This is a genomic window from Amycolatopsis sp. NPDC051371 (assembly GCF_040682155.1).
Classification (GTDB): Bacteria; Actinomycetota; Actinomycetes; order Mycobacteriales; family Pseudonocardiaceae; genus Amycolatopsis.
On sequence record NZ_JBFBAG010000013.1, the window covers coordinates 112,387 to 167,711 of the forward strand.

At 71.4% G+C, this 55,325-nt stretch carries 62 protein-coding genes (2 of these 62 only partly in view); 17 read left to right on the forward strand and 45 right to left on the reverse strand.

The features are described 5' to 3' along the window. The 5 genes from AB0M59_RS18280 to hemL form a co-directional block, all read right to left on the reverse strand. Positions 1–765, reverse strand: the 5' portion of a protein-coding gene (locus AB0M59_RS18280) for a cytochrome c biogenesis protein ResB (RefSeq protein WP_364616254.1). 831 nt of this gene lie to the left of the window's left edge; only the first 765 of its 1,596 coding nucleotides appear in the window; it begins with the start codon at positions 763–765; its stop codon lies beyond the left edge, outside the window. Further along, entirely contained in the window at positions 762–1,535 is a 774-nt protein-coding gene (locus tag AB0M59_RS18285) for a cytochrome c biogenesis CcdA family protein (RefSeq protein ID WP_364616257.1), read from the reverse strand. The genes AB0M59_RS18280 and AB0M59_RS18285 overlap by 4 nt, the downstream gene beginning before the upstream one ends. Positions 1,536–1,815: 280 nt before the next feature. Further along, entirely contained in the window at positions 1,816–2,385 is a 570-nt protein-coding gene (locus AB0M59_RS18290; protein ID WP_364616260.1) for a TlpA disulfide reductase family protein, read from the reverse strand. After that, entirely contained in the window at positions 2,382–3,008 is a 627-nt protein-coding gene (locus AB0M59_RS18295) for a histidine phosphatase family protein (RefSeq protein WP_364616263.1), read from the reverse strand. Before AB0M59_RS18295 ends, AB0M59_RS18290 begins: the two co-directional genes overlap by 4 nt. Further along, positions 3,005–4,306: a glutamate-1-semialdehyde 2,1-aminomutase gene (gene hemL, locus AB0M59_RS18300; protein ID WP_364616266.1), complete on the reverse strand. Its 1,302-nt coding sequence runs from the start codon at positions 4,304–4,306 to the stop codon at positions 3,005–3,007. Before hemL ends, AB0M59_RS18295 begins: the two co-directional genes overlap by 4 nt. Before the next feature lie 60 nt (positions 4,307–4,366). Between hemL and AB0M59_RS18305 the strand changes: the two genes are divergently transcribed. Continuing rightward, a complete protein-coding gene (locus AB0M59_RS18305) occupies positions 4,367–4,843 on the forward strand; it encodes a TspO/MBR family protein (protein WP_364616269.1) in 477 nt (158 codons plus the stop codon). On the opposite strand, the gene AB0M59_RS18310 is transcribed toward AB0M59_RS18305, so the two are convergent. The 15 genes from AB0M59_RS18310 to AB0M59_RS18380 form a co-directional block, all read right to left on the reverse strand. Then, positions 4,840–5,457, reverse strand: coding sequence for a hypothetical protein (locus AB0M59_RS18310; protein WP_364616272.1), 618 nt, complete (start codon positions 5,455–5,457; stop codon positions 4,840–4,842). The genes AB0M59_RS18305 and AB0M59_RS18310 overlap by 4 nt on opposite strands. 10 nt (positions 5,458–5,467) lie before the next feature. Next, entirely contained in the window at positions 5,468–6,670 is a 1,203-nt protein-coding gene (locus AB0M59_RS18315; protein ID WP_364616275.1) for an ABC transporter permease, read from the reverse strand. Further along, positions 6,667–7,371, reverse strand: a complete 705-nt coding sequence (locus AB0M59_RS18320; protein ID WP_364616278.1) for an ABC transporter ATP-binding protein — start codon at positions 7,369–7,371, stop codon at positions 6,667–6,669. The genes AB0M59_RS18315 and AB0M59_RS18320 overlap by 4 nt, the downstream gene beginning before the upstream one ends. Further along, entirely contained in the window at positions 7,368–8,672 is a 1,305-nt protein-coding gene (locus tag AB0M59_RS18325) for an HlyD family efflux transporter periplasmic adaptor subunit (protein ID WP_364616282.1), read from the reverse strand. The genes AB0M59_RS18320 and AB0M59_RS18325 overlap by 4 nt, the downstream gene beginning before the upstream one ends. Positions 8,673–8,734: 62 nt before the next feature. Next, on the reverse strand, positions 8,735–9,073 hold the full coding sequence (locus AB0M59_RS18330) for a hypothetical protein (RefSeq protein WP_364616284.1): 339 nt from the start codon (positions 9,071–9,073) through the stop codon (positions 8,735–8,737). Between the two features lie 227 nt (positions 9,074–9,300). Next, positions 9,301–9,747 carry a hypothetical protein gene (locus AB0M59_RS18335; protein WP_364616286.1) on the reverse strand — a complete coding sequence of 149 codons (447 nt, stop codon included), beginning with the start codon at positions 9,745–9,747 and terminating at the stop codon, positions 9,301–9,303. Continuing rightward, positions 9,744–10,280, reverse strand: coding sequence for a hypothetical protein (locus tag AB0M59_RS18340; RefSeq protein WP_364616289.1), 537 nt, complete (start codon positions 10,278–10,280; stop codon positions 9,744–9,746). The genes AB0M59_RS18335 and AB0M59_RS18340 overlap by 4 nt, the downstream gene beginning before the upstream one ends. 17 nt (positions 10,281–10,297) lie before the next feature. Then, entirely contained in the window at positions 10,298–11,269 is a 972-nt protein-coding gene (gene hemB, locus AB0M59_RS18345; protein WP_364616292.1) for a porphobilinogen synthase, read from the reverse strand. Positions 11,270–11,433: 164 nt separating this feature from the next. Then, positions 11,434–12,966 (reverse strand): bifunctional uroporphyrinogen-III C-methyltransferase/uroporphyrinogen-III synthase, encoded by a 1,533-nt coding sequence (locus tag AB0M59_RS18350; protein ID WP_364616295.1) that lies wholly within the window; start codon positions 12,964–12,966, stop codon positions 11,434–11,436. A gap of 116 nt (positions 12,967–13,082) precedes the next feature. After that, positions 13,083–14,012 carry a hydroxymethylbilane synthase gene (gene hemC, locus AB0M59_RS18355; protein WP_364616298.1) on the reverse strand — a complete coding sequence of 310 codons (930 nt, stop codon included), beginning with the start codon at positions 14,010–14,012 and terminating at the stop codon, positions 13,083–13,085. A 20-nt stretch (positions 14,013–14,032) separates the two neighbouring features. Beyond that, positions 14,033–15,340, reverse strand: a complete 1,308-nt coding sequence (locus AB0M59_RS18360) for a glutamyl-tRNA reductase (protein WP_364616300.1) — start codon at positions 15,338–15,340, stop codon at positions 14,033–14,035. A 73-nt stretch (positions 15,341–15,413) separates the two neighbouring features. Then, the gene (locus tag AB0M59_RS18365; RefSeq protein WP_364616303.1) at positions 15,414–16,220 is read right to left on the reverse strand and encodes a redox-sensing transcriptional repressor Rex; all 807 of its coding nucleotides are present in this window, start codon (positions 16,218–16,220) and stop codon (positions 15,414–15,416) included. A gap of 556 nt (positions 16,221–16,776) precedes the next feature. Next, positions 16,777–18,333 (reverse strand): molybdopterin-dependent oxidoreductase, encoded by a 1,557-nt coding sequence (locus AB0M59_RS18370; protein WP_364616306.1) that lies wholly within the window; start codon positions 18,331–18,333, stop codon positions 16,777–16,779. Between the two features lie 64 nt (positions 18,334–18,397). After that, on the reverse strand, positions 18,398–18,634 hold the full coding sequence (locus AB0M59_RS18375) for a glutaredoxin family protein (RefSeq protein ID WP_364616309.1): 237 nt from the start codon (positions 18,632–18,634) through the stop codon (positions 18,398–18,400). A 19-nt stretch (positions 18,635–18,653) separates the two neighbouring features. Further along, entirely contained in the window at positions 18,654–20,171 is a 1,518-nt protein-coding gene (locus AB0M59_RS18380; RefSeq protein WP_364616312.1) for an AMP-binding protein, read from the reverse strand. Positions 20,172–20,484: 313 nt separating this feature from the next. Between AB0M59_RS18380 and AB0M59_RS18385 the strand changes: the two genes are divergently transcribed. The 3 genes from AB0M59_RS18385 (at position 20,485) to AB0M59_RS18395 (ending at position 23,358) form a co-directional block, all read left to right on the forward strand. Further along, entirely contained in the window at positions 20,485–21,177 is a 693-nt protein-coding gene (locus AB0M59_RS18385; RefSeq protein WP_155548730.1) for a sigma-70 family RNA polymerase sigma factor, read from the forward strand. A gap of 113 nt (positions 21,178–21,290) precedes the next feature. Next, on the forward strand, positions 21,291–22,364 hold the full coding sequence (locus AB0M59_RS18390; RefSeq protein WP_364616315.1) for a DUF5667 domain-containing protein: 1,074 nt from the start codon (positions 21,291–21,293) through the stop codon (positions 22,362–22,364). A gap of 100 nt (positions 22,365–22,464) precedes the next feature. Beyond that, the gene (locus AB0M59_RS18395) at positions 22,465–23,358 is read left to right on the forward strand and encodes an HAD-IB family hydrolase (RefSeq protein WP_364616318.1); all 894 of its coding nucleotides are present in this window, start codon (positions 22,465–22,467) and stop codon (positions 23,356–23,358) included. 3 nt (positions 23,359–23,361) lie between these two features. Here AB0M59_RS18395 and AB0M59_RS18400 read toward each other — a convergent pair whose 3' ends face one another. From AB0M59_RS18400 to AB0M59_RS18420, 5 genes are all read right to left on the reverse strand, one after another. Further along, a complete protein-coding gene (locus AB0M59_RS18400) occupies positions 23,362–24,360 on the reverse strand; it encodes a lysophospholipid acyltransferase family protein (RefSeq protein WP_364616497.1) in 999 nt (332 codons plus the stop codon). A 44-nt stretch (positions 24,361–24,404) separates the two neighbouring features. Next, positions 24,405–25,448: an NAD-dependent epimerase/dehydratase family protein gene (locus AB0M59_RS18405; RefSeq protein ID WP_364616321.1), complete on the reverse strand. Its 1,044-nt coding sequence runs from the start codon at positions 25,446–25,448 to the stop codon at positions 24,405–24,407. A 271-nt stretch (positions 25,449–25,719) separates the two neighbouring features. Further along, on the reverse strand, positions 25,720–25,821 hold the full coding sequence (locus tag AB0M59_RS18410) for an AURKAIP1/COX24 domain-containing protein (protein ID WP_007030867.1): 102 nt from the start codon (positions 25,819–25,821) through the stop codon (positions 25,720–25,722). Positions 25,822–25,976: 155 nt separating this feature from the next. Continuing rightward, the gene (locus tag AB0M59_RS18415; RefSeq protein ID WP_013222402.1) at positions 25,977–26,192 is read right to left on the reverse strand and encodes a helix-turn-helix domain-containing protein; all 216 of its coding nucleotides are present in this window, start codon (positions 26,190–26,192) and stop codon (positions 25,977–25,979) included. Between the two features lie 182 nt (positions 26,193–26,374). Further along, positions 26,375–26,935, reverse strand: coding sequence for a carboxymuconolactone decarboxylase family protein (locus AB0M59_RS18420; RefSeq protein WP_364616324.1), 561 nt, complete (start codon positions 26,933–26,935; stop codon positions 26,375–26,377). 39 nt (positions 26,936–26,974) lie between these two features. Here AB0M59_RS18420 and AB0M59_RS18425 point away from each other — a divergent pair, with 39 nt between their 5' ends. Next, positions 26,975–27,307: a helix-turn-helix domain-containing protein gene (locus AB0M59_RS18425; protein WP_364616327.1), complete on the forward strand. Its 333-nt coding sequence runs from the start codon at positions 26,975–26,977 to the stop codon at positions 27,305–27,307. Here AB0M59_RS18425 and proC read toward each other — a convergent pair. The 8 genes from proC to AB0M59_RS18465 form a co-directional block, all read right to left on the reverse strand. Then, complete coding sequence (gene proC, locus AB0M59_RS18430) at positions 27,295–28,104, reverse strand: pyrroline-5-carboxylate reductase (protein ID WP_364616330.1); 810 nt, start codon at positions 28,102–28,104, stop codon at positions 27,295–27,297. The genes AB0M59_RS18425 and proC overlap by 13 nt on opposite strands. 24 nt (positions 28,105–28,128) lie before the next feature. After that, the gene (locus AB0M59_RS18435; RefSeq protein ID WP_364616333.1) at positions 28,129–28,956 is read right to left on the reverse strand and encodes a thioesterase family protein; all 828 of its coding nucleotides are present in this window, start codon (positions 28,954–28,956) and stop codon (positions 28,129–28,131) included. Between the two features lie 134 nt (positions 28,957–29,090). Continuing rightward, the gene (locus AB0M59_RS18440; RefSeq protein ID WP_364616336.1) at positions 29,091–29,903 is read right to left on the reverse strand and encodes a sugar phosphate isomerase/epimerase family protein; all 813 of its coding nucleotides are present in this window, start codon (positions 29,901–29,903) and stop codon (positions 29,091–29,093) included. Between the two features lie 121 nt (positions 29,904–30,024). Further along, positions 30,025–31,677, reverse strand: coding sequence for a hypothetical protein (locus AB0M59_RS18445; RefSeq protein WP_364616339.1), 1,653 nt, complete (start codon positions 31,675–31,677; stop codon positions 30,025–30,027). A gap of 172 nt (positions 31,678–31,849) precedes the next feature. Continuing rightward, complete coding sequence (locus AB0M59_RS18450) at positions 31,850–32,833, reverse strand: Ppx/GppA phosphatase family protein (RefSeq protein WP_364616342.1); 984 nt, start codon at positions 32,831–32,833, stop codon at positions 31,850–31,852. A 170-nt stretch (positions 32,834–33,003) separates the two neighbouring features. Continuing rightward, a complete protein-coding gene (locus tag AB0M59_RS18455) occupies positions 33,004–33,693 on the reverse strand; it encodes a response regulator transcription factor (RefSeq protein WP_364525706.1) in 690 nt (229 codons plus the stop codon). Then, on the reverse strand, positions 33,690–34,931 hold the full coding sequence (locus tag AB0M59_RS18460; protein WP_364616345.1) for an ATP-binding protein: 1,242 nt from the start codon (positions 34,929–34,931) through the stop codon (positions 33,690–33,692). The genes AB0M59_RS18455 and AB0M59_RS18460 overlap by 4 nt, the downstream gene beginning before the upstream one ends. Positions 34,932–35,076: 145 nt before the next feature. After that, positions 35,077–35,946 (reverse strand): oxidoreductase, encoded by an 870-nt coding sequence (locus tag AB0M59_RS18465; RefSeq protein WP_364616348.1) that lies wholly within the window; start codon positions 35,944–35,946, stop codon positions 35,077–35,079. 66 nt (positions 35,947–36,012) lie between these two features. Between AB0M59_RS18465 and AB0M59_RS18470 the strand changes: the two genes are divergently transcribed. Both AB0M59_RS18470 and AB0M59_RS18475 read left to right on the forward strand, forming a co-directional pair. Next, positions 36,013–36,660 (forward strand): DNA-binding response regulator, encoded by a 648-nt coding sequence (locus AB0M59_RS18470; protein ID WP_364616351.1) that lies wholly within the window; start codon positions 36,013–36,015, stop codon positions 36,658–36,660. A gap of 8 nt (positions 36,661–36,668) precedes the next feature. Further along, on the forward strand, positions 36,669–37,547 hold the full coding sequence (locus AB0M59_RS18475) for a hypothetical protein (protein WP_364616354.1): 879 nt from the start codon (positions 36,669–36,671) through the stop codon (positions 37,545–37,547). Positions 37,548–37,608: 61 nt separating this feature from the next. Here AB0M59_RS18475 and AB0M59_RS18480 read toward each other — a convergent pair whose 3' ends face one another. From AB0M59_RS18480 to AB0M59_RS18510, 7 genes are all read right to left on the reverse strand, one after another. Then, positions 37,609–38,358 (reverse strand): phosphoglyceromutase, encoded by a 750-nt coding sequence (locus AB0M59_RS18480; RefSeq protein WP_364616357.1) that lies wholly within the window; start codon positions 38,356–38,358, stop codon positions 37,609–37,611. A 420-nt stretch (positions 38,359–38,778) separates the two neighbouring features. Further along, on the reverse strand, positions 38,779–39,639 hold the full coding sequence (locus AB0M59_RS18485) for a DUF4349 domain-containing protein (protein WP_364616359.1): 861 nt from the start codon (positions 39,637–39,639) through the stop codon (positions 38,779–38,781). 70 nt (positions 39,640–39,709) lie between these two features. Next, the gene (locus AB0M59_RS18490) at positions 39,710–40,222 is read right to left on the reverse strand and encodes a YbjN domain-containing protein (protein ID WP_364616362.1); all 513 of its coding nucleotides are present in this window, start codon (positions 40,220–40,222) and stop codon (positions 39,710–39,712) included. Continuing rightward, positions 40,219–41,523 carry a D-inositol-3-phosphate glycosyltransferase gene (gene mshA / locus AB0M59_RS18495; protein ID WP_364616365.1) on the reverse strand — a complete coding sequence of 435 codons (1,305 nt, stop codon included), beginning with the start codon at positions 41,521–41,523 and terminating at the stop codon, positions 40,219–40,221. The genes AB0M59_RS18490 and mshA overlap by 4 nt, the downstream gene beginning before the upstream one ends. A 22-nt stretch (positions 41,524–41,545) precedes the next feature. Beyond that, entirely contained in the window at positions 41,546–42,361 is an 816-nt protein-coding gene (locus AB0M59_RS18500) for an alpha/beta hydrolase (protein ID WP_364616368.1), read from the reverse strand. Between the two features lie 3 nt (positions 42,362–42,364). Further along, positions 42,365–43,543: an Ig-like domain-containing protein gene (locus AB0M59_RS18505; RefSeq protein ID WP_364616370.1), complete on the reverse strand. Its 1,179-nt coding sequence runs from the start codon at positions 43,541–43,543 to the stop codon at positions 42,365–42,367. Between the two features lie 159 nt (positions 43,544–43,702). Then, the gene (locus tag AB0M59_RS18510; protein ID WP_364616373.1) at positions 43,703–44,758 is read right to left on the reverse strand and encodes a UDP-N-acetylmuramate dehydrogenase; all 1,056 of its coding nucleotides are present in this window, start codon (positions 44,756–44,758) and stop codon (positions 43,703–43,705) included. Between the two features lie 24 nt (positions 44,759–44,782). On the opposite strand from AB0M59_RS18510, the gene AB0M59_RS18515 reads away from it, so the two are divergent. From AB0M59_RS18515 to purU, 5 genes are all read left to right on the forward strand, one after another. Beyond that, positions 44,783–45,289 carry a DUF2505 domain-containing protein gene (locus tag AB0M59_RS18515; protein ID WP_364616376.1) on the forward strand — a complete coding sequence of 169 codons (507 nt, stop codon included), beginning with the start codon at positions 44,783–44,785 and terminating at the stop codon, positions 45,287–45,289. Then, entirely contained in the window at positions 45,268–46,068 is an 801-nt protein-coding gene (locus AB0M59_RS18520) for a class I SAM-dependent methyltransferase (RefSeq protein WP_364616379.1), read from the forward strand. The genes AB0M59_RS18515 and AB0M59_RS18520 overlap by 22 nt, the downstream gene beginning before the upstream one ends. Positions 46,069–46,131: 63 nt before the next feature. Further along, entirely contained in the window at positions 46,132–46,839 is a 708-nt protein-coding gene (locus tag AB0M59_RS18525) for a VTT domain-containing protein (protein WP_364616382.1), read from the forward strand. Then, on the forward strand, positions 46,730–47,353 hold the full coding sequence (locus AB0M59_RS18530; protein WP_364616384.1) for a maleylpyruvate isomerase family mycothiol-dependent enzyme: 624 nt from the start codon (positions 46,730–46,732) through the stop codon (positions 47,351–47,353). Before AB0M59_RS18525 ends, AB0M59_RS18530 begins: the two co-directional genes overlap by 110 nt. 23 nt (positions 47,354–47,376) lie before the next feature. Further along, positions 47,377–48,243 (forward strand): formyltetrahydrofolate deformylase, encoded by an 867-nt coding sequence (gene purU / locus AB0M59_RS18535; protein ID WP_364616387.1) that lies wholly within the window; start codon positions 47,377–47,379, stop codon positions 48,241–48,243. Between the two features lie 21 nt (positions 48,244–48,264). Here purU and AB0M59_RS18540 read toward each other — a convergent pair whose 3' ends face one another. Next, on the reverse strand, positions 48,265–49,314 hold the full coding sequence (locus AB0M59_RS18540; RefSeq protein WP_364616390.1) for an NAD(P)-dependent alcohol dehydrogenase: 1,050 nt from the start codon (positions 49,312–49,314) through the stop codon (positions 48,265–48,267). 103 nt (positions 49,315–49,417) lie between these two features. Between AB0M59_RS18540 and AB0M59_RS18545 the strand changes: the two genes are divergently transcribed. Both AB0M59_RS18545 and AB0M59_RS18550 read left to right on the forward strand, forming a co-directional pair. Further along, positions 49,418–50,017 carry a TetR/AcrR family transcriptional regulator gene (locus AB0M59_RS18545; RefSeq protein WP_364616393.1) on the forward strand — a complete coding sequence of 200 codons (600 nt, stop codon included), beginning with the start codon at positions 49,418–49,420 and terminating at the stop codon, positions 50,015–50,017. 9 nt (positions 50,018–50,026) lie between these two features. Further along, positions 50,027–50,641, forward strand: a complete 615-nt coding sequence (locus AB0M59_RS18550; RefSeq protein WP_364616396.1) for a pyridoxamine 5'-phosphate oxidase family protein — start codon at positions 50,027–50,029, stop codon at positions 50,639–50,641. On the opposite strand, the gene AB0M59_RS18555 is transcribed toward AB0M59_RS18550, so the two are convergent. Beyond that, positions 50,610–50,957: a helix-turn-helix transcriptional regulator gene (locus AB0M59_RS18555; protein ID WP_364616399.1), complete on the reverse strand. Its 348-nt coding sequence runs from the start codon at positions 50,955–50,957 to the stop codon at positions 50,610–50,612. The two genes, AB0M59_RS18550 and AB0M59_RS18555, sit on opposite strands and share 32 nt — an antisense overlap. 70 nt (positions 50,958–51,027) lie before the next feature. Between AB0M59_RS18555 and AB0M59_RS18560 the strand changes: the two genes are divergently transcribed. Continuing rightward, complete coding sequence (locus AB0M59_RS18560) at positions 51,028–51,660, forward strand: haloacid dehalogenase type II (RefSeq protein WP_364616402.1); 633 nt, start codon at positions 51,028–51,030, stop codon at positions 51,658–51,660. On the opposite strand, the gene AB0M59_RS18565 is transcribed toward AB0M59_RS18560, so the two are convergent. Beyond that, entirely contained in the window at positions 51,657–52,673 is a 1,017-nt protein-coding gene (locus AB0M59_RS18565) for an NADP-dependent oxidoreductase (RefSeq protein WP_364616405.1), read from the reverse strand. The genes AB0M59_RS18560 and AB0M59_RS18565 overlap by 4 nt on opposite strands. Before the next feature lie 92 nt (positions 52,674–52,765). Next, positions 52,766–53,200, reverse strand: a complete 435-nt coding sequence (locus AB0M59_RS18570; protein ID WP_364616408.1) for an SRPBCC family protein — start codon at positions 53,198–53,200, stop codon at positions 52,766–52,768. Positions 53,201–53,285: 85 nt separating this feature from the next. Here AB0M59_RS18570 and AB0M59_RS18575 point away from each other — a divergent pair, with 85 nt between their 5' ends. Together AB0M59_RS18575 and AB0M59_RS18580 are read left to right on the forward strand one after the other, a co-directional pair. Then, positions 53,286–53,768 (forward strand): MarR family transcriptional regulator, encoded by a 483-nt coding sequence (locus AB0M59_RS18575; protein WP_364616411.1) that lies wholly within the window; start codon positions 53,286–53,288, stop codon positions 53,766–53,768. Positions 53,769–53,798: 30 nt separating this feature from the next. Then, the gene (locus AB0M59_RS18580) at positions 53,799–54,572 is read left to right on the forward strand and encodes a class I SAM-dependent methyltransferase (RefSeq protein ID WP_364616414.1); all 774 of its coding nucleotides are present in this window, start codon (positions 53,799–53,801) and stop codon (positions 54,570–54,572) included. A 102-nt stretch (positions 54,573–54,674) separates the two neighbouring features. Here AB0M59_RS18580 and AB0M59_RS18585 read toward each other — a convergent pair whose 3' ends face one another. After that, positions 54,675–55,325, reverse strand: the 3' portion of a protein-coding gene (locus tag AB0M59_RS18585; RefSeq protein WP_364616417.1) for an ABC transporter substrate-binding protein. The gene runs 273 nt beyond the window's last position; only the last 651 of its 924 coding nucleotides appear in the window; its start codon lies off the right edge, out of view — the gene reads right to left on this strand; its stop codon occupies positions 54,675–54,677.

The window sequence follows — 55,325 nt, forward strand, 5'->3', positions numbered from 1 at the left end:
GTACCGCACGGTGAAGTCGTTGACCTTCACGCAGAACGGGTCGAGGTCGGTGCCGTCGACGCGCAGGCCCGCGTTGAAGGAGTCGTAGTTGTAGATGCCGGAGTTGCAGAAGCTGTCGCCGTCGGCCTGGACGATGACCTGGCCTTCGTAGCCGAAGAGCTTGCCCAGCGCGAAGAACACGATCAGGCCGAGCATGCTGAAGTGGAAGAGCAGGTTGCCGGTCTCGCGCAGGAACCCGCGTTCGGCGGAGATCGTGCGGACGCCGTCGGCTTCTTCGCGCTCGACGCGGCGCCAGCCGGACAGGTGCTTGTGGACGGCCGCGACCTCGGCGGCAGCGTCTGACTTGCCGCGGCCGAGCCGGTAGTGCGGCATCCGGGCCAGGTTGCGCGGGGTCAGCACCGGCTTGGCGCGCATCGCCTTGACGTAGTCGAAGCTGCGTGGGGCCAGGCAGCCCACCAGCGAGATCATCAGCAGCAGGTAGACCGCCGAGAACCAGATGCTGGAGTAGACGTCGTAGAACTCGAGCTTGTCGAGCAGGGTGCCCCACCAGCCGTGGGCGCTGATGTACTCGTCGACCTTGGGGGCGTTGAGCTTCCGCTGTGGCAGGAGCGCGCCGGGCAGCGCGGCCAGGGCCAGCAGGAACAGCAGGACGAGCGCGGTGCGCATCGACGTCAGGCCGCGCCAGGTGTTGCGCAGGAACGCGAACGTGCGCTTGGCGGGTGTGGGGCCTTGCGGGGTCTTGGGGGGCGCTTCCGTGGTCGTCACAGCGGCAGCCTCAGGTCACCGGCGAGCTCGTTGCGCAGCCAGCCCATCAGATCTCCCCACACGCCGGTGACCAGCAGGATTCCGACGATCAGCAGCAGCGCGCCGCCGAAGATCTGCACCTGGCGGCCGTGCCGGCGCACCCAGTCGGTGGCGCGCACGGCCCAGCGGGCGCCGAGCGCGATGAGCAGGAACGGCAGTCCGAGGCCGAGGCAGTAGACGGCGATCAGCAGGTAACCGCGGGCCTCCGCGCCCCCGGTGGCGCTGGCCAGCGTGGTGACGGCGGACAGCGTCGGGCCGATGCAGGGCGTCCAGCCGAGGCCGAAGATCGCGCCGAGCAGCGGAGCGCCCCAGACGCCGCCGCCGGGGACGCGGTGCGAGCGGACCTCGCGCTGCAGGCCGGGGATCCAGCCGAGGAACACGAGCGCCATGGCGATGGTCAGGACGCCCCCGATGCGCTGGAGGAGGTCCTGGTTGAGGGTGAGCGTGTCGGCCAGCCAGACGAGGGTGCCCAGCGTGGCGACGAAGACGACGGTGAACCCGAGCACGAAGAGGAGGGCGGCGCCGAGGACGGCCCACCGGCCCTTCTTGCGCTCCTCGCCGGCGCTGACCGCGGGGGCGTCCGCACCGACGAGCGCGGCGAGGTACGCGAGGTACCCCGGCACCAGCGGGACCACGCAGGGCGAGGCGAAGGAGATCGTTCCGGCCAGCAGCGCGACGCCCGCGGCGAGCAGCAGCGGCCCGGAGATCGCCAGCTCGGTCACGGAGTTCACCCCGTTGAGGGTAGGCAGTGAGGTCCCGGTGAGAACTCCGGGGCCGGTTCACAGGACCTCGGTCACAGCTGGTCGGGACCTTGGTCCCGTGGGGTTCCGGCGGCGGTTCACCACCCCGAAGCGCGATTGTGACTACGGACGGGCGCACCGCGTCAAGGCGGGAAAGATGCCTTGACCCGGCACTCCCGTCCGTGTTCTGGCTTCGGATCGGGGTGGTGGGCGGGGTCTGGGTGAGTGTGCCGGTTCTGTCTCCGGCTGCCCGTTGGGTGCCTCGGCGCGGTCAGGCTTCCTTCTCCAGGCGCTGCGTCACCGGGAGCAGGTCCTGGGCCAGCACCGGCCGCAGGAACACCGCCGCCACGCGGTGCTGCTTGTCCAGCACGATCGTCGACGGGATGATGTTGCGCGGGTAGCCGCTCAGCTTGAGCAGCACCCGGCCGTCCGGGTCGTAGATCGACGGGTACGTCAGCTGCCGGTCGCGCACGAAGTCCTGCGCCACCTCCCGCGCCGGGTCGCGGACGTCGATGCCCACCACCTGGACGCCGGCCGCCTGGCGAGCCAGCGACTCCAGCTCCGGTACCTCCGTGCGGCACGGCCCGCACCACTGGCCCCACAGGTTGAGCACGACGACCTTGCCGGGGAAGTCCGCCAGCGACAGCTGCTTGCCCTCGTTCATCAGGTCGTCGCCCGCCAGCACCGGCGCGGTCTGGCGCTGCGCGAGGTCGTAGGTGATGTCGACCTGGCCGCCCGGGGAGACGAAGCTGAAGCTGCTCCCCTGGACCACCGCGTCCTTGCCGGCACTGCACCCGGCCACCAGGCCCAGCACGGCCAGCGCGACGAGGACCCGTTTCATGCCCCGGTCACCTTCGGGTCGGTGGTGCCGGCGGGCTCGCTGTAGACGATCTCGCGCAGCTCGTCACCGTCGAAGACCAGCGACGTCAGGGACGCCAGCGAGCACTGGCGGCGCCGCGGGTCGTGCCACAGCCGCTTGCCCTCGAGGAACCGCCGGAGCGTCCAGATCGGCAGCTGGTGCGACACGCAGAGCGCCTCGTGGCCGTCCGCCGCCTCCCGCGCCCGGTGGACCGCGCCGAGCATCCGGTGCGCGATCTCGAGGTACGGCTCGCCCCACGACGGCTTGAACGGGTTCACGAGCTTCGGCCAGTGGCGAGGCTCCCGCAGCGCGCCGTCGCCGACCGCGACGTGCAGGCCCTCGAACTGGTTGCCGGCCTCGATCAGGCCCTCGTCGGTCGCGATGTCGAGCCGGTGGGCCGCGGCGATCGGGCCCGCCGTCTCCTGCGCGCGCTGCAGCGGCGACGCGACGACGTGCACGAGGTCGTGGCCGGCGACGGCCTCGGCGACCGTCAGCGCCTGCCGCTGCCCGCGCTCGGACAGCCGGTAGCCGGGCAGCCGGCCGTAGAGGATCTTCTCGGGGTTGTGCACTTCGCCGTGACGCAGCATGTGGACGACGGTGGTCACTTGACCGCCTCCGCCGCCGCGCGAGCCGCCGCGGGCAGAGCCGCTTCGATCACCGAGAACGCGTCGTCGTCCATGGCCGCGTTGACGAACCAGGCTTCGTACGCGCTCGGCGGCCCGTACACGCCCGCGTCGAGCAGCGCGTGGAAGAACGCCGGGTACCGCCACGTCTCGGACGCCTGCGCGCCGGCGTAGTCCCGCACCGCCTGGTCACCGAAGAACACGCTGACCAGGTTGCCCGCGTACTGGACGTTGTTCGCGACCCCGGCGGCGCTCAGCTCGCGCCGGAAGAGGTCGCCGAGGCGCTTCGCGTTGGCGTCGAGCGCCGCGTACACGGAGTGGTCGGCCGCGCGCAGCGTCGCGAGGCCCGTGGCCACCGCGACGGGGTTCCCGGACAGCGTCCCGGCCTGGTAGACCGGGCCGCCCGGGGCCAGCTTGGCCATCACGTCGGCGCGGCCGCCGAAGGCCGCCGCCGGCAGGCCGCCGGACATCACCTTGCCGAACGTGTAGAGGTCGCCGGCCACACCGTCGAGGCCGAACCAGCCCGCGCGCGAGACGCGGAACCCGGTCATCACCTCGTCCATGACCAGCAGCGCGCCGTGCTCGTGGGCCAGGTCGCGCAGGCCGGCGTTGAAGCCCTCGTCGGGCGCGATCGCGCCCATGTTGCCGGCCGCGGCCTCGGTGATCACCGCGGCGATCTCGCCCGGGTTGTCCGCAAAGGACTGCCGGACGGCGTCGAGGTCGTTGTAGGGCAGCACGATCGTGTCCGCGGCCTGGGCGCCGGTGACGCCCGGCGAGGTCGGCAGCCCGAGCGTCGCGACGCCGGAACCGGCCTGGGCGAGCAGCGCGTCGACGTGACCGTGGTAACACCCGGCGAACTTCACGATCTTCGACCGGCCGGTGAACCCGCGGGCCAGCCGGATCGCGCTCATCGTCGCCTCGGTGCCCGAGTTGACCAGGCGCACCTGCTCGACGGGCTCGACCCGGCCGATGATCTCCTCGGCCAGCTCGACCTCGCCGATGGTCGGCGTGCCGAACGACAGCCCGGACGTCGCCGCCGCGCGCGCCGCCTCGACGACCGACGGGTGCGCGTGGCCCAGGATCATCGGGCCCCAGGACGACACCAGGTCGACGTAGCGGTTGCCGTCGGCGTCCCACAGGTGCGGGCCCTCGCCGCGGACCATGAACCGCGGGGTGCCGCCGACCGAGTTGAACGCCCGGACCGGCGAGTTCACCCCGCCCGGGATGGCCGTCTTCGCGCGGTCGAACCATGCCTTGGACTGCTCGGTTCCAGTGCTCACGGCTCCAGTCTCGCAAACCCGCCTAGGATGGCCGGACGCCGCCCGGGAGGGGAACAGCCGGTGACCGAACGCGCGTCACAGCGCAACCCGTGGCTGGTGCTGGCCTGCTTCCTCGGCGTCGTCGCCGTGGTGGCCGTGGTCGGCGCACTGGCCGCGGCCTCCGCGAAGGACGTCTACGCGCGGCTCGAGCTGCCGCCGTGGGCCCCGCCGTCGTCCCTGTTCGGTCCGGTGTGGACGGTGCTGTACGTCATGATCGCGCTGTCGGGCTGGCTGTACTGGCGAACGGACGGCGAAACCCGGGGCTTCGCCGCGTACGGCATCGGCCTGCTGGCCAACCTGCTGTGGACGCCGCTGTTCTTCGAGGGCGGCGCGGCGAAGGCGGCGCTGGTCGACATCGTCGTGCTGGACGTCGTCGTGGTCGTGACGATCGTCCTGTTCGCCCGCCGGTCGAAGGTCGCCGCCCTCCTGCTGGTGCCCTACCTCGCCTGGATCCTGTACGCGACGGCGCTCAACACGGCGATCGTCGCGCTCAACTAGCGCGCGGCCTGCTGGGTGATGGCCTGCGCGGCGACCGTCCCGTCGTCGCCCGCCTGCCCCTGGACGACGACCGTCGAGCCCGGCTTGAGGTCCGAGAGCTTGCCCTGCTGGGTCACGCCGACCGTGGTCGAGTCCGATGTGGACACCTTGACGTCGGTGCCCTGCGCGGTCTTCACGTACACGGTGGTGCCGTCGACGTGGTCGACCGTGCCCGTGGTGCCGCGCCCGCCCGCGCCGCGGAAGCCGCCACCCTGCTGCCCGGTGCCGGCGGTCTGGCCGGTACCGCCCGTGCCGCCGTTCTGACCGGTCCCGCCCTGGCGCCCGGTGGGCGTCGACGAGGTGGACGAGCCGAACGCCGCGTGCGTCCAGGCGCCGCCGCCGAACGCGATCGCGAGCACCACGAGCCCGGCGAGCACCAGCGTCGTGCGGGAGAACGGCTTCGCGGCACGACGCATCTCCGCGTTCAGGTCGCCGCCGACGGCCGGGTTGGCGATGATCTGCTCCGCGGTCGGCTCCGGAGCGGCACTTTCACGTGAAAGTGCCGACAGGGGCAGCTCGGTCGTCGGGTCGTCCCCGGGGGCCGATCCCGGCGGGGTCGTCGTGTGGGAAGACATCGGGGACTCCTTATTCGTGACGCAGGGCGTCGATGGGCCGCAGCTTGGCGGCCCGGTTCGCCGGGAAGCTGCCGAAGAACAGCCCGATCAGGGCGGATACCGCGAACGCGAGCAGGATCGACGAGGGCACCACGACGGGCTTGATCCCGGAGATGGTGAACCGGCTGCCGATCAGCCCGATCGCGACGCCGAGCAGCCCGCCGAACAGGCTGAGCATGGTCGCTTCGGCGAGGAACTGGCCGAGGATGGCCGCGCGCGGGGCGCCGATGGCCTTGCGGATGCCGATCTCGCGGATCCGCTCGGTCACGGTGACGAGCATGATGTTGGTGACGCCGATCCCGCCGACCAGCAGGGAGATCGCCGCGACCGCCGCCAGCAGGACGGTGAACGTCTCGGTCGCCGACGTCCGCGTCGCGAGCAGCTGCTCGGAGTTCTGGATCTGGTAGTCGGCGGTGCCGCCGAGCCGGATGCCGTGGCGGGCGTTGAGGATCGCGGTGATCTCGGACTGGGCCAGGGACACGGAGTCCGCGCTGGTGGCCTGGACGGCGATCTGGCTGAGGCTGCCGTAGCCGGCGAGGGAGTTCTGCACGGCCGAGATCGGTGCGATCGCGACGTCGTCGGCGTTCTGCAGCCCGGTGCTGCCCTTGGCCTGGAGCACGCCGATCACGGTGAACTGGATGCTGTTGAGCAGCACGTTCTTGCCGACCGGGTCGGCGGTGCCGAAGATCGACTCAGCCGTCGTCGGGCCGAGGACGACGACCTTGCGCGCGGCCGTGACGTCCTCGCTGGTGAACAGCGCGCCCTGCGCGAGGTCCCGGTTGGTCGTCGCGAAGTAGGCGGGTTCGGTGCCGGCGACGCTGGAGATGTCGTAGGACGTCTGCCCGTAGGTCGCGGTCGCCGTCGTGTTCACCACGGGCGAGGCGGCTTTGACGTCCGGCGCGCCGATCGGGTCGACGAGCGCGTGCGCGTCCTGGACGGTCAGCGGCCGCGCGGACGCGCCCTGCCCGCCGCCGCGCGCCGGGGAGACGTTGACGACGTTGGTGCCGAGGCCCTGGATGCTGGCCGCGATGGCCGCCGACGCGCCGTTGCCGACCGCGACGAGCAGGATCACCGCCGCGACGCCGATGGTGATGCCGAGCGTGGTGAGCGCCGAGCGCAGCTTGTTCGCGGTGAGCCCGCGGACGGCGAAGCGCAGGACTTCGAAGAGGTTCACGAGACCGCCCCCACCGCACGCGTAACTTCGTCCGAGACGATCAGCCCGTCGTCGACTCGGACCACGCGGTGCGCGTGCGCGGCGACCTCGTCCTCGTGGGTGATCACGACGATCGTGCGGCCGAGCTGGTTGAGCCGGTCGAACACGCCGAGGACGTCAGCGGTGCTGCGGCGGTCGAGGTTGCCGGTCGGCTCGTCGGCCAGCAGCATCGCCGGGCCGGTGACCAGCGCCCGCGCCACGGCGACGCGCTGGATCTGCCCGCCGGACAGCTCGCTGGGGAGGTGCTTGGCCCGGTCGGACAGCCCGACCATGTCGAGCGCCGCCAGCGCGCGCCGGCGGCGCTCCGACCGACGCAGTCCACTGTAGACGAGTGGCAGTTCCACATTGGACAGAGCGGACGTCCGCGGCACCAGGTTGAACGACTGGAAGATGAAGCCGATCTTCCGGTTGCGCAGCAACGCCAACTGCCGTTCGTTCAGCTTGCCGACACCGAAGCCGTCCAAGAGGTACTGGCCGGACGTCGGGACGTCGAGGCAGCCGAGCATGTTCAGCAGCGTCGACTTGCCCGAGCCCGAGGCACCCATGATGGCGACGTACTCGCCGGGCCACACGGTGAGCTCGACGCCGCGCAGCGCGTGCACGGCCGTGTCACCGGCGCCGTAGGTCTTGCGCAGTCCGGAGACCGCGATCACCGGGTTCACCCGCGGCCGCCGAAACCACCCGTGCCGCCGGTACCGCCGGTGCGGGTGCCGCCGCCGGGGAAGCCCCCGGTCCCGCCGCCGGGGAACCCGCCGGTGCCGCCCGTCCCGGTGCCGGTGCGGCCGGTGCCCGTGCCGCCGGTCGAGGCCGTCGCGGTGAGCACGACGTTCTCGCCCTCGGTCAGCCCGGACGTGATCTGCACCGTCGACTCGCCGCGGATGCCGACCTGCACCTGGCGCGTGACGTTCTGGCCGTTCTCCTGCACGGTGACGACGTTGGTGTTGCCGGCGGTCGTCACGGCCGCGGCCGGCACGCTCAGCGCGTTCTCGGCCGACGCGACGGTGATCACGACGCTCGCCGACTGGCCGGGGCGCAGCCCGTCCGGCGGGTCGGTCAGGGCCAGCTGCGCGCCGTAGGACACGACGCTGCCGCTCGTCGTCGGCGTCAGGTTGATGCTCGAGACGGTCGCCTGGACCGGCTTGTCCGGCAGCGCGTTGAGCGTCACGGTGGCCTTCTGGCCCGCCTTGACCTTGCTGACGTCGATCTCGGCGACCGAGGTGTTGACGACCAGGCCGGTCATGTTCGTGATGGTGATGAAGCCGCTGCTGGAGCTGCTACTGCTGCTGGTCGCGGCGCTGTTCGACGAGCCTTGGCTGCCCTGGCCGCTGCCGCTGGAAGACGACTGGGAGCTGCTGCTGCTCGCCGAGCCGCTCGAGGACTGCTGCCCGACCGTGCCGTTGACCGCGGTGACCGTGCCGGCGCCGGGCGCGTAGAGGGTCGTGTTGTCGAGGGTTTCCTGCGCGGTCTGGACGTCGAGCTGGGCTTGGTCCAGCTTCGCCTGGGCCGACGTGACGCTGTTGGCCGCCGACTGCGTGCTGTTCTGGGAGTTCTGGCTGTTCTGCCCGGTCGCCGGCGCGTCCTCGGCGTCTTCGGCGGCGTCCAGGCTGTCCTGCGCGACCGCGAGGTTCGCCTTCGCGACCTGAAGCTGCTTCGCCGCCTGCGTGCTGTCGACGGTGGCGAGCTTCTGGCCGGCGCTCACGACGTCGCCGACCTTCACGTCGATCGAGGTGACCTTGCCCGCGCTCGAGAAGTTCGCCGCGCCGGTGTAGCTGCTGGCGAGGGTCCCGGCGGCGGAGATGGTCTCGGTGACCGTCGCGCGGCGCACCGGGGTGCTGCGCGTCTGCGCCTGCGCCGTGCTCGGTTCGGGGCCGAATGCCTGGTATATCCCGAAACCCGCTCCGGCCAGCAGTACGACCAGAGCACCGTTGATCACCCATGCCTTCGAGGCACGCACGCGCGTCATGCGGCAACAGTGTCGCCGCTGTTTAGCAATTGACTGTTCGTTCCCTGTGCGGGAGCTGTGTATCAGGCCTTCGGCTCGGGGTGCCGCGCACGGACCGCGAGCGAGAGCTGACGCACCGCGTCGACCAGCAGGATCGCGGCCACGGTCCCGAGCCCGATGGCGGCGGCGAGCATGCCGCCGAAGTACCGGTGCGACTCGAGCGTGGCGCCGTCATCGGTGTGCGTGACGACGACGGCGGACCCGCTGCGCCAGAACGCGTAGGCGGCCCACCCGGCGGCGACGGCGAGCACGACTTCCACGACGGCGACGAGCGTCCGCCAAGGCTTGTGCAGCCGGGCGCAGGGGCCGGCTTCTTCCGGCGGCCAGAGCTCGGCCCCGGTGGGCTGCGGAAGGTCGATCACGGGAGCGATTTTCTCATGCTTCCTTCGGCGTCGCCCGGACGAGCCGGTCGAGCGCGTCGGCCGGCGTGCCTGACGACGTCGGACCGGGCTTGCGGTCCCCGGCCGAGCGTGTCGGGGCCGGCTTCCCCTCCTGGGCACCGCGGGTGTCTTGAATGACTCATTCAGGGCGTCGGAGGTCCTGAATGACTCATTCAAGACCTTTGCGGAGCCGGTCACCCCGGCCCGGCTCATGCTTCCTTCGGCGTCGCCCGGACGAGCCGGTCGAGCGCGTCCTGGAGGGCTTCGACGTCCTTCGCCCACGCGAGGACCACCGTGCCGTCGGCCAGCTCCACCGGCAGCGAGTCGTACTTGCGCGGGACCGACCAGCCGCCGCCGAGCACCCGCGCGCCGACCGGGACGCCGACGTCCTTCACCGAGGCCAGCTGGTCCGCCGCGACCTTCTCCCGGCCCTGGCGCAGCTGCTGCGTCGTGACTTCCAGCGACAGGAACCGGCGCCGCGCGTACACCCACGGCACCGTGATCGCGCACAGCCCGACGGCGACCATCAGCCAGCCCACGACGTGCACCGGGCCGCCCGTGGCCAGCTCGGCCAGCGCGCCGACCACCGCGAACACCGGGCCCCACAGGATGGCGGCCCAGCTCACTCCGGACTCGGCGTAGAGCCGGTCGCTCACAGCTTCTTGCCGGCCTTCGGGAAGTAGCCGGCCACCGACGGCAGGTACATCATCACCAGCGCGATCACGAAGAGCAGCACCGCGACCAGCGTCAGGTAGTTGATGATCGGCGCGACGACCATGATCACCAGCACCATCACGATCGGCAGGATCGTCAGCACCGTCCGGGCCGACCGGGTGCCTTCGCGGGCCTTGTACGCGAAGAGCAGGAACAGCAGCACGAACACGATCGACCCGCCGAGCAGGTACCACAGCAGCGCCGTGACGCCGTCCGCGATCATCTGCGGCGTGTACTTCGGGTCCGTCGTGCCCTTGACGTACTGGTCGATGACGGCGGACTTGCTGGTCAGCAGCTGGACGTAGCTGAGGATCAGCACCACGCCACCGACGAGCCACAACCAGAAGGAGATGGCCACCGGCTTCGGCGGCGCCGCCTTCGGGGCCTTCTGCCCCGGCAGCACCGGGTCCGGCGAAAGACCCTTTTTGCGGCGTTCGTCGTCGGTCAGACCGGCGAGGTCCTCTTTGTCTTCCACGCGAGGACTCTAGCCGGTCAGTCCAGCCACGCGGCGGCCTCGGCGGCCCAGTACGTGAGGATCATGTCGGCGCCCGCGCGGCGGATCGACGTCAGCACCTCGAGGACCGTGCGCTCGCGGTCGAGCCAGCCGTTCGCCGCGGCGGCTTCGACCATCGCGTACTCGCCCGAGATGTTGTACGCCGCCACCGGGACCGGGGAGATGTCCGCGGCCGCCTTGACGACGTCCAAATAGGACAGCGCGGGCTTGACCATGATCATGTCCGCGCCCTCGGCGAGGTCCAGCTCGATCTCGCGCAGCGCTTCGCGGGCGTTGCCCGGGTCCTGCTGGTAGGTCTTGCGGTCGCCCTTGAGCTGGGAGTCGACGGCTTCGCGGAAGGGGCCGTAGAACGCGCTGGCGTACTTCGCGGCGTACGCCAGGATGGCCTTGTCGCGGTGCCCGGCCTCGTCGAGTGCCCGGCGGATGACGCCGATCTGGCCGTCCATCATCCCGGACGGCCCGAGCACGTGCGCCCCGGCTTCGGCCTGCGCGACGGCCATCTCGGCGTAGATGCGCAGGGTGGCGTCGTTGTCGACCCCGCCGTCGGCGTCCAGGACGCCGCAGTGGCCGTGGTCGGTGAACTCGTCGAGGCAGGTGTCGGCCATCAGCACGGTGGCGTCGCCGAGCTCGTGCCGCAGGTCGCGCAGGGCGACGTTGAGGATGCCGTTCTCGTCGACCGCGCCCGAGCCCTCGGCGTCCCGCGTGGCGGGGATGCCGAAGAGCATGAGCCCGCCGACCCCGGCGTTGACCGCGTCGACGGCGGCCTTCCGCAGCGTGTCGCGGGTGTGCTGCACGACGCCCGGCATGCTCGAGATCGCCTTCGGCTGGTCGAGGCCTTCGGCGACGAACATCGGGAGGATCAGCTGGCGTGGCCGCAGCGTCGTCTCACCCACCAGCCTGCGCATGGCCGGGGTGGTGCGGAGCCTGCGGGGACGATGCTCGGGGAACACCCTTCCAAGTTACCCCCGCCCTGCTCTGCGGCGTTCCGCAAGGGTGCTCAGCGGCACTTTCCGCACGACGAGCGCACCGGTCGCGACCAGCGGCGCCGAAAGCCGTGAAGGCCTCCTTCCCGGCCATAAGAGCCGGTAAGGAGGCCTTCACGGACCAATGAACCTCAGGAGCGGCGGGCCCGCTTCGCCTTGCGCGGCGGCGGCAGCGCACCTTCCGCGCGGAGACGCGCGGCGTGCTCCGCCAGAGCGTCCACCAGGTGCGGCACGTCCGCCTTCTCCGGCTGGACGTCGACCCGGAGCCCGAATTCGACCGCGGTCTCCGCGGTCTTCGGGCCGATGCACGCGACCAGCGTGCGGGTGTGCGGCTTGCCGGCGATGCCGACCAGGTTCCGCACGGTCGAGGACGAGGTGAAGCAGACCGCGTCGAACCCGCCGGTCTTGATCATCTCGCGGGTGTCGGCGGGCGGCGGCGCGGCCCGGACGGTCCGGTAGGCCGTCACGTCGTCGATCTCCCAGCCGCGTTCGCGCAGGCCCGCGGACAGCGTCTCGGTGGCGATGTCGGCCCGCGGCAGCAGCACGCGGTCGACCGGGTCGAGCACGTCGTCGTACGGCGGGAACTCGGCCAGCAGGCCTTCCGAAGACTGCTCACCGGTCGGGACCAGCTCGGGGATGATGCCGAACGAGCGCACCTTCTCCGCGGTGGCCGCGCCGACGCAGGCGATCTTCACGCCGGAGAATGCGCGGGCGTCCAGGCCGAACTCCTCGAACTTCTCCCACACCGCGCGGACCGCGTTGGTGGAGGTGAAGACGATCCACTGGTAGCGGCCGTCGACCAGGCCCTTGACCGAGCGCTCCATCTGCGCCGGGCTGCGGGGCGGCTCGACCGAGATGGTCGGCACCTCGTGCGACGTCGCGCCGTGGCCGCGCAGGCGCTCGGCCATCTCGCCGGCCTGCTCCTTGGTGCGCGGCACCAGGACCTTCCAGCCGTAGAGCGCCCGCGACTCCCACCAGGACAGCTTCGAGCGGTGCCCGGCGGCCTGGCCGATCGTGACGATCAGCGGCCCGACGAGCTCGCCCGCGTCGTTGGCGACCTTCTCGAGCGTGGTGTCGAGGGTGCGCTGGGTGTTGATGGTGCCGTTCGCGGTGACCGCGACCGGGGTCGACGCCGGGACGCCGTTGCCGGTCAGCGCCGACGCGGCTTCGGCCAGGTGGGCCGACGTCGCGTGCAGCACCAGCGGGCCGGGCGAGGCGGCCAGGGCCGCCCAGTCGACGTCGCCGCGGACGTCGACCTCGGTGTGCGTGCCGCCCAGCGCGACGCCGGCGTACGCCGGGACGGCCGCGCCCGGCGAGACGCCCGGGATGATGTCGAACACGGCGCTCGTGCGCGCGACCGCCTGCACCTCGGCCACCACGGCCGGGGTGGTCAGCGGGTCGCCCGCGATGAGGCGGAGCACCAGCCGGCCGGCCTTGGCCTCGGCGGTGAGGTCCTTGGCGACCTCGGTGGCTTCACCGACGGCGGGCCGGACCTCGGCGCCCTCGGCGGCCATGGCCAGCACGGCCTGGGGCACGTCGGGGTCGGTCACCACGACCTCGGCCTTGGCGAGCAGTTCCTGGGCACGGACCGTGAGCAGGCCGGCGTCGCCGGGCCCGGAGCCCACGAACGCTACGCGCCCGGTGGTCTTTCGCGCGGGGGTCATCTGTGCGTTTCTCCTCTTGCGGCGGCCGCGCGGGATCGCACGGACGCAGGTCTCCTACACGTCTTTCGGAACACTCTTTTCAGAGTTACAGCCTTCGTGAAGCGCTCGCGAGAGCGCTACTGAGCGGGGCCGGAGAGGGCTCCGGCACCGAGGTCCAGCAGCTCGGCGGCCAGGTCCTTGCCCAGCTGGGCGGCCTGGTGCTTGTCGGCCAGCGCGATGGCCCGGACCATGTCCACCGCGCCGTCCTCGCCGTCGACCGCGGCGGTGCCGCGCAGCGAGATCCGTTCCACGACCTTGCCCTCGGCGTCGAGATCTTCGACGATCTCGGCGAGCGCGCCCACGGGCGAGCTGCACCCCGCCTCGAGCGCGGCCAGCAGAGCACGCTCGGCCGTCACCGCGGCCCGCGTGCCCTCGTCGTCCAACGTGGCCGCGAGCAGCTGCTCGAGGTCCGCGTCGGCGGCCCGGCACTCCACCGCCAGCGCGCCTTGTGCGGGCGCGGGCAGCATCTGGATCGGGTCGAGGGTCTCGGTGATCACCTCGACCAGTCCGACCCTGGCCAGTCCGGCACGCGCGAGCACCACGGCATCCAGCTCGCCGTCGGTGACCTTGCGCATGCGGGTGTCGATATTGCCGCGAATCGGCACGATTTCCAAACCGAGACCCAGCGCGCGCAGCTGCGCGGTGCGTCGCAGCGAGCCCGTGCCCACCGTGGAACCCGGCGGCAGCTCGCCGAGAGTCAGTCCGTCCCGCGCGATCAGGGCGTCCCGCGGGTCCGCGCGCGGCGGCACGGCGGCGAGCGAGATGCCCGGCTCCGGCGCGGTCGGCAGATCCTTGTACGAGTGGACGATGACGTCGACCTCGTTGCGCAGCAACGCTTCCCGCAGCGCAGAGGTGAACACGCCGACGCCGATCGTCGGGATCGGCGCCATCGACTTGTCCCCCGGCGTGGTCACGGTGACGATCTCGACCTCGGCGCCGGTGGCGCGCAGGGCGTCCGCGACGTGCCCGGTCTGGGCGAGCGCGAGCTTCGATCCACGCGTACCCATGCGAATGACTCTGGTCACTACTACTTCTTCTCCGGTGGGGGCTTCGGGCTCGCCACCGCGGCGGGCGCCTGCGGGTCGAGGCAGAACAGTTCTCGCAACGCGTTCGCGTAGTCGGTGTCGGCGGTCTCGGCGGCCAGCTGCTTGACCCGCACCGTCGGCGCGTGCAGCAGCTTGTCGACCACCCGGCGGACGGTGCGGCCGACCTCTTCGCGGACGGCGCCGTCGAGGTCGGGCAGGCGGTTGTCCAGCCGCAGCAGCTCGGCGTCGACGACCTCGGCCGCGCGGCGCCGCAACGCCGTCACCGTCGGGGTCACCTCGGCGCTGCGCTGCCCGGCCAGGTAGTCGCGCACCTCGTCGAGGACGATCCCGGTCGCCTTGGCCGTCTGGCGATCGGTGGTCGGGGTGCCGGCTTCGCGCATCCGGCGCTGGATGGTGGCCAGGTCGACGACGCGCACGCCGGCCAGCTCGCCGACCGCCGGGTCGACGTCGCGGGGCAGGCCGAGGTCGCAGACGACCAGGGTCCGGCCGCCGCGCGGCAGCACGTGCTCGGGGCCGAAGACGGCGTCTTGCGCGCCGGTGCAGCAGATCACGACGTCGGCGTCGCGGACCGCGTCGGCGACGGCGGACAGCGGGACCGCGCGGGCGGGGACGCCCTGCTCGGTGACGTTCGCGGCGAGGCGGCGGGCGCGGGCGTCGGTGCGGTTGGCGACGGTGATCTCGCCGATGCCGGCCTTGCGCAGCTGCGACGCGCTCAGCGCGCCCATCGAGCCGGCGCCGACGATGACGGCGTGCTTGCCGGCGACGTCCCCGGCCGCGGCGAGCGCCTCGGAGACGACCGACGCGCCGAGCTGGTCGAGCCCGGTCTCGGAGTGGACGCGCTTGCCGACGCGCAGCGTGGTCTGGATCAGCTCGTGCAGCGTGCGGCCGACGGTGCCGGCCTCGCGCGCGGTGGCGTAGGCGGACCGGACCTGGCCGAGGATCTGCGTCTCGCCGACGACCATCGAGTCGAGGCCCGAGGTGACCGAAAAGAGGTGCTCGACGGCGGCGCCGGCGTAGTGGACGTACAGGCTGTCGTAGAGGTCGGCCGGCTCCATGCCGGCCTGGCGGGAGAGCACCGCGGAGACATCGTTGAGGCCGCCGTGGAACGTCTCGACGACCGCGTAGACCTCGATCCGGTTGCACGTCGAGACGAGCATGACCTCGCTGATGTGCTCGGCTTGCTGCAGCTCGTCGAGGACCTTGCCCACCTCGGGTGCGGGCACCGCGACGCGCTCGAGCGTGCTCAGCTCCGCACTCCGATGCGAAAGGCCGACCGCCAAGACGCTCATGCGGTCACCTCGCTGACGCTCGGTGAGCGCCTGACCGGCTGCGCTGTGTTGAATGATTCACTCGCAAGCTCGCTCATGAGCGCACCACCATTTCCCGTCCGCCGTCCGGGCCCGAACCGTTCCGGCCGCCCTTTCCATTGTCGGGCGGCAGGCCTGTCCCGGGTAATCCGGAATTGCCCTGATTGCCGGCGGCGTCATCCGCGCGGCGGGCTACATGGAACGAGAGTATCTGCAGCTCGACGGCCAAATCCACTTTCCGGACCTCGATGTGAGCAGGAACCTGCAGCACGACCGGAGCGAAGTTGAGGATGCACTGGACACCGCCCGCGACCAAGCGGTCACAGACCGATTGCGCGGCGGTCGGCGGCGTGGCGATCACGCCGATGGAGATGCCACGCTCGGCGCAGACGCGCGGGATGTCGTCCATGTGCGACACCGGGAGGCCGCCGACGGGCACACCGATCAGGTCCGCGTCCAGGTCGAACAGGGCCTCGACCGGGAAACCGCGCCCCGGGAAGCCGCCGTAGTTGGCCAGCGCGTGACCGAGGTTGCCGATCCCGACCACGGCCACCTTGTGCTGTCGGGTCAGACCGAGGATGCGCTCGATCTGGCTGACCAGGACGCTGACCTCGTAGCCGACGCCGCGGGTGCCGTAGGAGCCAAGGTACGAGAGGTCTTTGCGCAATTTCGCGGAATTGACGCCCGCGGCTTGGGACAGTTCCTCGCTCGAAACGGTCGTCGCGCCCTGCTCGGACATTCCGGACAGAACACGGAGGTAGACAGCGAGGCGGGCGACCGCGGCTTCGGGGATCTGCTTCGCCCGGACAGCCTCGGGGGCATCCCCGTTGGGGCCACCGCGGCCGTTGCCGTTGGCGGGCACGGCCGGGATCTCGGCGGTCGGCGCGTTGTCGGCGTCCGGGGTGTCCTGGCGGCGCGTCCGGCGCGGCGGCCGGCCCGGGGAGCCCGCGTCGTCGCGCCTCCCCCGCTGTGTCACCACGCCGTCGTCTCCTGCCCGCTGTGCACCCGGCGGCCATCGCCACGGCCATGCCGAACTGTGTCTTGACCCAGGGCGCGGGGTCCGGTTCGATGCGGACCGCCCGGGGGCGATGGTCCTACGGTAGACCACTTGTGAACGCGCGCACAAAGTCACTGGTCGGAGGCGGTTCCCGGCGCCGCACGATCATGACACGGCGTCAGAATCCTTGTCCGCCAGGCACTTCCGGGGCCGGCGGGCGCCGAGGGGTGATCGAGTGCCGTCCGACGGCGCCGGCCGCGGCGCGGCGAGCGGGCGGCCGGGCCCGGTGAGCGGCGCCGGCTGCGGGCGCGACGTTCAGGCCGCGGCTCCGGTGTCTTGAATGAGTCATTCAGGTCTTCGGAGGTCTTGAATGACTCATTCAAGACCTTTGCGAGCCGGCGGGGCAGCCGGGACCGTGCGGTCAGTGGGCGTCGAGGGTCACCGAGTGCCAGCCGGTCGCCCCGTCGGGCACCGGGTCCGCGCGGTTCTCCGTCTGCGTGTAGCCGTCCTGGTCGGTCGCGCGGACGAACGCCTGGTGCGTTCCCTTCGGCACGTCCAGCTCGACCCACCACATGCGCCAGGTGTCCTTGCTCACCTCGGCCGAAAGCACCGCCGGCTGCCACGCGCCCTGGTCCAGCCGCACCTCGACCTTCGCGATGCCCGTGTGCTGGGCCCACGCCGTGCCGGCCAGCCGGACCTTGCCCGCCGTCACGCCGGCGAAGCCGGTCGGTGTGTCGATCCGGGACTCCGTCTTGATCGGCGCCTGCTCGGCCCAGCCGCGGTTCAGCCAGTACGACTGCCGCGCGTCCCACTTCGTGAATTCGAGGGACTGCACCCACTTCGTCGCGGATACATAACCGTAGAGACCGGGGATGACGATCCGCGCCGGGAAGCCGTGCTCGACCGGCAGCGGCTCGCCGTTCATCCCGATCGCCAGCATCGCGCCGCGCTGCGGGTCGAGCGCGACGTTCGCCGGGGTGCCGCACGTCCAGCCGTCGACGCTCGTCGCGAACATCTGCTCGGCGCCCGGCTGCACGCCGGCTTCGTTCAGCAGGTCCACGAGGTCGACGCCGAGCCACGTCGCGTTCGAGATCAGCGAGCCGCCGACCTCGTTGGACACGCAGGTCAGCGTGACGCGGCGCTCGACCAGCGGCCGGTTGCGGATGTCGGCGTAGGAGAACGTCACCTCCTTGTCGACCATCCCGTGGATCTTGAGGCTCCAGTCCTCGGTGCGGATCTGCGGGACGACCAGCGCGGTGTCGATGCGGTAGAAGTCGCCGTTCGGCGTGAGGAACGGCGGTGAGCCCAGCTTCGCGAAGTCGGCGTCCGCGGGCAGCGGCGGCGCGGTGCGCGCGGGGACGAGCGGTCCGACGGCGGCCCGGGAGTCCTCGGCGTTCGAGCTGGTCCCGGCCACCTGGCCGACCACCGCCGCGACCCCCGACCCCGCGGCCACGCCGATCCCGGCGCGCAGGAACTTGCGGCGGTCGAAACCCCGGTCGTGCACGACGTCCACGGGCAGCGCGATCCGGTGCAGCATCGTGAACACCGCGAGCCCGGCGGCGAGGGCGGCGACCGGTGCGAGCAGCGAGACCTGCCCGAGGTCGCTGCGCCCGTAGACGGCGGCGATCCCGGCGGCGCCCAGCAGGAAGACGAGGACCTGCCCGGCTCGCGGCGTCCGGCGCGAAAGCTGGCCGGCGAGCAGCGCGAACAGCACGAGGACGACGGCCAGCCCGATCTTGAGGATCGGCTTGTCCCAGGTGCCCAGCGTCCGCTCGGCCCACTTCACGATCCCGGTCGGGCTGTGGTCGATGACGTAGTTGGCGACCGCGATGAACGGCGAAGCGGTGTAGCCGACGAAGCCCGCGACGAGGTGCCCGACCCCGAGGGCGGCGGCCAGCGCGAGGAGCCCGATGAGGGTGGCGACGGGCAGCGAAAGCCGCCTCGGCGCTTCGGGCGGCGCTTCCTGCAGAGTGCTCACGCCTCCATCTTCGGAGCACTCGCTCCGGATGGCTGCCCGATGTGGCTTACGGACGTGTTACGGCTCAGGCCAGCGCGCCGCGGAGCCGGTCCTCCTCCACCCGCCAGTACCCGTGCTCGGCGCCGTCGACCAGGATCACCGGGACGCGGTCGCCGTACTCCGCGCGCCACTCCGGATCCGTGTCGACGTCTTGCGCGCCCCACGAGACACCCAGCTCGCCGCAGATCCGGGCGACGTCCGCCTCCGCGACCTCGCAGAGGTGGCAGCCCGCCCGGCCCATCACCGTCACTTCGTGCGCCATGCCGTCCTTACTACCGCAACTACCGCAGCCGCATGCGGCGCAGCTTGCCGGTGGCCGAGTGCGGCAGCGACTCGGCGAACTCCACCGCGTGCGGCACCTTGTACCCGGCGAGGTGGGCCGCGCAGTGGTCGACGACCTGCTGCTCGGACAGCGACACCCCGGCCGCCGGCACCACGAACGCCTTCACCGCTTCGCCGCTCCGCTCGTCCACAACCCCGACGACCGCCGCCTCGGTCACTTCCGGCAGCTGCCCGATGACCTCCTCGACCTCGCGCGGGAAGACGTTGAAGCCGTTGACGATGATCAGGTCGTTGGCCCGGTCGACCAGGTGCAGATCACCGTCGACGTCGAGGTAGCCGACGTCGCCGGTGCGGAACCAGCCCTCGTCGTCCGGGCCGTGGCCGCCGTCGGGCCAATAGCCGGAGAACAGGTTCGCGCCGCGGATCGACACCAGCCCCGTCTCGCCTTCGGCCTCGAAGACGTCGTCGACGTCGTCCGGGTCGAGCGGCACGGCCTGGTCGGTGCCGTCGCTGTCGACCAGCCGCAGCTCGACGCCGGGCAGCGGCCGCCCGACCGAGCCCGGCTTCGGGTAGCCGGTGACCAGCGTCGACGTCACCACCGGCGCGCACTCGGTGAGGCCGTAGCCCTCGTAGACGTCGAGGCCGGTCGCCTCGCGGAGCGCGCCCAGCACCTTCGGGTGCAGCGGCGCGGCCCCCGACGTCATCCGCCGGACGGTGGCCAGCCCCCGGGTCAGCTCCTCGGTGCCGAGCGCGGCGAACTCGGAGTACATCGTCGGGACGCCGGTGATCGTCGTGACGCCGTGTTCGGCGCAGTCGTCCAGCGTGCGCTGCGCCTCGAAGCGCTCCGACAGGATCGCCGTCGCCCCCACCGACACGGCCTGCAGCAGGCCGGGCCCGAGGCCGTAGACGTGGAAGAGCGGGATGGTGATCAGCACGCGGTCGTCGTGGGTGAGGACACCCTCGACGCCGCTCAGCTGCTCCAGGTTCGCCAGCAGCGCGCGGTGCGAAAGCATCACGCCGCGCGGCGGGCCGGTGGTGCCCGAGGTGTAGGAGACGACGGCGATGTCTTCCCCGGTACCCGCCCGGTCGCCTTCGACGGATTCGACTGCTCCATCCGGGTCGGATTCCGGAGTGAGACCGGTCACGCCGGTCGGCAGCGCCTCTTCGGCGTCGCGCGTGATGACAACCTTGGCACCGCTGTGCTCGAGCAGCTTCTCGAGCTCGGGCCCCGGCGACTGCGGCGACAGCGGCACGACGACGGCCCCGGCCCGCAGCGCGCCGAAGAACGCGACCACGAAGTCCACCGACGTGGGCAGCCGCAGCGCGATCCGGTCGCCGGGCTCGGCGCCCGCGTCCGCGAGCTGCTGGGCCTGCGCCTGCACGGCGGCCTCGACCTGGCGGTACGTCAGCTCTCGCCCGGTGCCGGTTTCGCGCACGGCCGGGTGGTCCGGCCACGTGGCCGCGGCCCGCGTGAGCAGCCCGCCGACCCCCGGTTTCGTCCCCTCTGGAGCACTCACGCGCGGTCCACCTCTCCTCGCCCGGCCCAAACCGTTGCAAGTCTGTCATTCGAAGCGACGTCATGGGTGCTGACCGCGAGCGTCGCGTCTGTGCAACCCCGGAGCCACTACCTACTTCGCGGTAACTACACGTATGCTGCACTGCGTCGCGGGGTGGTGTTGATCACCGCCGCGACCGGAGAGAGGGAGTCGCCGTGACGAACTTGCCTGCCCACGAGGTCGTGGGGCATGCGAGCCGGCAGGCCCCCGCTCGTCCGGGTTCCGGGGGTACCGTGGCCCACTGGGTCGAAGCCGCCGCCGGAGGTGCCGCCCGATGACCGTCCCCACCGCCGTCAGCCGCGGACCCGTCTTCATGTTCGCCGAGCGCGTGTTCGGCCGTTCGCCGTCCGTGCCGCTGAGCAGGCAGGCGGTCGACGAGGAGCGCGCCGAGGCGGCGAAGGCCGAAGCCTGGGACCTGGTGCGCGCGGCGCAGGACGGCGACTCGTCCGCGTTCGGCCGGCTCTACGACCGCTACGTCGACGTCGTCTACCGGTACGTGCTCTTCCGCCTGGGCGACCGCGACCTCGCCGAGGACGTCACCAGCGAGACGTTCCTGCGCGCGCTGCGCCGGATCACGTCGGTGAGCTACCAGGGACGTGACGTCGGCGCCTGGTTCGTCACCATCGCCCGCAACCTCGTGCTCGACCACGTGAAGTCGAGCCGGTTCCGCCTCGAGGTCGTCACCGACGAGGTGACCGAGCCGGGTTCGGCGCCGTTCAGCGTCGGCGCCAGCGTCCAAGCGGGCCCGGAGCAGGAGGCGATCAGTCGCGCCACCCGCACGGAGCTGCTGCGCTGCGTCGCCGAACTGGGCGATGACCAGCGGGAATGCATCATCCTGCGGTTCCTGCAGGGCTTGTCGGTGGCAGAGACGGCCGAGATCATGAACCGCAACGAGGGCGCGATCAAGGCGCTCCAGCACCGCGCGGTACGCCGTTTGGCACAACTTCTGCCCACCGGATTGCGCTGATCCCGCGAACTTTTCTGCCCGTCGACCGAAACCGGTAACCCCGGCGCCTTCTTAATCGTTACTCCAGCCAGACCGGTGTCAGGATCGGTCAAGGCCCGAGATGGAGCAGCGCAGTGAGGATTGCGCGTGAGCGAGCCGACGCAGAGCGGTTCGCGCGTGCCCTGGAGCCGTCCCCGGTACGCCGGGACGGCGAGTTCGCCGACGAGCTGGCTCTCGTCGGTGCGCTGCGCGAGCTCGGTGCGTCCGGGGCCCCGGACCTGGAAACAAGGCAGCGGATCCGCGCGGAGATCGCGGGCCGCTTGGAGACGGCGGCGGCCACCCCGCGTCGGAGGTGGCGGCCGCGGACCGCCGACCTGGTGGCCGCCGCGCTGTTCCTCGTGCTCGTCCTTTCCGGCCTGACCCTGGTGCTCTCGCGCAACGCGTTGCCGGGTGACCCGCTCTACGGCGTCAAGCGGGCCGGCGAGTCGACGGCACTGGGCCTGACCTTCGGCGACCAGGCGAAGGCGCGCAAGCACCTCGAGTTCGCCACCAACCGCGTCACCGAGCTCGGCGAGCTGGCCGAACAGGGCGCGAGCGAAGCCGACTACCGGACCGCGTACGACGACTTCGCGACCGACCTCCGCGCCGGCGTCGCGCAGATGGCCGCGGTGGCGACCAGCGACGGCAGCGGCACGCAGGCGCTGTCCGACGTCCGGCTGTGGGCGCGCAACCAGGCGGCGCGGCTCGCGGACCAGCAACCCGCCCTCCCGGTGGACGCGGCGACGGTGTTCGGCGACGTGCGCGACTTGCTCGGCAAGGTCCAGGAGCGCACGAGCGGGCTGGTCGAGCGGATGAACTGCTACCAGATCACCACCGGCACGTCCGACGAGCTGGGCCCGCTCCCGGCGACCGGCGAGTGCACGCAGCGACCGGCACCCTCGTCCGGCAACGAGCCGACTTCGGCCTCGACGTCGCCCTCGTCGGCGGAGAGCACCTCGCCGACGGCGACCGGCACCGAGCTGCCGCCCTCGGACGCGACCGCGACGCCGGGTTCGCCCCTGCCGACGGGCGGGGTGACGCCGCCGCCGGTGTACGGCCAGGTTCCGACGACCACGCCGCGAGCACCGGTGACCTCGACCACGCAGCCTCCGCCGCTGATTTCGATCCCGCCGCTGCTCCCGGGTCTGCCGCCGATCGTGATCGGCTGAGGTCCGGGCCACACCTGCGACGGCTGGGTGGGCGGCTCGCTACGCTGTGCGAAGGACCGGGGAACGTGGCCGGACGTGGGCAGACGTGGAGGCGGTGTGCGTGTCAGCTTGGCGTGGCAGGGATAAGAGTCAGGAGCTGGAACGGCTCGCCGCGCTCGCGGGCGAGGCGTCGGCCGAGGCCGCCCACGCCCGAGTGGTCTCCGAACCCCCCACCCCGCCCGCACCGCCGGACCTCACCGCGGCCGCGTTCTTCGACGTCGACAACACGATGATGATGGGCGCGTCGATCTTCTACTTCGCCCGCGGGCTGGCGGCGCGCAAGTTCTTCACGTCGTCGGACCTGGCCGGTTTCGTCTGGGGCCAGATCAAGTTCCGCCTCGGCGGCCGTGAGAACAAAGAGGACATCAAGACCCACCGCGAGCGCGCACTGTCCTTTGTGGCCGGCCGCACGGTGGCGGAGCTGACGTCGATCAGCGAAGAGATCTACGACGAGTTGATGGCGGACAAGATCTGGTCCGGCACGCGCGCGCTGGCCCAGATGCACCTCGACGCGGGCCAGCGGGTCTGGCTGGTGACGGCGACCCCGATCGAGCTGGCGGCGATCATCTCGCGCCGGCTCGGGCTGACGGGAGCGCTGGGCACGGTGGCGGAGACCCGCGACGGCGTCTACACGGGACGCCTGGTGGGCGACCTCCTGCACGGCCGCGCGAAGGCGCACGCGGTGCGGGCCCTGGCGTCGCGTGAGGGCCTGAACCTCAAGCGCTGCACGGCTTATTCGGACTCGGCGAACGACATCCCGATGCTGTCGGCGGTGGGGACCGCGGTGGCGGTGAACCCCGACGGCGGGCTGCGGGACGTGGCCCGGGCGCGCGGGTGGGAGATCCGCGACTTCCGGACCGGGCGCAAGGCGGCGAAGATCGGCGTGCCGTCGGTGCTGGGCGCCGGAGCGTTGGCCGGCGCGGTGGCGGCGGGCATGGCCTACCGCCGCCGCTGAGCGTCAGCCGCGGAAGACCGACTTCCGCTGCGAAAGCCGCTGGTACAGCGTCTGCTGGATCGACTCGCGCACCTGGTCCGTCAGCTGGAACACCAGCATCGGGTCCTCCACGGCCTCCGGGCCGTACGAATCCGTCGCGATCGGCGCACCGAACTCGATGCTCCACTTCGTCGGCAGCGGGATCGCGCCCAGCGCTCCGAACAGCGGGAAGAAGGGCGTCACCGGGAAGTACGGCAGCCCGAACATCCGCGCCAGGATCTTGATGTCGCCCAGCTTCGGGTAGATCTCCTCCGCGCCGATCACCGACACCGGGATGATCGGGACGCCCGCGCGCAGCGCCGCCGACACAAAACCGCCGCGGCCGAAGCGCTGCAGCTTGTAGCGCGACGAGAACGGCTTGCCGACGCCCTTGAAGCCTTCCGGCCACACGCCGACCAGCTCACCGTTGCCCAGCAGGCGTTCCGCGTCCGCGTTGCAGGCCAGCGTCTGGCCGGACTTGCGGGCGAACGAACCCACCAGCGGCAGCTGGAACACCAGGTCCGCGCCGAGGCCGCGCAGGTGCCGGCCGCCGGTTTCGTCGTGGACCGCGACCGCCGTCATCAGCGAGTCCAGCGGCAACGTGCCCGAGTGGTTCGACACCAGGAGCGCACCACCGGACGCCGGGAGGTTCTCGACGCCGAACGTGTCGACGCGGAACCACTTCTTGTACAGCGCGCGCAGCGGCGGGAGGAACACCGCGTCGGTCAGCTCGGCGTCGAAACCGAACTCGTCGACCGTGTAGTCGCCGGTCAGCCGGTCGCGGAGGAAACCGAGCGCGGAACGCGCGGCGTCCGAAAGCGGCTCTTCCGGGGCCGGCCGGTCCGCGGCGGGGAAGGCGACGACCGGCGCGTCCGCCCGCGCGGCTTCCTCCTCACGGAAGTCGCGTTCCGCAGTAAGAGCTGCCGGCTTCCCCCGGCCCGGTCCGTGCAGGGGGATGACCTGCGCCTCGGCACCGCCCACCATTCCCGCCTCGCTTCCGAAGTCGTCCAAGTCGTCGTGCGGCCTGCTCACCGGCTCTGTCCCGTCGCGGCCGCGACGAGCACCTTGCCGGCCAATCCCGCCAGCTTGCCGCCGTCGAGCACCGGCCGGAGCCCGCGTCCGACGATGTAGTCGTCGAACGCCTCACGCGTGGTCCACCGCGGGGTGTACCCGAACTCGTTCTTCAGCTTGGCGATGTCGACGACCCGGCCGAAGTTCAGCAGCCGGACCTGGTCGGCGGAGAAGTCCACGACGCGCGCGCCGCGCAACACCTTGCCGACCGACGGCACCACGGTCCGCGGCATCGGCAGCTCGACCCGGCCCGCTCGCCGGATCGCCTGCGAAAGGGTGAGTACCCCTTCCGAGCCGACGTTGAACACGCCGGGCTTGTCGTCGAGGGTCGCGCGCTCCAGCACCGCCAGCGCGTCCGAAGAGTGCAGCAGCTGGATACGGGCGTCGTAACCGAAGACGGTCGGCACCACCGGCAGCGCGAAATAACGTGAAAGAACGGTGTCGGTCGACGGCCCGATGATGTTGGCGAAGCGGAACAGCGTCGTGGTGATGTCGGGGCGGCGCCGCACCAGGCCGCGCACGTACCCCTCCATCTCGACGGCGTCCTTCGCGTACCCGCTGGACGACGTCGGGATGAGCTCGGAGTCCTCGGTGAACACCGCCTGCGAGCGGGCGCCGGCGCCGTAGACCGCCGCCGTCGACTTGACCACCAGCTTGCGGACCAGCGGCGACCGCTGGCACGCGGCGAGCAGCCGCATGGTGCCGATGACGTTGACTTCCTTGATCGCGGTGCGCCGCCCGGGCCCGGCCGGGTGCGCGGTGCACGACGCGTGCACGACCGTGTCGACCATCGCGGTGCTGATCACCTTGGCGATCAGCGGGTTCCGGATGTCCGCGCGGACGAACTCCGCGTGCCCCATGCGCTGCAGGACCGCCTTGTCCGGGGCGACCGTGTCGACACCGATGACCCGTTCGAAGTCGGGGTTGTTGCCCAGCCGGGCGAGGAGTTTCCCGCCCAGTTCGCCGGCGACCCCGGTGACGAGCACGATGTTCGACGGCATGCGACTCCCTGCGGCGTAGGGCGTGGTGGGGGTGGACGATCACCCGAAGTGCGCGGGCCTGCACTCACTGGAAGCATCGCGCGGACACCGTTGAGATGTTACCGCTCTTCAGTGGTAGGCCCGGGGTGTCTTACGTGCTATTAACCGCTATTCCCCCGGAAAGCGACGAACGCCTCACTCGAACGGGGGGACCGGCCCACCACATGGACGTGGCCCGTCCAGAGACTGGACGGGCCACGGCTACGCACGGCACGCTTTGCCGAGCAGAGTCTTACTTGCCGGCCTTACGACGCTGCACTCGCGTGCGGCGAAGCAGCTTGCGGTGCTTCTTCTTCGACATGCGCTTGCGGCGCTTCTTGATCACAGAGCCCATGGGCGCTCCTTAGGTCGTCGTCGGTCACGCTGCCCGGCGCAGCGTCCAACGGGTGGAGCGCACAGGCACGAGCGGTTTTCCAGGTTACCCGTCACGCTGCGCGGGCCGGTCAGCGGGCACGTTGTAGCGCTGCGCACCGCTGGCCGGCGACCGGTTCAGCCCACGTCGTAATAGGCACCTTGGAGGTACTCGTGCACTGCTTTCTCCGGCACTCGGAACGACTTGCCGACCCTTACGGCAGGCAGCTCACCCGAGTGCACGAGACGGTAGACGGTCATCTTGGAGACCCGCATCAGCGTGGCCACCTCGGCGACCGTCAGGAACTGGACCTGCCCGACAGCCGGCAGATCCTCCTTCTTGTTCGGCGACATGTTTACCGCGTCCTTAGACACGCGTCGCGCCACGAGGCTTCCCCACCTGTGGTACCGACACGCACGTGCTCTATCGAGAGTAGCGGGACTGGTGGGACTAATGCGACGCCTGTCACCGAGATGGGCTCCTACCAGCGCTAACGCATGAGCACTCGCGCGTGCAAGACGGCGGGAATCGCCCATTACGGCGAATCCGGGCGCACGGTACCCGGCTCGAGCGGCAGCCTGAGGGCGCGAACCGTGAAGGAAATGGCGTGGTACCACCCGCAGACCAGCAGGACGTCGAGCGCGCCGTCCTCCCCCACGGCGGCCACGAGGTCCGCCCAGGACCCGTCGGAGAGGTCCGCGGTCGCGCGCAGCTCGTCGACGGCCGTGAGGACCGCCCGGTCCGCCGCGTCCCAGCACGCGTCGGCCGGCCTGCCGGTGGCGAGCGACCGGATCTGAGCGGCGTCCAGCCCGGCCTTCCCGGCGAAGGCGGCGATGTGGACGCCCCACTCGTAGTCGGCGCCGCACAGGGCGGTGGTCCGGTCGATGACCAGCTCACGCTGGCGCACGCTCAGCGCTGACCGCCGTGAGAAGTAGTAACCGCCCCAGCCGGCGATCCCGCGAGCCAGCTCGGGACGCCGGGCCCAGACGCGGAACAGCTGGATGGGCGGGCCGAGTCGCTCGAGAACGTCCTCGGTGCCGGCGTCGAACGGCGGCTCGAGGGGCGCGATCCGCGGTTGCTTCGATTTCAGAGGCATGACCGGCACGCTAACATCGGCGCTTCGGAAAGGAAAGCAATGACGACTCCCCTGCCGGGCCACCCGGTTCGCGGTTCGGCCACGGGCCGCCCGGTGATGGCGCTGCTCGACCTGCTGGGCCGGCGCTGGGCCCTGCGGATCCTCTGGGAGCTGCGCGACGGCGCGAACCCGACGTTCCGCGAGCTGCAGCAGCGCTGCGACGGCGTCTCGTCGAGCGTCCTGGCCACGCGGCTGCGCGAGCTGGGCGAGGCGGACCTGGCCGGTCACGCCGGCGACGGCTACGCGCTCACCGAGCAGGGGAAGTCCCTGTTCAAGACGCTCGTCCAGCTCGACGCCTGGGCCGCGGACTGGCGGCCTCGTCAGCCCTCGTGAGCCTTGCCCAGCTCGACCGACCGGTCCTTCGCCGCCTCGATGGCCGCCAGCAGCGCCGCCCGGACGCCGTGCTTCTCGAGCTCGCGGATCGCGTTGATGGTCGTGCCCGCCGGCGACGTCACGGCCTCGCGCAGCAGCACCGGGTGCTCCTCCGACTCGGCGAGCATCTTCGCCGCCCCGACGGCCGACTGGATGATCAGCTGTCCGGCCAGTGCCCGCGGCAGCCCCAGCAGGATGCCGGCGTCGATCATGGCTTCGACCAGGAAGAAGAAGTACGCGGGACCGGACCCCGAGAGCGCCGTGACGGCGTCCTGCTGGGCCTCGGGCACCTCGACGACCTGGCCGACGTGCGAGAGCAGGTCACGCACGACGGCGAGGTGGTCCGCGGTGGCGTGCCGCCCCGCCGAGATGGCGCTCATGGCCTCGTTGACCAGCATCGGCGTGTTCGGCATGACCCGCACCACGGGAACGCCCTCGGCCAGGCGGCGCTCGTACAGCGACGTCGGCAGACCCGCACACAGCGACACGACCAGCGAAGACGGGCTCAGCAACGGCGCCAGCTCGTCGAGCACCGGGTCGATGTCCTGCGGCTTCACGGCCACGACCAGGATGTCGGCCTGCTTGGCGGCTTCCTCGACCTCGACGCCGCGGATGCCGTAGCGGGCGGTGAGTTCTTCGACGCGCGCCGGGTACCGCTCGGTGAAGAGGAGGTCGCCCGGCTCGTGGCCGCCGTGCAGCAGCCCCGAGAGCAACGCCTCGCCGATCTTGCCCGCACCCAGCACCGCGATGACCGTCATACCGTAAAGCGTGCCAAACGCGGCTCAGCCGCCCGGTGCCGGGGCGAGCCCCAGCTGCCGGGCCTGGCACACCAGCCGCCCCTGGGAGTCCACCACCGTGGCGTCGGAGTCGAACCACGACTCGTGCACCGACCGGGACTCGACGACCACGCGCAGCCAGCCCGGGGCCGGGCGGGTGCGCAGCAGCGCCGTCAGCTGGACCGTCGGCGCCCAGCCGATCCGGCCGAGGTTCATCACCACCGGCGGGTTGACGTCGGAGGCGAGCAGCGTGAAGTACGGGTCGACCAGGCCGTGGCGCGGCCGGACCCACAGCCGCATCCGGGGCGGCTCGCCGGTGCGCCCGGCGAGGTAGCCCGCCGTCGCCGGGTCGAGCCGGACCTCACAGCCCTTGGCCAGGTTGAACGGGCCCTCGGTGGTCTCGGCCATGGCGAGCGCGCCGGGTGACGGCTCGGCGGGCATCGACGGCACGTCCGTCCACTCCGGGCGCCGCATCGGCAGCCGCCCGGTCGTCACCCTGGCCTCGACGCAGCTGCGGCCGCGCTGCTCCAGCCGGACCTCGACGACCGTCGCGCGGCGGCCGACCTTCCGGACGTCCGTGCGCAGCAGCACCGGGCCGAGCGCGGGCGCGTGCAGGAACTCCGCGCTCACGACGAGCGGCTCCGCGTGCGGCTCACCCCGTTCGTGCAGTGCGGCGATCGCCGCCTTGGCCAGCAGGGCCAGCAGGAATCCCCCGTGCGGGTGCGAGCCGATGGCCCATTCCGCACGCAGCACCGCGGTGAAGGTGCCGTCCCCCAGCGACCGCGCCGCACTCGCCGTGTCGAAGGACACGGCGGTGCCGTCCGTTCCACTCACGAACGCGCCGTACCAATGGAGGAATCCGGAGAGGTGACGATCAACGAGCGCGACGGTTTCACAGTCGGAACTTTACGTGTTCGATCCCGGTAAATGGACCCGGGAGTAGTCGTGTCCGTGCCCGAAGTGCGCAATTACTGCCCGAGGTGGAATCGCGCGAACAGCAATGCCTCCGCCAGATCCCGGACCCGCTGCGCGCCGGTGCCGGCGTGCCGGGTGTTGATCTCCAGCACGATCTGCCCGGCGAAACCGCTGCTGACCAGCTTCTCCAGCAGCTCGGCGCAGGGCTGCCCGCCGCGGCCGGGCACCAGGTGTTCGTCTTTCGGGAGGCCGGTGCCGTCCGCCAGATGGACGTGCGAGAGGCCTTCGCCCATCCGCTGGGCCAGTGAGAGGGCGTCCATCCGGGCTGCCGCTGTGTGGGACAGGTCGAGCGTGTAGTGCCGGAAACCGACGTCCGTCGGGTCGATCGACGGCCGGAACGCGGAGACGCGGGAATTCTTCGAACCACCCGGCGGACGCACCTTGAACATGTTCTCGACGGCGATTTCGATCCCGCTGGACTCCTCCAGCTCGTCGACGAGATCACCGAACGCGTCGCCGTACCGGCGTTGCCACCGGAACGGCGGGTGCACGACGACGGTCCGCGCGCCGAGCTCGGCGGCGGCCTCGACCGACATGCGCAGCCGGACCACGGGGTCGGGCGACCAGATCCGCTGGGTGATGAGCAGCGACGGCGAGTGGATGGACAGCACGGGCACCCCGGTCCGGCGGGACCACCGGCGCAGCGCGCTGACGTCCTGGCTGACGGGATCGGCCCAGACCATGACCTCGACGCCGTCGTACCCGAGCTCGGCGGCGAGCTCGAAGGCGGTGCCGGCCTTGAGGGGCCACACGGACGCCGTGCTAAGCCCGACGGGGACCGGCTTCTCGTCTGTCACGCGCGCCATCCTGCCTCGTCACCGACGGTGCGGGGCAGCGGCGTGCGCTGAAGGGGACCTTGGTCTCACCGGACGCGCCGAAGGGCACCTTCCGCGCGTCACGTGCGAGGAAGGTGCCCTTCAGCCCACGTCAGCGGCCGACGAGCAGCAAGGCCGCCGGGGACACCGTGACGACCAGGCCGACCAGCACCGCCAGCACCGTGGTCTGCAGGTCCTCGGCCCGGCGGATCTTCCGCACGATCCAGACCAGCGCGACCACCACCAGCAGCGCCGCGACCAGTGCGGCCGCGGGGATGTTCACCCACAGCCAGTTGAAGCCCAGCCACACGGCCGCGCCGCCGACGACACCCATCGCCAGCTGGCCGGCCAGCGCCAGCCACGCCTTGCCGGGCGAGGTCGCGGGCTCCGGCTCCGCGACCGGCTCGGGTACGTCGTCGTACTCGTCGTCCTCGTAGCCGTCGCCCTGCTCGTAGGCGTAGTCGTCCTGCTCGAAGTCCGGGCCGCCGGCCGGGTAGCCGTCGGAGAACTCGCGCTCGTAGGGCTCGAGGTCGTCCGGGACCGGCGCCCGGGAGGCGCGGTCGCCGGGCGCGAACGGCATCGGCGGCGGGTACGTGCCCGTCGGCGGCCCCGCGTCGTACGCGGCCTGGTAGCCGCTGCTTTCCGGCGCGAAGCCCTCGGGCTCGAAGTCGTCGTCGGGGTAGCCGTCGGCCGGGGCGTCGGTGGGCACCACCGGCATGACGCCGATCTCGGTGTCCTCCAGCTGCTCCTTCTGCCGGCGCTTGCGCCAGTTCGCGAGCCCGCCGGGCGACGACGGCTCGGGCGCGTCCGGCTTCTTCTTCCCCGGCGCCGGCGGAAGCGGCGGCTCGCCGGCCACCGCGTCGAACTGCTCGGTGTAGGCCTCCTGCTGCGGCTGCGGACGGCGCGCCGGGCCCCGGCGCGGCCGGCCGGGCGCGGCCGGCGGCGTCGAGAAGGTCCCGCTGGCCATCGGGCCCGGCGGGACGTCGATGTCGGCGTCCGGGGTGCCGTTGAGGCCGTCGAGCCGGGCCGACAGCGGTCCGCCGGGCGGCGGCGTCGGCAGTTGCTGGGACGGCTGCGGCGGCGGGGTCGGCAGCTGCTGCGAAGGCTGCGGGGGCGGCCGGCGACGGACCGGCGGAACTGCGCCGCGGGTCTCCTCGGCCGCGGGCGGCGGCGGGGTCGGCAGCTGCTGGGACGGCTGCGGGGGCGGCGGCTGACGCCGTGGCGCGCGCGGCGGCACGGGCAGCTTCGCCGACTCCTGGGGGTTCGCGAACTGCCCGGACTCCTGCGGCGGCCGCGCCGGCGGGCTGGCGAACTGGCCGGACTCCTGGGGCGGGCGGGCGAACTGGCCCGACTGCTGCGGCGGCGCCGGGGGGCGCGCGTACTGGCCGGACTCGGCGCCGCCGGGGGCGGGCCGGGCCGGGGGCGGCGGGACCGGCCGCGGCAGCGGCTGGGAGTCCTGCGGGACCGCGCGGGGTGCGGGCGGCGGCGGCTCGGCGCGGCGCCGTCCGGCGGGCCGGTTCGGCGGCGGGGGCGTGCCCTCGCCGGCGACGCGGTCGATGATCGCCTGCGGGCCGGTGTCGCTCACGCCCGGTCGCCGGTGGGAGCCGGTCGCGCCGGGCGGGGTCTCCGGGGTGGCGGGCTCGTCGTCGTCCTCGGCCGCGCGCCGCCGCCGGCGGCGGTTGCCGCCGTCGACCTGGGCACCGTGCTGGGCGAGCAGCTCAGCCACGGTCTTCTGCGGCTGGTCGCCTCCGGTCTGGTCCGTCATACCTGGCAATCCCCTGCGCGCTCCGGGTCCTCGGCACTCGGTGAAGCGGTACCCGACGGCACGCCGGCGGCGCCGCGCGCGCTGTACGCCGACCTCTGCATGTCCGTCACCTCTCCACCGTGCCCATGCTTTGAGAAAAACACAGAGTTCCGGTAAGTCCAGTCGTCTGCTTTCACCGGTCCTCCTGTGCGCCGAAGCGCGCCACGAGGGCAGCTCCAGTTTCATCCGCGCCGTTGGAATGGTCCAGCCGCCGCAGGATGACACCTTCTCGCAGAGCCCACGGGCAGATCTCGAGTTCCGGCAAACCGAGCGCCCGCATCGTCGCCTGCGCGACCAGCGCGCCCGCCACAAGCTGGTGCGCCCGGCTCGAGCTGACGCCCTCGAGCTGGGCGAGATCGGCCGACGGCATCCGCGAGATGAAGGCCAGGAGCTGGCGCAATGCCGTGTCCGTGAGCGTACGTCGCACGCGCGGGCCCGCGGCCGAGGGGGCGGCGCCGGTCAGCCGGGCGAGCGACCGGAACGTCTTCGACGTCGCCACGACCCGATCGGGTTCACCCCATTTGGTGACCTTGCGCGCGAGTTCGGTGAGCTGGTCGTCGAGCCACGCCGACGTCGCGACGAGCTCGGAGCGCGTCGGCGGGTCGTGCTTGAAGCGGGTGCGCGTGGTGCGGCCCGCACCGAGGGGCAGCGACTCGGCCAGGACGGGCTCTTCGTCGCGGCCCATCGCGATCTCCAGCGAGCCGCCGCCGATGTCGAGCACGAGCAGCTGGCCGGCCGACCAGCCGTACCACCGCCGGACGGCGAGGAAGGTGAGCCGGGCTTCGTCGGTACCGGAAAGGACCTGAAGGTCGACGCCGGTGCGGTCGGCCACGCGGGCCAGCACCTTGGCGGAGTTCTTCGCTTCGCGGACCGCGGAGGTGGCGAAGGCCATGACGTCTTCGCAGCCGAGCCTCGCGGCGGCTTCCTTGGCGGACTCGACGGCGGTCACGAGGTCGTCGGCGCCGGCCTTGCTCAGCTCCCCGCCGGGGGTGAGCTGCTCGGCCAGGCGGAGCACGGACTTCTCGGAATGCATCGGCGTCGGGTGGGCACCACGGTGGGCATCGACCACCAGCAGGTGGACGGTGTTGGAACCGACGTCGAGTACCCCTAGGCGCACGGGGATCCAGGGTACCGGGCCCAGCGCCAGGTCTCGAACATGTAACCAACAACACTCGGTGCGGTACCGCCCCGGCGCGCCTCCCACCGGGGCCGAAGTGCCGTTAAGGCCACTTTGCGGGCGCCTGACGCCCGCAAGGTGGCCTTAACGGCACAACAGGCAAAGGGGACTCACGTCTCGAACTTGTAGCCGAGACCCCGGACCGTCACCAGGTGCCGCGGCGAGCCCGGATCCGGCTCGATCTTCGAGCGCAGCCGCTTCACGTGGACGTCCAGCGTCTTCGTGTCGCCGACGTAGTCCGCGCCCCACACCCGGTCGATCAGCTGGCCGCGCGTCAGCACCCGGCCGACGTTGCGGAGCAGGTACTCCAGCAGGTCGAACTCCTTGAGCGGCAACGACACCTCGGCGCCGTCCACCGTCACGACGTGCCGCTCGACGTCCATCCGGACCGGGCCCGCCGACAGCACCAGCGGGGCCAGCTCGCCTTCGGAGCCCGGCTCGCCGCCGCGGCGCAGCACCGCCCGCACCCGCGCGATCAGCTCACGGGCCGAGTACGGCTTCGTCACGTAGTCGTCCGCGCCCAGCTCCAGGCCGACGACCTTGTCGATCTCGCTGTCGCGCGCGGTCACCATGATCACCGGCACGGCCGACCGCTGGCGCAGCTGCTTGCACACGTCGGTGCCGCTCATCCCCGGCAGCATGACGTCGAGCAGCACGATGTCGGCGCCGTTGCGGTCGAACTCCTCCAGCGCCGCCTGGCCGGTGCCGGCCACGGCCGCGGTGAACCCTTCCTTGCGCAACAGGAAGGCGAGGGGGTCGGCGAACGACTCCTCGTCCTCGACGATGAGAACCCTGGTCACAGGTTTCCTCCATGATCTGGGCTGTCCTGCCCGGTAACCACGAGCCTCGGGGTGCGCTCGGGGGTCTTCTCCTGCCGTGGTGCCGGCGAGGTCTTGGTGGCGCGCGCCGGCTCCGGGGCCGGCTCGGGGCGGACGTGCGCGGGGATGCGCAGCGTGAACGTCGAGCCGGTGCCGGGACGGCTCCACAGCCCGACCGAGCCGCCGTGGTTGGCCGCGACGTGCTTGACGATCGCCAGGCCCAGCCCGGTGCCGCCGGTGGCGCGCGAGCGGGCCTTGTCGGCGCGGTAGAAGCGCTCGAACACGCGCTGCTGCTCGTCCTCGGCGATGCCGATCCCCCGGTCGGTGACGGCGACCTCGACCATCCCGTCGGCGAGCCGGCGGGAGATCGACACCGGGCTGCCGGCCGGCGAGTACGCGACGGCGTTCTCCAGCAGGTTCGACAGCGCGGTGACCAGCAGCGTCCGGTCACCCTCGATGAGCAAGCCGCTGGGGGTGTCGGTGGTGATCCGGATGTCGGCCGACTCGGCCGAGAGCGTCGTCCGGCCGAGCGCCTCGCGGACGACCGCGTCGACCTCGACGACGTTGAGGTCCGGCAGCCGCTCGGCGCCCTGCAGCCGCGAAAGCGCGATCAGCTCGGTGACGAGCTGGCCGAGCCGGGTGGACTCGCGCAGGATCTTGCCGCCGAAGCGGCGGACCTCCTCGACGTCCTCGGCGGCGTCGAGCACGGCCTCGGTGAGCAGCGCGATCGCGCCGACCGGGGTCTTGAGCTCGTGGCTGACGTTGGCGACGAAGTCGCGGCGCACGGCCTCCAGCCGGATGGCCTCGGAGTGGTCGACGGCCTCGACGACGGTGAAGCCGTCGCCGAGCGGCCGGACCTGGCCGAGCACCGCCTCCGGCTGGCGGCCGCGCGCTTCGAGCGGCGAGAGGTCGATCTCCATCGGCTCGTCGGTCTCGACGACCTGCTCGGCGGCCTTGCGGGCCCGCGCGTCGGCCTGGTTGACCTTCACCAGGCCCAGCTCGTAGGCGCGCGGGTTGTGCAGCACCATGTCGCCGAACTTGTTGAGCACGACGACGCCGTTGTGGGACGAGCGGACCAGCCGTTCGAGGAGCTCCGCGACGGTCGGGCCCGGCGGCCGGGCCTCTTCGCGGCGGGTCCGGGCCCGTGCGAGGAGGTAGCCGACCACCGCACCGGCCACCAGTGCCCCGATGGCCAGTGCGAGGGAAACAGGCGTGGTCACAGGCCGATCGTAAGCTGAGAAGTGGCCCTTCGGCCTAGCGTTGTCCGCCTAGTCGTGAGCACCGCGACACCTGGCGATGACATGTTCGCCGGTGCTTCAGCCCACGTTCACCCGATCGATTCCCCGGCGAGACATTCCGGGTGAATCACGCATCACCGTCGAGGGCCTTCAGATCGTCGCCGGAGAGCCGCAGCGCCGCCGCGGCGACGTTCTGCTCGAGGTGCGCGACGTCGCCGGTGCCCGGGATGGCGAGCACGTGCGGTCCTTGGTGGAGGGTCCACGCGAGCCGCACCTGGGCCGGGGTGACGTCGTGCCGGCGCGCGACCTCGGCGACGCGGGCGTCCTCGCCCGTCCCGCTCGCGACGGCGAAGAACGGCACGAAGGCGATCCCGCGCTCGGCGCACATCCGGACGATCTCGTCGTCCTCGCGGCGGGCGGTGAGGCCGTACTGGTTCTGGACGCAGACGACCGGCGCGATCTCGAGTGCCTCCGTCAGGTGGTGCGGCGCGACGTTGGAGATGCCCAGCTCGCGGATCAGGCCCTTCTCGCGCAGCTCCGCGAGCGCGCCGAAACCGTCGGCGAGCGAGCCTTCCCCGCGGTCGAGGCCCTGGCCGATCCGGTAGTTGGCGACGTCGAGGTGGTCGAGGCCCAGTTCGCGGAGGTTCTCTTCGACCTGGTCCCGCAGCTGGTCCGGCCGGGCGGTGTAGAACGCGCCGGTGAAGTCGCGGCCCGGGCCGACCTTGGTGGTGATCGTCAGGTCGCCGTACGGCGCGAGGGCCCGGTTGATCAGCTCGTTCGCCGAGCGGGGGCCGGCGAAGTAGAAGGCGGCGGTGTCGATGTGGTTCACGCCGAGCTCGACGGCACGGCGCAGCACGGCGATCGACGTCTCGCGGTCGCGGACACCGCCGTCCGAAGTGGACATCAGGCGCATGGCGCCGAAGCCGAGCCGGTTGACTTCGAAGGAGCCGAGCTTCCAGGTGCCCGCCGCGGCGGCGGGGAGGGTGTTCGTGGTCATGGCTCCAGCCTCGCGATCCGGCGTGAGCGGCGCCGGGAATGGCACTTTGCTGCCAGACTGGAATACGTGGAGAAGGTGACTGACGTCGTCGTGGTGCGGGGCGAGGCCGAGCTGTTCGAGCGGACGGCCCACCTGTTCGCGGCCGCGACTGAGGTTTCGTGCGCGGCCCGCGACCTGCACACCTGGTCGGTGGCGCACCCGACGGCGCCCGAGCGGGAGCAGGCGGTGCGGACGGTAGTGCGCATGTCCGTGCGCAAGATGTACCTGCCCGGCGTCCTGTTCGACCCGGCGCTGGCGGAGCACCTGCGGTTCATGGCCGAGCACGGCGCGCGCATCCGGATCACCGAGCGCGAGGTCAACGAGACGATCCTGCTGGACCGCCGGATCGCGATCGTGGCCGGCGACAACGTCGGCGGCGTCCGCAGCTACACAGTCGTCAGCAGCCCGGAGCTGGTCCAGGGCATCCAGTCGCTGTTCGAGGCGGCCTGGGCCGGCGGCACCGACCTCGAGTCCTACCAGGCCCGGTTCACCGAGCTGGGCGCGCGCGAGATCCTCGTGCAGCTGGCGTCCGGCTGCAAGGACGAGACGGCGGCCCGGACGCTCGGCGTGGGCCTGCGGACCTACCGGCGGCGGGTGGCCGAGCTGATGGAGATCCTCGGCGCGTCTTCGCGGTTCCAGGCCGGAGCGCGGGCCCGCGAGGCCGGCCTCCTGTGAAGCGGGCGTTGCCGGCGCTGGTCCTGGTCCTGGTGACGTCGGCGTGCTCCTCGGCGGTCTCCGGCACGGCCACGCCGATCCCGGGCGCGGAGAACCTCGCGGTGATCGACGCTCCCGGCACGGCCGCCGCGCTCGCCGCCGTGAAGACCGCGGCCGAAGCCGTCTTCAGCTACGACTCGGCCGACAAGGCCGCCTTCGACCGGACCGCCGAGACGCACCTCACCGGCTCCGCCAAGGCGCAGTACACCGCCCTGTTCGAGCAGATCCGGAACAACCCGCAGCCGGTGCGGCTGACCACCCGGGTGCTGCAGGCCGCGGCCCTTGAGCTGACCGGGAACCGGGTGCGGGCGCTGACCGTGCTCGAACAGGTCAACGGCACGACGAAGGGCCTGGCGACGGTCGCGTTCACCGCGCTCGCGGCCGGCGGGCGCTGGCGTCTGTCGGACATCGCGGTCAGCCCGGCCCAGCCGTCGCCCGCGCCGCACCCCGAGGACGGCAGCGCGGCGGGCCTGCGCGATTCGGCGCTGGCGGGAGCGCGGGCGGCCGTGACCGCGCTGGCGTCGGCGGACAGCGCCGACCCCGAAGGCTCGTACGCGCGGGCCGAAGCCGTCTGCGCCGAGCCGCTGCTCGGCGAGTACCGCTCGAACAAGGCCGCGTACCTCGACAAGTTCCGCACGAGCGGCGTGCGCGCCGTCGTGCCACCGGAGCTGATGACCGGCGTGACGACCATCACCGCGGACAAGGCGACCGTGTTGTTCTACGCGAACGTGCAAGTGACGGACGCGGCGGGCCAGACGACCGCCAAACCCCTGTCGGCCACCCTCGACCTGGTCCGCGCGGGCCCCACCTGGAAGGCGACCGGCGTCCGCACCGTCACCCCGTCCTGAAAGCCGTGAAGGCCACCTTGAGGAACTTGAAGTTCCTCAAGGTGGCCTTCACGGACTTGCGTCAGCGGCCCTGGTTGGCGACCGCGGCGGCGGCTTCCTTGGCGGCCTCGGGGTCGAGGTACTCGCCGCCGGCCTTGACCGGCTTCAGGTCGGCCGTGAGGTCGTAGCGCAGCGGGATGCCGGTGGGGATGTTCAGGCCGGCGATGTCGGCGTCGGAGATCCCGTCAAGGTGCTTGACGAGCGCGCGCAGCGAGTTGCCGTGCGCGGCGACCAGGACGGTCTTGCCCGCGCGCAGGTCCGGCACGATCTCGGACTCCCAGTACGGCAGCAGCCGCTCGACGACGTCCTTGAGGCACTCGGTCAGCGGCGCCTTGTCGCCGAGGTTCGCGTAGCGGGCGTCGTCCGCCTGGCTCCACTCGTCCTTCGGGTCGATCGCCGGCGGCGGGGTGTCGTAGGAGCGGCGCCAGAGCATGAATTGCTCTTCGCCGAACTCGGCCAGGGTCTGCTTCTTGTCCTTGCCCTGCAGCGCGCCGTAGTGGCGCTCGTTGAGGCGCCAGTCGCGCTTGACCGGGATCCAGTGCCGGTCGGCGGCGTCCAGCGCGATGTTCGCGGTGGAGATCGCCCGGCGCAGCAGCGAGGTGTGCAGCACGTCCGGCAGCAGGCCGGCGTCGGCCAGCAGCTGACCGCCCTGGCGGGCTTCGGCCTCGCCCTGCTCCGACAGCGGCACGTCCACCCAGCCGGTGAACAGGTTTTCCGCGTTCCACGTGCTCTGCCCGTGGCGGAGCAGCACCAACGTCCCGAGTTCAGCCATGCCTGCAGCCTGCCAGACCGGACCACGGGATCGACCGGTGACCTCGCGTCCTACACAGAGTGTGTTACCTCGGAGTAACACCTCACCCTTCGACAAGTCCAGGTGCCAACAACGCGCAAAATCCTGCCATCGGACTGCGTTCCGTTATCGCCGTGAGTGAAGTTCACTCGAACGGACTAGTGAGTAGTCTTGTGATTACAGGTCGAGATCTGACAGGTTGACTACGTCCCGAGCGGCCGGATTCCACGCACTCCCCGGCCGGTTTCGGGCTACGACCGCGGCTCGTCTCCCCCCTGCCGAGCCGCGGCCCGCCGGCCCCGTTGGCATCCCCCTCGTCACCGGGTCCTGATCGGCGGGAACTTCAGCGGGGCGGCTCGAGATCGCGACTCCCCCCTCCCTCGAGCCGTCCCGCCTGCCCGCTCACACCTCGGTGGGCTCCGCCTTCACCGGGCGGCGACGGCGGTTCAGCCGCCAGCCCAGCCACGCCAGCGGCACCACGATCAGCAGGAACGGCGCGATCGCGCCCAGCACGGTCAGCAAGCCGCCGCCGAAGACCAGGAACGCGTCCCACCCGCCGGCCAGACCGCCGAGGAACCCGCTGCGGTCCTCCTTCGCCGGCGCCGGCGCCGCCACGCTGCGGATGCTCATCGCCACGGTCGCCATCGCGACGCTGCCCGCCAGGGAGTTCCGCTGCTGCTCGAGCGATTCGAGCGCCGATTCGCGGCTCGTCAGCTCACTCTCGATCGACGTGATGTCCGACACCGAAGTCGCCTGCGAGAGCAGCGCGCGGATCCGCTCGACCGACTTCCGCTGCGTCGTCAGCCGTGCTTCGACGTCGACGACCTGCTCGGTCACGTCCTGGGTGTTCAGCTCCCGCTTCACCAGGCTCGAGCCCAGGTGCGAAAGCTGGTCGAGCACCGGGTCGAGCTTGTCCGCGGGCACCGCCAGCGACAGCGTCGCCGAGTCCTCGCCGGTGCTCTCCTGCCCGGTGTAGCCGCCCGCGCCCAGCGCGATCCCGCGGGCCTGCGCGACGACGTCGACGACCTTGGTGGCCGTCAGCTCCAGCCGCGCGCTGCGCGACAGCTTCCGGTCGGTGGCCCCGGCCTGCGGTGGCGTCACCTTCGAATCGGCCTTGCCGGTGCCCTGCTGAGGCGCGGCGGGCACACGCCCCGAGCCCGCGCTGTCCGCCGTGGACGATGCCCCGTTCTCCGCCGACGAGCAGCCGGCCAGCGCGATCGCCGCCGCCGTGATCGCCAGCGCCGCTCTCCATCGAGTCCGCATCCTGGGTCTCCCTCCAGTTTCGACTGGCGATGAGACGGATGTCCGGATCAGGACCGTTGCACGGCCCGGGTCACGACTCGGTCAAGCCTGGTTCGTGCGGCTTCGCGGGCGCGACGAGGTGCTTGAACGCCTGCAGGTTGGCCAGCGACTCGCCGCGGGAGACGCGCCAGTCCCACTCGCGCTTGATCGACGTCGCGAAGCCGATCTCCAGCAGCGTGTTGAAGTCGCCGTCGGCGGCTTCGAGGACTTGGCCCAGCACCTTGTCGAGCTCGTCGGCGGACATCGTGTCCTTGCCGAACCGGCCGACCAGGTAGATGTCGCCGAGACTGTCCACTGTGTAGTGCACGCCGTAGAGCTTCGCGTTGCGCTGCAACAGGAACCGGTAAACGTCCTCATGGGACTCATCCGGACGTCGACAAACGAACGCCTCGACCGAAAACGCGTGGTCGCCGTCGACGAGCCACGCGTTCGTCTGCAGCTTCTTCGTCCCCGGGAGCGTGACGAAGTACTTGCCGGGACCGCGCTTGTCGTACTCCAGCTCCGAAGAGTCCAAAGTAGACTGGATCAGCTCGTCCAGGCTCACACCGCCACCTCCGCGCGCAGGTCCAGCGCGTGCCGGAAAGCGCTGGTGGCCTGAGCATAGATGTCCAGGAGCGCGTCCGTCGTACGACGCCAGGAGAAGCGTCCCGCGTGCACGACGGCGTTGGCGCCGAGCTCGGCTCGCCGGTCCGGGCGCAGGGCGACGGCGGCCAGCGCGTCCGCCCACTCCTCGGCGCCGTGCCCGGGGACCAGCAGGCCGGACACGCCGTGCGGCACCGCCACCGGCAGCCCGCCGACCTCGGCCGCGACCACCGGCGTCCCACAGGCCTGCGCCTCCAGCGCGACCAGCCCGAACGACTCGTTGTAGCTGGGCACCGCGACGACGTCGGCGGCGCGGAACACCCGGGCGAGCGCTTCGCCCGGCTGCGGCGGCAAGAAGCGGACCTGGCGCTCGATGCCCAGCGAAACCGCCAGCTCGCGCAGGGCCTGCGGCTGCTCCAGCCCGGTGCCCGACGGCCCGCCGACGATCAGCACGACCAGACGGGGGGCCAGCTCCGGACGCCGGCGCAGGAGGGCCGCCGCGGCGTGCAACAGCACGTCCGGCGCCTTGAGCGGCTGGATCCGGCCGGCGAAGGCCAGCACGACGTCGTCGGCGGCGAGGCCCAGCTCGGCCCGCGCGACGGCCTGCGAACCCGGCGTGAAGCGTTCGAGGTCGACACCCGGCGGCACGGCGTGCACCGCGTGCGGCTCGGCGTCGTAGAGGTCGACGAGCTGGCGCGCCTCGACCGCGGTGTTGGCGACCAGCCGGTCGGCCTCGGCGACCACCTGCTCCTCGCCGATCACGCGGGTGCGCGGCTCGGGCTTGTCGCCCTCGGCGAGCGCGGCGTTCTTCACCTTTGCCAGGGTGTGCGCGGTGTGCACGAGCGGCACGGACCACCGGTCGCGCGCCAGCCAGCCGACCTGGCCCGAGAGCCAGTAGTGCGAGTGGATGAGGTCGTAGTAGCCGGGCTCGTGGAACGCCTCGGTGCGCAGCACGCCGGAGGTGAACGCGCACAGCTGCGCGGGCAGCTCGTCGCGGCTCAGCGGCTCGAACGGGCCCGCCTGCACGTGCCGGACGGTCACGCCCGGCGCGAGCTCGGCCACCGGCGGCTGGTCCGACGCCGTCGCGCGGGTGAACACCTCGACCTCGACCCCGAGGCGGGCCATCTCGATCGCCGTCTGGCTGACGTAGACGTTCATCCCGCCCGCGTCACCGGTCCCCGGCTGCTCGAGTGGCGAGGTGTGGACGGACAGCACCGCGACCCGGCGCGGCGCAGCACGGAACCCGCGGATGGAGCTGGTCACCTTGGTCGTCTCCCGCGTTACGTCAGCATTCCTCGGCGAACTGCCGGAGTACCGCGTCGAACTCGTCCGCGGACTCGGCGAAGGGCGCATGCCCCCCGTCAAGGAACCAACGCCCGGTGGCACCCGGAATCTTCCCGATCGAGTGCTCCGCCGCCGCGGGGTCGATCACTTGGTCGTGCGAACCGTGCACGACGAGGGTCGGTTTGTCGACCCTGACCAGGACTTCGTCGCTGCCGATGTCTCGGCGGAACAGCGCCGCGCGAACCGACGGGGGCACGCTGAGAGAAGCCCCTAGCAGAGCTTGGACCTGCGCTCCGGGCACCGGGCCGCCGGCCATGTCGCGGCTGAACGCGGTGAGCGCCGGGACCGCGATGTCCGGATCGTCCGAAAGCATCGCCCGCATGTGCTCACGCATCAACGGGCCGACGCGTCCGCCCGCCCGGTCGCGGCCGATCTCGGTGATCGCGCCGACGAGCACGATCCCGCGCAGCCGTGCGGTGCCGTGCACCCGGATGTGGTCGGTGAGCACCAGGCCGCCGTAGGACCAGGCGACGACGATCGCGTCCGGCCCGGCGAAGTCGAGCACCGCGGCGAGGTCGTCGGCCCAGGCCACCGGGTCGTCGTAGCCCGACGCCGGGACGTCGGACGCGCCGTGGCCGCGCAGGTCCATCGCGACCAGGCGGAACCGCTCGGTCAGCGCCGGGTCGGCGAGCTGCGCGGCCCAGCAGCCGGCCGACTGCGCCCAGCCGTGCACGAACACGATCGGCCTGCTGTTCTCGGCCCCTTCGACCCGCAGGCCCAGCCGCGTCCCGCCGTACCCGACGACTTCGGTGCGCACGGGTTACTTCGCACCCAGCCCTTTCCAGGCCGACCAGCTGTAGTTCCAGTCCTTGACATCCGAAGCCATCGGCGCGCCCAGGTTCGAGCCGGTGATCTCGACGGGGTCGCCGACCAGCGCGGAGTCGAAGTAGTCCTTCGCGTCGGCCTCGAGGAGGTTGACGCAGCCGTGGGAGTTGTTGGTCTTCCCGATGTTGGCCGCGTTGTCCTGGTTCTCGTGGATGTACTCGCCGTGGTTGGAGAACCGGCAGGCCCACTTCTTGTTGACGTTCGTGTAGCCGTAGCGGGCGTTGTCGAACACCGCCGTCGGCTCCTTGCTCATGACGATGTAGGTGCCGTTCGGGGTGTTGCGGTCGACCTCGGCGTCCAGCCCGTTCGCGCACGGGTAGCTCTTGACCTGCGAACCACCGCGGTAGACGCGCATCTGGTGGTCCGGGGTGTTGACCTTGACCACCTGGTTGCGGCCGATCTTGAACTTCGTCGTGACGTCGGCCTTGCCGTACGCGCCGCCGCCCAGCTCGACGCCGTACAGCTTCGCCTCGACGCTCACGGTGATGTTCTGCGGCCAGTACTCCTTCGGCCGGTAGTCGACCTGGCTGTCGGACAGCCAGCCCCAGGCGCCTTCGACGTCCTTGTCCGTCTTCACCGACAGCGCCTTCTCGACGGCCGCGCGGTCCTTGACCGGCGACTGGAACTTGACGCTGATCGGCATGGCCACACCGACCTGCTGGTTGTCGGCCGGGTTGAGCGTGGCGCGGATCTGCTTGGCCGGGGTGATCGTGCTGAAGGTGCCGGTGAGCTCGACGGGTTTGCCGTCGCTGCCGGTGGCCTTGGCCGCGTAGGTGTAGGTCTTGCCGTAGCCGAGCGGCTCGGAGCTGGTCCAGGAGAGCCCGTCCGGCGCGGTGTCGCCCTTGACGGCCTTGCCGCCGTCGGCGGTCACCTTGCACTCGGTGAGCTTGCCGTCGGCGACCTTGATCACGACGGGCTTGAGGACCGGGGCGTCCTTGGCGTTGACGGCCGGCTCGGCCGTGATCTTCGCCACGGGCTGGGCCCCGCCCTCCCCGTCGGCGCCCGCGGCGCCGGTGGGCAGCGCGGTGCCGTCGTTCGTGCTCGAACACGCCGCGGCGACCAGGGCGGCCCCCGCCGCCAGAGCGGCCTTGAAGACCGTACGCCGTTCGATCACCGAAACCTCCCGAGTTCCCCCGCCGACCAGCGGGGCACACGCCCTTAGCGCTGGTAGCCCAGCCGACGTTACCCGCCGAAAGGTAAAGACCATCCGATCAGGTGGCGCCGCCTATGTCGACAATGACGTCCTACACACGTCCAGGTTGCCCGGTTCGGCTCAAATCACGCAGTTGATCAGCAACGGCTCCGGGTGCAGCCGGACCCCGAAACGCTCGGAAACGCCGTCGCGGACTTCGCGGGCCAGGGCGAGCAGGTCTTCGGTCGTCGCGTCGCCGCGGTTGGTCAGCGCGAGGGTGTGCTTCGTCGACAGCGAGACGCGGTTCCCCGGCCCGGGGTGCCCCTTCGCGAAGCCGGCGCGCTCGATCAGCCAGGCCGCGGACAGCTTGACGCCGCCGTCGGCCGGGTACTGCGGGACCTCGGACCCGACGCTGTCCGTGATGCGCGCCAAGACGGCTTCCGCCGCGGCCGACGGGACGATCGGGTTGGTGAAGAACGAGCCCGCGCTCCACGTGTCGTGGTCGTCCGGGTCGAGCACCATGCCCTTGCCGCGACGCAGCTCGAGCACGGCTTCACGCGCTTCGGCCGCCGGGACGTGGGCGCCGATCTCGACGCCGAGCGTGCGCGCCAGTTCGGCGTAGCGGACGGGCGCCGAGAGGCCGTCCTCGCGGATCTCGAAGCGGACCGACAGGACGACACCGTTGTCGGTGCCCTTGAGGACGCTGGTGCGGTAGGCAAAGCCGAGCTCGTCCGCCTTGAGCGTGCGCACTTCACGCGTCCGCCGGTCGTACAGCTCCACCGAAACGATCGACTCGGCCACTTCGCAGCCGTACGCGCCGACGTTCTGGATCGGCGTCGCGCCGACACTGCCCGGGATGCCGGAGAGGCATTCGAGCCCGCCCAGGCCCGCCTCGACGAGCCCGGCGACGAACGCGTCCCAGTTCTGGCCGGCCTCGACCTCCACGACGGCACCGTCACGGCGCCAGCCGGTGTTCGCCACCTCGATCAGCGTGCCGTCGAACCCCGCGTCGCCGACCACCAGGTTGGAGCCGCCGCCGAGCAGCAGCACCGGCTCGCCCGCCGCGTCGGCCTCGCGGACCGCCGCGACGAGGTCTTCGCTGGTCACCGCGCTGACGAACTGGCGGGCCGGGCCGCCGAGACGCAGCGTGGTGTACGCGGAGAGCTTCGGGAGTGCGGGAGTTCGGGCGGTGTTCACGCGTCTGACGGTACTGTCCGGCTCATGGGATCCCGGATCGAGCACCGTGCTGAGTTCTCCGCCGACGTCGCCGCGACGTACGCGGCGGTCGCCGGCGAAGACGCGCTCCGAGCGCGGCTCGAGCGGCTCGGCGGGCACGGCGCGGCGCTGCTGTCGTACGAGGTCTCCGGCACGGACCTGCGGTACGAGCTGCGGCAGGGGATCAGCGCGGACAAGCTGCCGCAGGCGGTGCGGACGCTGCACAAGGGCGACCTGATCGTGACCCGCACGCAGACCTGGCGCGTGAGCAACGACGGCACCGGCCGCCAGGGCAACGCGACGGTCGAGGTCGGCGGCGTCCCGGGCGAGATCACCGCGCGCACCGCGTTGCTGGCCAACGGCGACAAGACGGTGCTGCGGATCAGCGGCGAGGTGACGGTCCGGATCCCGCTGTTCGGCGGGAAGCTGGAAAGCGTGATCGCCGAGCAGGTCACGAAGCTGCTGGAGCACGAGTCCGAATTCACGGCGAAGTGGCTCACCGAAGCAAACTGAGCCCGGTCGGCGCGCCGACCCGCGGCACGACCAACCCGAACCGCCTCCGCCGGGTCGACCGCTGGATCGCTTCTGCGCCGGCGACGACCCGGTTGCTGCGCGCGGCCGACGCGCCGCTGGTCGTCGACCTCGGTTACGGCGCTTCGCCGGTGACGACCGTCGAACTGGCGCGGTGGCTGCGGCGCGTCCGGCCGGACGTCCGGGTGCTGGGCTTGGAGCTGGACCCCGCGCGCGTGGCTGTCGCCCAGCCTGCCGCTTCCCCGCCGCTGCTGGACTTCCGCCGCGGCGGGTTCGAGCTGGCCGGGACCCGGCCGGTGCTGGTGCGCGCGTTCAACGTGCTGCGGCAGTACGCGGAAGACGAGGTCGCGGGCGCGTGGGGGCTGGTGCTGGACTCGATGGCCCCGGGCGGCCTGCTGGTCGAGGGGACGTGCGACGAGATCGGCCGGCTGTCGACGTGGGTGCTGGTTTCCGCGTCCGGCCCGGTTTCGTTGACGCTGTCGATGCGGCTGGCGGGGCTGGAGAAGCCGTCGACGATCGCCGAGCGGCTGCCGAAGGCGCTGATCCACCGGAACGTCCCGGGCGAGCGGGTGCACGCGTTGTTGTCGTCCCTCGACGCCTGCTGGGCCACGGCCGCGCCGCACCAGGCGTTCGGGGTCCGCTCGCGCTGGCTGGAAACCGTGCGGCTGCTGGTCGCACGGGGTTGGCCGGTGTCGGGCCCGCCGTCGCGGATCCGGCTCGGCGAGCTGACCGTGCCGTGGTCCGCGGTCGCCCCCGCCTGAACGTTCACCGGGCCACCCCCGCTGCGTCACCCCGAAGTGACCTGCGGTGATCACCATTGAGTCGTGGAACTGCTGGCGCACGTCACCGAACTGCTGCGCGACGCCGTGGGCTCGCCGTGGCTGTGGGTGCTCGTCTTCGCCGTGTCCGGGCTGGACGCGCTGCTGCCGTTCATGCCCAGCGAGACGACCGTCGTCACCGTCGCCGTGCTGCTCGGGCCCGACCCGGCTCGGCTGGCCCTGCTCGCGGCCGTGGCGGCGGGCGGGGCGTGGGCGGGCGACTGCCTCGGGTACGCCGTCGGCCGGGCCGCCGGGCCGCGGGCCATCGCGCGGCTGCAACGCGGGCCGGAAGGGCAACGGCGCTACGCGTGGGCGCAAGACCAGGTGCGGCGCAACGGAGGACTGCTGATCATCGCCGCGCGCTACCTGCCGGGCGGACGCGTCGCCAGCGCCCTGGCCACCGGCAGCCTCGGGTATCCCTTGCGCCGGTTTGTGCCACTGGACCTCGCCGGCGCGTCGATCTGGGCGGTGTACAGCGTGCTGATCGGCCTCGCCGGCGGAGCGGCCTTCGCCGACGAACCGGCGAAGGGGCTGTTGCTGTCCTTCAGCCTCGGTTTGGGCCTGGTTTTCGCCATCGAGGCCGGGCGACGGCTACGGTCGGCCCATGCAGCTGCTGGAGGCGATCGACGTCCACGCCGACGCGCTGAAGCGGGCGGCGCTGAAAGCCGGTCCGACGGCGCCGGTCCGGAACTGTCCGAAATGGACTGTCCATGACCTGGTGGCGCACATCGCCTTCGTGCACGGCTTCGTTGTCGGCCTGGCCGTGAACCGCCCGGTGAAACCGGAGCCGCCCGCGGACTGGGCCGACGTCCTCGGGTGGTGGGACGGCCAGCGCCTGGCCCTGCGGGAAGCCCTCGCGACAGACCCGGGATCCCCAGCTTTCTCGCCGTACCCCGGCTTCGACACCACGGGCGGCGACTGGACCCGCCGGATGGCCCACGAGACGGCGATCCACCGCCTCGACGCCGAATCGGCTCTCGACGACGTCCCGCCGACTCGGTTCGAACCCGGCTTCGCCAACGACGGGATCGACGAGTTCCTGACCTACCTCACCCCGCGCCTGGGCAAGAAAGCCGACGTCCGCGTCACGACGCCGGAGCGCACGTGGGCCCTCGGCGAGCCGGTCGCCGAGGTCACCGGCGCCGCCGACGACGTCTACCGCGCGCTCTGGGGGCGTCCGCACCAGGCGCGCGTCACGGGTGACCTCGCACCGCTCGCGGCGCCCTGACCAGCGCGGGGGACAATGCCGTCGTGACCGCTCCCGAACGCCGCTACGTCATCACCTTCGGCTGCCCCGACCGCACCGGCATCATCGCCCGGATCTCCGGGTTCCTCGCCGAGCACGGTGGCTGGATCGTCGAAGCGGCCTACCACACCGACCCGGACACGGGCTGGTTCTTCACGCGCCAGGTCGTCCGGGCCGACTCGCTGCCGTTCGACGCCGACGAGCTGCGCGCCCGGTTCGGCGAGGTGGCCGCGGACCTGTCGGCGGAGTCGAGCTGGCAGGTCAGCGACACCGGTGAGCGGCGCCGCGCGGTGGTGCTCGTCTCGAAGGCCGGGCACTGCCTGTACGACCTGCTCGGCCGGGTCGCGTCCGGTGAGCTGGACGTCGACATCGCGGCGGTGATCGGCAACCACGAGTCGCTCGCCGACATCACCCGGGCGCACGGCATCCCGTTCCACCACGTGCCGTTCCCGGCCGGCGGCAAGGAAGCGGCGTTCGAGGAAGTCCGGAAGCTGGTCGACGAGCACGAGCCGCACGCGGTGGTGCTGGCCCGGTTCATGCAGATCCTGCCCGCGGACCTGTGCCGCGACTGGGCCGGCCGCGCGATCAACATCCACCACAGCTTCCTGCCGTCGTTCATCGGCGCGAAGCCGTACCACCAGGCGCACACGCGCGGCGTGAAGCTGGTCGGCGCGACGTGCCACTACGTGACGGCGGACCTCGACGCCGGCCCGATCATCGACCAGGACGTCATCCGCGTCGACCACGGCGACTCGGTCGAGGACATGGTCCGCAAGGGCCGGGACATCGAGAAGGTGACGCTGGCCCGCGGCCTGCGCTGGCACCTGGAGAACCGGGTGCTGGTGCACGGCAACCGCACCGTGGTGTTCTGACGCGGTTGCCGTGCGGGTGCGTCACGCGCCGATGGTCGAGGCGTCGATGACGAACCGGTAGCGCACGTCGGAGTTCTCGACGCGCTCGTAGGCGTCGTTGACCTTGTCGGCCGAGATCGTCTCGATCTCCGCGCCGATGCCGTGCTCGGCGCAGAAGTCCAGCATCTCCTGGGTCTCGGCGATGCCGCCGATCATCGAGCCGGCCAGCACTTTGTTGCCGCCCAGCAGCGAGAAAGCGTTGTACGACAGCGGTTCGCCGGGCGCGCCGACGTTCACCATCGCGCCGCCGACCTTGAGCAGGCCGAGGTAGGCGTCGATCGGCAGCTTGGCCGACACGGTGTTGAGGATGACGTCGAACTTGCCCTTGAGGACGTCGAACGTCGCTTCGTCGCTGGTCGCGTAGTAGTCGGTCGCGCCGAGCTTGAGGCCGTCTTCCTGCTTCTTGAGGCTCTGGCTCAGCACGGTGACCTCGGCGCCCATCGCGGCGGCGATCTTGACGCCCATGTGCCCGAGCCCGCCGAGGCCGATCACGGCGACCTTCTTGCCGGGGCCGGCGCCCCAGTGGTGCAGCGGCGAGTAGGTGGTGATGCCCGCGCACAGCAGCGGCGCGGCGATGTCGAGGCTGATGCCCTCGGGGATGCGGCAGACGAAGGCGTCCTTCACGACGATCTGGTTGCTGTAGCCGCCGTAGGTGTTCTCGCCGTCGAAGCCGATGCCGTTGTACGTCTGGACGTTGCCCTTGACGCAGAACTGCTCGGTGCCGGCCTTGCAGTATTCGCACTCGCCGCAGGAGTCGACCATGCAGCCGACGCCGACGCGGTCGCCGACCTGGTACTTCGTGACGTCGGAGCCGACCGCGGCGACGACGCCGGCGATCTCGTGGCCCGGGACCATCGGGAAGATCGCCTGGCCCCAGTCTTCCTTGGCCTGGTGGATGTCGCTGTGGCAGATGCCGGCGTAGGCGATGTCGATGAGGACGTCGTCCGGACGCAGGTCGCGGCGCTCGATCGTGGTCGGTGCGAGCGGCGCACCCGGCGCCGGTGCCGCGATGGCGTGCGTGGTGGTGCTCATGGAACCCTCCAGGTTCAAGTACCGTTAGCTCTCGTAAGAGGTCTCTTACATGTCTACGTAAGAGGGGTCTTACATATTTCGATCGGGAGATGTGATCCAGGTCATGGGCGGCAAGTACCACCACGGCGATCTGCGGGCCGAGCTCGTGCGCGTCTCGCTCGACCTGATCGCCGAGCAGGGGCTCGAGGGCTTCTCGGTCGCACAGGTCGCTCGCCGGGCGAACGTCAGCCCCGGAGCGCCGTACCGGCACTTCGCCGACCGCGAAAGCCTGCTGGCCGAGGTCGCCTGCCACATCGCCTGCCAGCTGGCCGACCGCGTCACCGAAGCGGCGGCCGAGCACACGGACCCGGTGGACGCCCTGGCCGCGGGCGCGGGCGCGTACACGCGCTACCTGATCGAGCGCCGGGCCGGGATGAACGTCATCTACGCCGACGGCCTCCACAGTCCCGAGCACGTGGAGCTGATGGCGCAGACCCGCCGCCTGACGGACGAGTTCCTGATGCGCTGCCTGGCGGTCGCCCCCGACCCGGCAACGGCGCTGGAGCTGATGGAGCAGCTGTTCACCCAGGCCCACGGCTACGGCACGTTCCAGCTCGACGGCGTCTTCGTGAAGCACGGCTACTCGGTGGACCTGGTGGTGAAGAAGTCGACCGAGGCGGCGCGGATCGCGATCGCGGGGAGAACTGTCGGTGGTCCGCGCTAGCTTGGCCCCATGGGGATCATCGACACGCATGAGGCCTTGCGGGAGCTGCTCGGCGACGCGAAGCCGACCACGCGGCAGAAGGTCATCGACCACATCGACGAGCACGCGCGAACGCTGATCGCGCACTCGCCGTTCGTGCTGCTGGCGACCTCGGCACCGGACGGCAGATGCGACGTCTCGCCCCGCGGCGACCCGGCGGGCTCGGTCCTGGTGCTCGACGACCGGACGCTGGTGCTCGCGGACCGGCCGGGCAACAAGCTGATCGACAGCTTCCGCAACATCGTCGACAACCCGCACGCGGGGTTGCTGTTCCTGGTGCCGGGCATGAACGAGACGCTGAGGGTGAACGGCCGCGCTCAGTTGGTGTCCGACGCGCCGTTCTTCGATGCGCTGGTGGTGAAGGGAAAGCGCCCGAAGCTCGCGGTCGTCATCGAGGTCGAAGAGCTGTACATGCACTGCGCGAAGGCGTTCCTGCGGTCGTCGCTGTGGGACCCGTCGACGTGGCCGGACCGCTCGGCCCTGCCGACGCTGGGCACGATCCTGCGTGACCAGATCGCCCTGTCGATCTCAGCGGACGAACTCGACGCGAGCCTCAACGAACGGGCGCTGACCGAGCAGTACTGATCCCGGCTGTACTGATCCCGGCAACGACGTCCAGCAGCCCCGGGAACTTCGCCTCGAACTCGTCGCGGCGCAGCCGCACGAACGTGCCGTTGCCCGCGTCGCGCTGCCGGACCAGGCCGGCCTCGCGCAGCACCCGCCAGTGGTGCGTCCGGGTCGACTTGGCGATCGGCAGCGGGAACGACGAGCACGCGCGCTCGGCGCCGTCTCCGTCCACGAGTTCCAGCACGACCGCGCGGCGGTGCGGGTCGGCGAGGGCGGACAGGACAGCGCCGAGGTCGACGGCGGCCATCTCCGGAATCGGCAGTTCACCGGGCATGCTGGACATGGTACGGCAGCTGTCGTACCTTCGACGAGGTACGAGAACCTTCGAACCTCCGGAGATCCGCATGCTGTGCGTGTTCGACGTCAACGAGACGCTGCTCGACCTCGCCGCGATGGACGACCTCGTCGGCGGCCCCGAGCTGCGGCGCGAGTGGTTCGGACTGGCCATCCACACGGTCCTGACCGTCACGGCCACCGGCGGCTACCGCGACTTCGCCGGCATCGCGGGAGAAGCCGCCACCGAAGTCGCCGCCCGGCACGGGCACGAGATCAACCTCGCGAATGTCGGCGAAGGACTGCGAAGTCTCCCCGCCCACCCGGACGTCGAAGAAGGCCTCGCCAAGCTGCGCGAAGCCGGCCACGACGTCGTCGCGCTGACGAACTCGCCGCTCGCCACCGCCGAGGCGCAGCTGCAGAACTCGGGCCTGGCCACGCTCTTCGACCGGATCTTCTCGGCCGAGCAGGTGGGCAGGCTCAAGCCCGCGCCGGAGCCGTACCGGCAGGTCCTGGACGCCTACTCGGTCGCGCCGGCCGACGCGGTGATGATCGCCGCGCACGACTGGGACATCGCGGGCGCGCAGGCGGCCGGGCTGCGGACGGCGTTGCTCGCCCGCCCCGGCGTCCGCCCGCTGCCCGGCTCGCCCGAGCCGACGTACACGATCTCGTCGCTGCCCGAGCTGGCCTCGCTGCTGGATTAGTCCGCGATCCGGACCAGCATCTTGCCGGTGTTGGCCCCGGAGAGCAGGCCGAGGAAGGCGTCCGGCGCGTTGCGGATGCCGTCGACGAACGTCTCGGAGTACTTGATCCGCCCGGAACTCACCAGCGGCGCGATCTCGCTGACGAACTGCTGCTGCAGGCCCCAGTGGTCGATCACCAGCAGGCCGCGGATGGTGATCCGCTTGGCGATGATCTGCGCGAGGTTGCGCGGCGCCGGCGTCGGCTCGGTGGCGTTGTACTGCGAAATCATGCCGCAGACGGCGATGCGCCCGTGGAGGTTGATCGCGCTGATCGCGGCTTCGAGGTGCTCGCCGCCGACGTTGTCGAAGTAGACGTCGATGCCCTCTGGCGCCGCCTCGTGGAGCTGCGCGGCGACCGGGCCGTCCTTGTAGTTGAACGCCGCGTCGAAGCCGAGGTCCTCGACCAGGTGGCGCACCTTCTCCGCCGACCCCGCCGAGCCGATGACGCGCTTGGCGCCCTTCAGCTTCGCGAGCTGCCCGACGAGGGAGCCGACCGCGCCGGCCGCGCCCGAGACGAACACCGTGTCGCCCGGCTTGAACTCGGCCGACTCCAGCAGGCCCGCGTACGCGGTCAGGCCCGGCATGCCGAGCACGCCGAGGTACGTCGAGAGCGGCGCGGCGTCGGCGTCGACCTTCACGAAGCGCTTGGCGTCGAGGACGGCGTGGGTGCGCCAGCCGGCCTGGTGCAGCACGTGGTCGCCGGGTCCGACTCCATCGATTTTCGATTCGACGACCTCGCCGACCGCCCCGCCGGACATGACCTCGCCGACCTCGAAGGGCGGCGCGTACGACTTGACGTCGCGCATGCGGCCGCGCATGGCCGGGTCGACGCTCATGACCAGGTTGCGCACCAGGATCTGCCCCTCGCCGGGGGTGGGGATCTCGGTGTCGACGACGTCGAAGTTGTCGTGCGTCGGGACACCTTCCGGGCGCGACGCCAGCCGGATTTCGGTCGCCTGAGTGGGTGCGTTCACCGTCGAACTCCTCAATCTCGAAGCGGGGCAGGCGCCCCGGATTCCTCTGGCTGCAACCTACTAACCGGGGCGCACATTCCGATTGTGACGTGCTACACGATCTCGGCGAGCTTCCCGAGGACGCCGTCGTAGATCTTCTTGAGCCCACCGGGCGCGAAGGTCTTCTCGAAGAAGCCGCCGATGCCGCCGGCGCCGTCCCAGCTGGTTTCGATCCGGACGAGGCTCTTCTCACCGGCTTCGGAAACCGTCCAGGTGGTGACCATGCTGGAGTTCGTGTCGGTCTCGACCAGCGTGCCGGGCTTCGGCTCGGTGACGGTGGCCTTGACGTCGCGCACGCGCTTGGACGTCGCCTGCAGTTTCCAGCCGGCCTTGGTCCCGGCGCCGACGCCGCCCTCGGTCACCTCGTAGTCGCGGTAGTGCTCGGTGAGCAGCTTCGGGCGCGTTTCGGCGTAGTCGGCGACGAGTGCGCGGACCTTGTCGGCCGGGGCGTCGATGGTGCGCTCCGCGGTGGCCGTGACCTTTCCCATTTCGCTCCTTCTCCTTCGGGCGTCGAGTGTGGCCCACGATTCCACCACCGGCCGGGAGGCCGCCCACCGCGTTAGGCTGACACCCATGAGTTCCACGACGGACGCCACCGGCCGGCGGCGCGCGACCGTGGCGCTCAAGGAGTCGCTGCGGGAGCTGCGCAACCAGCTTTCGCTGCTGAACCACCAGGTCAGCGCCCACCTCGCGCTCAAGGACGTCGACCTGGACTGCCTGGAGCTGATCGGCAGGCACGGGCCGCTGAGCCCGAGCGCGCTGGCCCGCCGCGCCGGGCTGCACCCGGCGACGATGACCGGCATCCTCGACCGGCTCCAGAAGGGCGGCTGGATCGTCCGCGAACGCGACCCCGAGGCGGCGGACCGCCGTGCGGTCGCGGTGCGCGCGGTCCGCGGCCGGAACGCGGAGCTGTTCCGGCTGTACGCGGGGATGAACACGGCGATGGACGAGCTCTGCGCCGGTTACAGCGAGGAAGAGCTGGCGCTGATCGCGGGTTTCCTGCGGCGCGCGACGTCAGCGGGCAACACGGCGACGGGTGATCTGGCTAACGGCTGACCAGCGGTTATTTGTGCTGTACTCCCAGACATGTGGCAGACGGGCGACGCGTACGAGGCCTACATCGGACGGTGGAGCCGGCGCGTCGCGGCGACGTTCGTCCGACAGCTCGGCGTCCCGGCGAGCCGCCGCTGGCTCGACGTCGGCTGCGGCACGGGCGCACTGACGTCGGCGGTGCTGGCCGCGGCGGATCCCGTCGAGGTCGTGGGCGTGGACCCGTCTTCGGGCTTCCTGACGACCGCTCGTGCTCGGGTGACCGACCCGCGGGCGTCGTTCGAGGTCGCCGACGCGCGATCGCTGCCCTTCCCGGACGACAGCTTCGACGTGGTGGTGTCCGGCCTGGTGCTGAACTTCGTGCCCGACCCGGCCCGCGCGGCGGCGGAGATCGCCCGGGTGACGCGCGGCCCGGCCGCGGCGTACGTCTGGGATCTCGCGGAGGGCATGGAGCTGATCCGGCACTTCTGGGAGGCCGCCGCCGAGCTGGACCCGGCCCGCGTCGCGGAGCTGGACGAAGGCCGCCGGTTCACGCTGTGCCGCCCCGAGCCGCTGGGCCGGCTGTGGACGGAAGCGGGCTTCACCGAGGTGTCGGTCGGCGAGATCAAGATCCCGACGGTGTTCACCGGCTTCGACGACTACTGGCAGCCGTTCCTCGGCGCCCAGGGCCCGGCCCCGGCGTACCTGGCGACGCTGCCGGAGGCCCGCCGCGACCAGGTGCGCGAGCTGTTGCGCAGCAGGCTGCCGACGAACCCGGACGGCTCGATCCCGCTCTCGGCCCGCGCGTGGGTGGTCCGCGGAACGGCGTAGGACCAGAGCAAAGCGCCCCAATGTGGCCTTCGGTGCGTTGAACGCACCCAAGGCGGCCTTCGGTGCGTTCAACGCAACCAAGGCCGCCTTGGGGCGCTCAGGTCAAAGACCGGCCTGCGACAGCCAATCCTTCGCGACATCAGCGGCCTTCTCGCCGTCCGAGTCGACCCGCTTGTTCAGATCGCGCATCACATCCGTCGTCAGCTTCGCGCTCACCGCGTTCACCGCGGTCGCGAAGTCGGCGCCACGCTCGTCCAGCACCTTCTTGTTCACCGCCGGCACGACGTTCTCCGTCGGCACGATGTTCAGGTCGTCCTTGAGCACCGTGTAGTTCGAGTCACCGGTCAGCGGGCTGACCGAGTCGACCGGGATCACCGTGACGGCGCCCGACTTCAGCTGCTCGACCCGCGGCCCGGCCTCCTGGACGGTCTGGAACGTCGCGTTCGTCAGCTTGTAGACGTCCTTGAAGCCCAAGAAGCACGGAAGGCGCTTCTCGCACTCCGGCGGCCCCGCCATGACGACCTTGTCCAGCTTCTTCAGGTCGCTGATGGACGCGATGCCCTTTTCCTTGGCCAGGTCGGACTTGACGATGTAAGTGTTCTTGTCCTCGGCCGCGGCGAAGTTCAGCAGGCCGACGCCGCTGGGCTCGAACAGCTTGGCCAGCTGGTCGTGCTCCTCCTGCGCGGTCTTCCCGGCCTCCTTGCCGAAGCCGGTGGTGATCGCCGCCCCCTGGTACTCCGGGATGAACTGCAG

Bases quoted from the DNA above. Each gene is read 5' to 3' on its own strand.
- AB0M59_RS18575 (WP_364616411.1), top strand. From the start codon at position 53,286: ATGAGTTCCACGACGGACGCCACCGGCCGGCGGCGCGCGACCGTGGCG.
- AB0M59_RS18310 (WP_364616272.1), bottom strand. From the start codon at position 5,457: ATGTCTTCCCACACGACGACCCCGCCGGGATCGGCCCCCGGGGACGAC.
- AB0M59_RS18570 (WP_364616408.1), bottom strand. From the start codon at position 53,200: ATGGGAAAGGTCACGGCCACCGCGGAGCGCACCATCGACGCCCCGGCC.
- AB0M59_RS18560 (WP_364616402.1), top strand. From the start codon at position 51,028: ATGCTGTGCGTGTTCGACGTCAACGAGACGCTGCTCGACCTCGCCGCG.
- AB0M59_RS18375 (WP_364616309.1), bottom strand. From the start codon at position 18,634: ATGGCGCACGAAGTGACGGTGATGGGCCGGGCGGGCTGCCACCTCTGC.
- AB0M59_RS18445 (WP_364616339.1), bottom strand. From the start codon at position 31,677: ATGACGGACCAGACCGGAGGCGACCAGCCGCAGAAGACCGTGGCTGAG.
- AB0M59_RS18515 (WP_364616376.1), top strand. From the start codon at position 44,783: ATGGGATCCCGGATCGAGCACCGTGCTGAGTTCTCCGCCGACGTCGCC.
- AB0M59_RS18360 (WP_364616300.1), bottom strand. From the start codon at position 15,340: ATGAGCGTCTTGGCGGTCGGCCTTTCGCATCGGAGTGCGGAGCTGAGC.
- AB0M59_RS18290 (WP_364616260.1), bottom strand. From the start codon at position 2,385: ATGAAACGGGTCCTCGTCGCGCTGGCCGTGCTGGGCCTGGTGGCCGGG.
- AB0M59_RS18410 (WP_007030867.1), bottom strand. From the start codon at position 25,821: ATGGGCTCTGTGATCAAGAAGCGCCGCAAGCGCATGTCGAAGAAGAAG.
- AB0M59_RS18350 (WP_364616295.1), bottom strand. From the start codon at position 12,966: ATGACCCCCGCGCGAAAGACCACCGGGCGCGTAGCGTTCGTGGGCTCC.
- AB0M59_RS18420 (WP_364616324.1), bottom strand. From the start codon at position 26,935: ATGCCTCTGAAATCGAAGCAACCGCGGATCGCGCCCCTCGAGCCGCCG.
- AB0M59_RS18440 (WP_364616336.1), bottom strand. From the start codon at position 29,903: ATGGCGCGCGTGACAGACGAGAAGCCGGTCCCCGTCGGGCTTAGCACG.
- hemC (WP_364616298.1), bottom strand. From the start codon at position 14,012: ATGGGTACGCGTGGATCGAAGCTCGCGCTCGCCCAGACCGGGCACGTC.
- proC (WP_364616330.1), bottom strand. From the start codon at position 28,104: ATGACGGTCATCGCGGTGCTGGGTGCGGGCAAGATCGGCGAGGCGTTG.
- AB0M59_RS18550 (WP_364616396.1), top strand. From the start codon at position 50,027: ATGGGGATCATCGACACGCATGAGGCCTTGCGGGAGCTGCTCGGCGAC.
- AB0M59_RS18580 (WP_364616414.1), top strand. From the start codon at position 53,799: ATGTGGCAGACGGGCGACGCGTACGAGGCCTACATCGGACGGTGGAGC.
- AB0M59_RS18405 (WP_364616321.1), bottom strand. From the start codon at position 25,448: ATGCCGTCGAACATCGTGCTCGTCACCGGGGTCGCCGGCGAACTGGGC.
- AB0M59_RS18555 (WP_364616399.1), bottom strand. From the start codon at position 50,957: ATGCCCGGTGAACTGCCGATTCCGGAGATGGCCGCCGTCGACCTCGGC.
- AB0M59_RS18540 (WP_364616390.1), bottom strand. From the start codon at position 49,314: ATGAGCACCACCACGCACGCCATCGCGGCACCGGCGCCGGGTGCGCCG.
- AB0M59_RS18425 (WP_364616327.1), top strand. From the start codon at position 26,975: ATGACGACTCCCCTGCCGGGCCACCCGGTTCGCGGTTCGGCCACGGGC.
- AB0M59_RS18415 (WP_013222402.1), bottom strand. From the start codon at position 26,192: ATGTCGCCGAACAAGAAGGAGGATCTGCCGGCTGTCGGGCAGGTCCAG.
- AB0M59_RS18480 (WP_364616357.1), bottom strand. From the start codon at position 38,358: ATGGCTGAACTCGGGACGTTGGTGCTGCTCCGCCACGGGCAGAGCACG.
- AB0M59_RS18485 (WP_364616359.1), bottom strand. From the start codon at position 39,639: ATGCGGACTCGATGGAGAGCGGCGCTGGCGATCACGGCGGCGGCGATC.
- AB0M59_RS18465 (WP_364616348.1), bottom strand. From the start codon at position 35,946: ATGACCACGAACACCCTCCCCGCCGCCGCGGCGGGCACCTGGAAGCTC.
- AB0M59_RS18325 (WP_364616282.1), bottom strand. From the start codon at position 8,672: ATGACGCGCGTGCGTGCCTCGAAGGCATGGGTGATCAACGGTGCTCTG.
- AB0M59_RS18530 (WP_364616384.1), top strand. From the start codon at position 46,730: ATGCAGCTGCTGGAGGCGATCGACGTCCACGCCGACGCGCTGAAGCGG.
- AB0M59_RS18545 (WP_364616393.1), top strand. From the start codon at position 49,418: ATGGGCGGCAAGTACCACCACGGCGATCTGCGGGCCGAGCTCGTGCGC.
- AB0M59_RS18400 (WP_364616497.1), bottom strand. From the start codon at position 24,360: ATGGTGGGCGGTGCCGAGGCGCAGGTCATCCCCCTGCACGGACCGGGC.
- AB0M59_RS18385 (WP_155548730.1), top strand. From the start codon at position 20,485: ATGACCGTCCCCACCGCCGTCAGCCGCGGACCCGTCTTCATGTTCGCC.